Genomic DNA, 57,671 nt, shown 5'->3' with positions numbered 1-57,671 from the left:
AAAAAGAGATACCGTTCGTTCCACACTCGTAAAGGATTTATGCAAGGTGGCTGATTTTTTAGGAAAGGACTCGTTATGGAACAGTCAGGTGGAGCAGCTATATGTAAATGAAGAACAAGATATCGAAATTGTGCCTAGAGTAGGAAACCAAAAGATCGTTTTGGGTAACGCTGATTCGTTGCCGAATAAATTTAACAGGTTAATGGTCTTTTATAAGCAAATTATTCCGAAGGCAGGATGGGGAACTTACAAGACCGTGAATTTAAAATTTGCAAATCAAATTGTTTGCGAGAAGGCAGATAGTATTATACAGAAGGAAAAAAATAATAAACAGCATATTAACACGCATTAGACATGGAAAAACGAACTACTAATCCGAAGGACGCTCCTATAGTTGTTGGTCTAGATATTGGTACAACAAAGATCTGCGTAACAGTAGGTCGGAGGAGCGAGCATAATAAGATAGAGGTATTGGGCATTGGTAAAGCAGAATCGCTGGGCGTGAGCCGTGGAGTAGTTGCCAATATTCAAAAAACAGTTACAAGTATTGTTAAAGCTGTCGAAGAAGCAAGTGCGCAGTCCAATGTCGATATCAAAGTTGTAAATGTTGGTATTGCTGGTCAACATATCAAAAGTCTTCAACATCGGGGTATTCTAACAAGAAAAGATGATAATGAGATTGGTAGGAAAGATATAGAGAAGCTGGTAGAGGATATGTATAAATTGGTGCTTCCTCCGGGGGAGGAGATCATCCATGTGCTACCGCAAGAGTTTACAATTGATAATGAGCCAGGTATAAAAGACCCGATTGGTATGGCCGGTCGACGTATGGAAGCTAATTTTCATATTATTTCGGGCCATGTCAGCGCGGTAAGAAATATTAAGCGTTGTGTTGAATATGCTAGTTTAGAGGCGCAAGAGCTTATTCTGGAACCGCTAGCCTCTTCCGAAGCTGTGCTTAGCCCTGAAGAGAAGGACGCAGGTGTTGTTTTAGTCGATATTGGTGGCGGAACTACGGATGTAGCGATTTTCCATGAAGGTATTATTAGACACACGGCCGTTATTCCTTTGGGAGGGAATATTGTAACCGAAGATATCAAACAAGGATGCTCGGTTCTGCGTAATCAGGCAGAATTGTTAAAAGTTAGATTCGGTTCCGCATTAGCGGAAGAAAACCGGGAAAATGAAATAATTTGTGTGCCGGGGTTGCGTGGAAGGGAACACAAAGAGATTTCGGTTAAAAATTTAGCCTATATCATTCAAGCCCGGATGGAAGAAATTATAGAGCATGTTTATTATGAAATAAAGTCATCCGGATATGAGCGTAAACTTATCGGTGGAATCGTTATTACAGGAGGAGGGGCGCAATTAAAACACCTAGTTCAATTGGTGGAATACGTGACTGGTTTGGAATGTCGTATCGGTATGCCAAATGAACATTTGTCGAAAAATGAAGTGCTGCCGAAGAACACTTATGATGAACTGAAAAGTCCACTCTATGCAACGGGTATTGGCTTGTTAATTAAGGGAATTGAGGCCGCTGAGTATAATGAGGTGGAGCACCCGGTAAAGAGCCAAGCTGTCAAAGGTATAGCGGAAGAAGGAAAGAAGACATTTGGCTTCTTAGATAAGATTATTCGCTATATCAGCGATGATAATAAAATTGAAGATACAGACTATATTAAATAGTTTTCAACACTCGGTTTTTTTTCCACATTATAAACAATTGTGGAAAACAATTGTGGAAAAAGTATTAATATTACAATGCGAAAGTTACGTAAATATTAAATCAGGATACCACTCATTTAGAGTAAATTAAGACAGTATGGGTACGCGTACTTGCAGATGAACAGGAAGAAAAGGGCGCGGCATACTTTTACAGATTTGAAAAGGAGCAGGGAATAAATACATTTCATAGAGCCTTTAAGGAACAAATTATACACGTATGAAATTTGAAATGCTTAAAGAACAATCATCTATTATAAAGGTAATAGGTGTTGGCGGAGGTGGTGGCAATGCAGTTAACCACATGTACAGACAGGGTATTAGCGGTGTGGACTTTATAATTTGCAATACCGATGCACAAGCATTAGAGTTAAGTCCTATACCTAATAAAGTACAATTAGGTGCCAGTTTAACAGAGGGGATGGGAGCTGGTTCGGATCCTGATGTAGGTGAAAATTCTGCGATTGAAAGTATCGAAGATATAAAACGCATGCTAGGGGTGAATACCAAAATGTTGTTCATCACTGCCGGTATGGGTGGCGGAACCGGAACCGGTGCAAGTCCTGTTATTGCGAAAGCGGCTAAAGAGCTAGGTATCTTAACCGTAGCAATTGTTACCACCCCTTTTGCATTCGAGGGAAAGAGGCGGAGGAGTCAAGCGGAAGAGGGGCTTGGCGAGTTGCGGAAATATGTCGACTCATATTTGGTTATATCCAATGATAGATTAAGGGAAATCTTTGGTAATCTCACGATGAGTTCAGCTTTTGCCAAAGCAGATGATATTTTAACAACGGCGGCAAAGGGTATCGCGGAAATTATCACCATTCCCGGTTATATCAATGTCGATTTCAAGGATGTTCGGACGGTGATGAATGATAGCGGCGTGGCTATTATGGGGAATGCGAAAGCTAGTGGCGATGATCGCGCGCAAAAAGCTGTGGAAGGTGCTTTGGCATCACCTCTGTTAAAGGATAGTGAAATTGAGGGTGCTCGTTATATTTTGTTGAATATTTCTTCCGGAACGCAAGAGGTTACGATGGACGAAATTTCGGTCATTACGGATTATATCCAGGAGCGAGCCGGTTTCACGGCAGAAATTATCTGGGGTAATTGTTTAGACGAGTCCTTGGATAAGGATCTGTCGGTTACTATTATTGCAACCGGTTTCCAAACTACCGAGGAGCGTAAACAGGAGGAAAGCAACCGACGGATTGCAATTCCATTAGAGGAGGAGAAAGTGCCTTTGGTAAGGCCTGTAAATCAAATTATTAACAAGCCTAAAGAAGAGGTTGTAGAAAAAGCTCCAGCTGAGCCTGTGCAGGCAAAGGTACAGCCGACGGCGATGCCGCAGGCCGATTTATTTAGCGGCTTTGGACGACCATCTGGCCAGAACCCGGTTGATAATAAGGTGGCAACACCGAAGAAAGAGGAGATTATCAGACACACGTTGGTAGAGGAAGAGCCGGTATCGGAGCAAAATAAGCCCGCTGACGAATATCAATTGAAGGTTTCCGAAAGTGAATTTCTCTTTACGAACGAAGCGAATACTAATCAACAGGTGTCTGATCCAGCGGCCACCTCAACGCCGGAATCTGTTGATTTTAATGAAGCACCAAAAGCAGAGAGCACCCCGGTAAGCAAGCAAGTTGATGAATATAAATCTGACGAAAGTATTGAGGAGCAACTTCGAAAAACAAAGGAGCGTATATTACGTCTAAAAGACTTAAGTATGAAGCTGCGTTCTACCAATGGCCTACAGGAGATAGAGAATGAGCCAGCCTATAGAAGGAAGCAGCGGTCTTTAGATCAGGTGCCTCACTCTTCTGAGTCACAGGTTTCAAGATTTACACTTTCTTCAGAAGATGGAATCACTGAAATAAGACCTAACAACTCTTTTCTTCATGACAATGTCGATTAAATTGTTATAAACGATATCAAAAAAAGGCCGGAAAGAGTGGTATACTCTTCTGGCCTTTTTGTTTAAATAAATGCATAAAAGAGAAGTTTTTATACTCATTTCGAATATGGTTCACTAGAAAGTTGATAATTCTGAGGTGAAACTTTATCTTTGTAAACAATTTAATAACCACGTATTGTGGCTTTTAGGAAATCTGAACAGTAGTGATTAACCCGTGGGTAGGCAAGTAAACGGGATACATTTCAATTCGTTTTCTACGAAAGACCTAAGTTGGATTTGTGGTTTTGAGAGGTATTAATTAAATTAAACGTATTTACTTTGGATTTATTCGATAAAATATCAAAAAATTTAGGTCCAATCGGACAACATCACAAGTGGTCTCATGGTTATTTTTCTTTTCCCAAATTGGAAGGTGAGATTGGTCCACACATGAAATTTAGAGGGAAGGATCATCTTGTTTGGAGCCTAAACAATTATCTCGGTTTGGCCAATCATCCGGAAGTGCGCGCAACAGATGCTGAAGCCGCAAAGTTATATGGTATGGCTTATCCGATGGGCGCAAGGATGATGTCCGGTAATTCAAATCAACATGAAGTGTTGGAACAAGATCTAGCCGCTTTTGTGGGAAAGGAGGATGCTTTTCTTTTGAATTATGGCTATCAGGGTATGGTGTCGATCATCGATGCCTTGGTTGATAGAAATGACGTGATTGTATATGATGCTGAGTCGCATGCTTGCATTATAGACGGCGTTCGATTGCATATGGGCAAGCGATATGTCTATCAACACAATGATGTAGAAAGTTGTAGAAAGCAATTAGAGCGTGCAACCAAAATAGTTGAACAAACAGGTGGAGCCATTCTTCTTATTACTGAAGGTGTATTTGGTATGTCGGGTGCCCAAGGCAAATTAAAGGAGATCAACGAGTTAAAGAGTGAGTTTAATTTTAGATTGTTAGTAGACGATGCCCATGGCTTCGGCACTATGGGACCAACTGGAGCTGGAACGCATGAGGCTCAGGATTGCGTAGATGGTGTAGATATTTATTTCGGCACTTTTGCCAAGTCAATGGCCGGTATTGGTGCTTTTGTGGCAGCTAATGAGGAAATTGTAACCTTCTTGCGCTATAATATGCGTTCTCAGACCTTTGCGAAATCTTTACCTATGCCTATGGTTGTGGGCCTTCAGAAGCGTTTAGAATTGTTGAAGGGGCAGCCTGTGCTTCGGGAAAAACTTTGGGAAGTAGCTTTATCCTTGCAGAAAGGCCTAAGAGATAACGGATTTGATATAGGCCATACGAATACCATGGTTACGCCTGTATTTCTGAAAGGCGACCTATCAGAAGCGACTGCATTAACGATGGACTTAAGAGAAAATTACGGTATTTTTTGTTCTATTGTTGTTTATCCGGTAATTCCGAAGGGACAAATTGAACTGCGCTTGATTCCGACGGCAATGCATACTCTTGAAGATGTGAATCGAACAATTTTCGCTTTCTCGGAAATCGCTGAGAAATTGAACAACGGTCACTATAGAGAACAACAAGTTGTGCCGGCCTAATCGCGCGACCTTGCTTTTATGATAAAAAAGCCTTCTAATCGAATATTAGGAGGCTTTCTTATTATTGTCTTAGCTTTAGCTTTATTGTTATTACTGCTTAGTTTGCTTCTGCTAGCTTTGTTTTAGCTTGTAGATCATTAACGGCCAGCGCAATTTTCCGTTTTGTTTCTTCACTTACACTTACTAAAGGTAACCGTACATAATTTTTGCATACGCCGAGCTCCTGGAGCATCTCTTTGACACCTGCAGGGTTCCCTTCAATGAAACATAAGTCATCGATGTTTAGTAGCTCATAATGAAGCTTGCGAGCTTCTTCATAGTGCCACTCATTGCAATATTTCACTAGCCGCTGAGTTTGCTTTGGGAAGGCATTCCCGACTACCGTGATTACGCCAACAGCTCCCAAAGACATCATGGGAAGGGTAAGGGCATCGTCGCCTGAAATCAATAAGAAGCTATCCGGCTTGTTTGCCATAATACGTGTAAAATGCTCAAAGTTGGCGGAGGCTTCTTTTACACCAATGATATTGTCAAAATCATTGGCTAAGCGAATAATGGTATCGACATTTATCATACTTCCCGTTCTGCCGGGTACATTATATAGTATAATAGGAAGATCCGTAGCTTGTGCGATTGCCTTATAATGCTGATAAATTCCTTCTTGAGTTGGTTTATTATAATAGGGGCTTACGGATAAAATAGCTTGATAAGCCGGATTTTTGAAGTCCTTTATTTGCGCAACCAATTCAGCGGTGTTATTTCCTCCGAAACCGGCTACCAAAGGTACGCGTCCCGCAACTTTCTCGGCAGTGAAGTCTAAAATACTTTTCTTCTCTTCTTTTGTCAATGTAGCGACTTCTCCGGTTGTACCCATACTAACCAGATAGTCCATACCTCCTTCTATTTGATACTCGATCAAATTAGCTAATCCCTCAAAGTCGATACTCCCATCACTGTTGAATGGGGTTACTAATGCCACTCCGGCACCATGTAGGCTATTCATTCCTTTTTATGTTTTGATTTATTATTCTTTCTTCTATATTCATTATGTGAAGTACGTTTTGCAAAGCTACTGAATCATTTTTATTAACTCCACTTCTGAAATGATTGGGATATTAAATTTCTGTGCTTTGGCGAGTTTCGACGGGCCCATATTTTCTCCGGCTACGAGGTAATTTAGCTTGGCGCTAATACCGCTTAGTAGTTTGCCTCCATTTTGAACAATGATTTTACCGAGGTCTTCTCTACTATAGTGTTCGAATACGCCTGATATCACGAAAGACTTGTCGGCTAGCTTATTGCTGTTCAATTGAAATTCTTCTTCAATAATAGCGAACTGTAGATTCTCGCCTTTTAGGATTTCAACTTGATGTAAGTGAAGCGTGTTGCTGAAATACTCCTTAACGCTTTGGGCAATTCGCTCTCCTATTTCGTCAACAGCGGCAATCTCTTCTACACTCGCCTGAATGAGGTTGTCGATGTTTTTAAAGCTATTCGCTAATTTCTTGGCAATAGTTTCGCCTACATAACGGATTCCGAGACCGAACAGCACTTTCTGAAAAGGTCGCTCTTTCGACTTCTGAATACCAAGAAGCATATTGTTGATCGATTTTTCACCAAAGCGTTCAATCTGTTCAAGTTCTTCTTTATGATGATGTAATTGATAAAGATCGCTTATCTGTTTCAGTAATCCCTTTTTGTACAATACTTCAACTGTTTCATTTCCCATCCCTTCAATATCCATTGCTTTTCTGCTGATGAAATGTTGAATCTTCCCGACTATTTGAGGAGGGCATCCCAATTCGTTGGGACAATAATGTACGGCTTCGCCCTCTTTGCGGATCAACACTGTGTTGCATACCGGGCAGTGTGTGGGGTAGGCTATCTGTTTCGTGTCAGGAACGCGTTTGTCCTTGTTTACACCAATGATTTTTGGAATAATTTCGCCGCCCTTCTCTACCATGACGGTATCCAACTCATGAAGATCGAGTCTCGTTATTTCATTGGCATTATGAAGTGTGGCTCTTTTTACTGTTGTTCCGGACAGTTGTACGGGTTCTAGATTTGCAACGGGTGTTACTGCACCGGTTCGTCCTACTTGATAGCTTACGGATTTGAGGATGGTCTCCACTTCCTCAGCTTTATATTTATAAGCAATTGCCCAGCGCGGCGACTTTGCGGTAAAGCCGAGCTCGTGCTGTTGTGCATAACTGTTTACTTTAATCACTATCCCGTCAATATCGTAAGAAAGCTTATGCCTAGCATCATCCCAATAGGAAATAAACTGTAAGACCTCGTCGATCGTGCGGCAAAGCTTTGTATGTTCGCTAACATGAAAGCCCCACGATTTAACGGCTTCCAGGCTCTCCCAATGTGTTTTGAATAACCGATCGCGGTTATCCATATATAAGAAATAAAGAAAGCAATCCAGTGGACGCTTAGCTACTTCTGAGGAGTCCTGCAGCTTGATGGTGCCTGCTGCGAAATTACGCGGATTGGCATAAGGAATTTCGTCGTTTTCCAGACGTTCCTTATTCAGTCGTTCAAAGGCCGCTCTATGCATAAAAACCTCTCCTCTGATCTCAAAAAGATCCGGAAAGTGGCCTGATTTAATTTTATTGGGAACACTTTTTATCGTTTTTATATTGCTGGTTACTTCGTCGCCTTGCGTACCGTCACCTCTTGTGACACCCCTGGTAAGTACGCCCTGTTCGTAAGTTAAACTGATAGATAGGCCGTCAAATTTCAGCTCGCATACATATTCAAAATCGTCACCCAGCACCTTACGGATCCGTTCATCAAAGTCTTTTAGCTCTTTCTCGCTATAGGTATTACTCAAAGAGAGCATAGGCCACTTATGACGGACTGTCTTGAATTGTTTAGTAATATCCCCGCCAACTTTCTGCGTTGGTGAATCAGGGTCTAAAAACTCGGGATAGTCCTTTTCCAAGGCAGCTAATTCAGCTAACTTTTGGTCAAAATCGAAGTCAGATATACTCGGTTGTGCGAGTACATAATATTTGTAATTGTGATCGTTCAGTTCTTTTGTTAGCGCTTCAATGCGGCTTAATGCATCATTCCTTTGCATATGCGAAGTTAATAAAAATTCTAGTTCTCTAGGACAATCTTAAATAGGAATGGTGTTTTTTAGGATCGGGTGCATTTTTTGGGAGAGAAACTATACTTTGAATCTGAACGTGCCACCTTATTAGAAATTGTAGCTGCCTATTTAAACCGGGAAATCGAGTTGGAAAAATGAATTGCTATCAATTTTAGAGTAGTACCCTTGCACAAGGGTACTACTTATTCATTAAATTTGCGTTTAGGACGCTTATAAAGCACGGTTGCAATAATTGTTACCAAGATAACGCCAATAACAAGATAAGCTACGGTTTTGGGTGTACTATACTCTTCGTCCGTACCTACCTGGTTCGCTAATGCTAAGTTAGAATAAATCGCTGCCATCAACACTAAAAATAATTTCTTCATTTTCCTAGTCCCTCCTTGATTTTAATAAAAAGTAAAAACACGTAACGTGATTTTTAGGCCTTTATTGATTATAAAACATAAATATAAGAAAAATAATATAAAAAATGAAATTTAATATTATTTTGTGCTTAATTGGAGAAAATTTTTACAAAAACGTGCTAACAGTCTGAAAGATAGATTTGTATGCTTGTCTTTCTTCGTTTTATTTTTTTAAAAAATCTCTTAAAACATAGTGGAGTATGCCGCCGTTTTTGTAGTAAGCTATTTCAATAGCCGAATCAAATCGAGCTTTAACTTTAAATGATAAATTTCGTCCCTGTTCGTCTTTTGCTTGTACGTCGAGCAGCTTGTGCGGTACTAAATCATCGGCTATCCCGGTGATATTAAAAGTTTCCCTACCGGTTAAACCCAGCGTATCGGCACTTTCTCCAGGTAAAAACTCCAATGGCGCTACTCCCATACCTACCAGATTACTGCGGTGTATGCGTTCGAAACTTTCCGCTATAACCGCTTTAACGCCGAGTAGGTTCGTACCTTTTGCTGCCCAGTCCCGTGATGACCCGCTGCCGTATTCTTTGCCGGCAAGGATAATAAGTGGTGTAGAATCCCGTTGATAAAGCGAGGCAGCATCATAAATGTTAAGTGTTTCATTGGTTCCAAAGTAGGTTGTATAGCCACCTTCTTTATCGGAAATTTTATTTTTGATGCGTACGTTGGCAAATGTTCCTCGCATCATCACTTCATGGTTACCACGTCTAGAGCCGTAAGAATTGAAATCCTTAACCTCGACGCCTTTGTTTTCCAGATATTGGCCGGCGGCCGTATCTGATTTGAAGGAACCGGCAGGCGAGATATGATCGGTCGTTACAGAATCACCTAAATATAGCAGTACACGCGCTTCTTTAATATCGCTTGATGGTGTAAGCTCGCTACTAATGTTTTTAAAGAAGGGAGCTTCCTGTATATAAGTAGAATGCTCGTCCCACTGATAATCGCTTCCGGTAGGTGCAATTAAATTTTGCCATTGTTCATTTCCGTCGAAGATTACGTCATACACTTTCTTAAAATCGCTCTGCTGAAGTGACGATAGAATGACTTGATTAATTTCCTCTTGCGTCGGCCAAATATCTTTTAAATAGACGGGTTCTCCATTCGGGTCCGTGTCGATGGGGTCATTTAAAATATCAACATCGATTCTGCCGATAAGTGCATACACAACAACGAGCATTGGTGAAGCAAGGAAATTCATTTTTACCTGAGGATGAACGCGTGCTTCAAAATTTCGGTTGCCACTTAGAATGGAGGCTACCACTAGTTCCGCTTGATCAACTGCTTCTGCAATGTGGGGCGGTAGCGGACCACTGTTGCCGATGCAAGATGTGCATCCATAGCCTACGTGATGAAATCGCAGGGCTTCAAGATCTTCTAATAAACCTGAGCGCTCCAAATAAGCCGTTACTACTTTGGAACCAGGGGCCAAGCTTGTTTTAACCCATGATTTGGTCCGTAAGCCGCGAGCAACGGCCTTTCGAGCGACTAAGCCGGCACCAATCATGACCGCAGGGTTGGAGGTGTTTGTGCAGCTAGTGATTGCAGCAATTACGATGGAACCGTCACTCAGTTCATATTCTTGGTTATTGTCGATTATTCTTACTGTTTTCAGTTGGTCACTTTTGATCGTAGTTTGCGGCGATGGATGGGGTTTCGTAGGCGTGAACTGTGTTCTGGATCCACCTTCCGACAGCCAGGTATTAACCTCCCTGTCTTTGAAAGAAACGTAGGTACGACTATATTCCTTTTCTAACAAGGCACCGAACTTTTGATATAGATCTTTGATCAGAATCTTGTCCTGAGGTCGTTTTGGACCGGCAACTGTAGGTTCTAAAGTATTCAGGTCCAAATGAAGGATATCGGTATAATGAATTTTTTCTTCCCCCGTACGCCATAATAGATTTTCCTTGCAATAATCCGCTACCAAACGAATGTGGTCCTCTGATCGATTTGTCCGCTGCATATAATCAAGTGTCTGGTGATCAATGGGGAAATAAGTGACGGTACAACCGAACTCGGGCGACATATTGGAAATGGTTGCCCGATCGGTAACCGTTAAGTTATCGAGGCCTTCTCCAAACACTTCTACGAATTTTCCCACAACTCCATAATCTCGGAGCAGCTTGGTAATAGCTAATACCATATCGGTAGCTGTACATCCCTCCGGTATTTTTCCCGTAAGTTTTAATCCGATGACTTGAGGGCAGGTGAAATATATCGGTTGCCCCAGCATCGCAGCTTCTGCTTCTATACCACCGACACCCCATCCCAACACACCGATGCCGTTGACCATCGGAGTATGTGAGTCTGTGCCTACCAAGGTATCCGGGAAATACCAGCCGTCTCGGTCAATAACGCCCTTGGCCAAGTATTCAAGATTTACCTGATGACAGATTCCCATTCCTGGAGGAACTACTGTAAAGTTATTTAATCCTTTTTGCGCCCATTTCAGTAATTGATAACGCTCTGCATTTCGTTCATATTCTAAGTCAACATTTTTTTCATAAGCATAGTCGGTACCGAAATAATCCACTTGAACAGAATGATCAATTACCAGGTCGACCGGGATTGCCGGGTTAATTTTATCTCCGTCTTTCCCCTTTCGTATTACTTCAGCCCTAATTGAAGCAATATCTACGACTGCAGGTACGCCGGTAAAATCCTGCATTAACACACGTGCAGGTTTGAATGGGATCTCTTTGTCAGTACCGGCGGGGTTCCACTGAATAAGTGTTTCTAAATGCTCATCGGTAATAGAAAATCCATCATGATTGCGTATAACATTCTCCAATAGGATTCGAATAGAAAATGGAAGTTTTTCTATAGGCTTTCCCTCCTTTCTCAATTGACTAAGTGAAGCTATTTTTTTGTCCATTTTAGTTTAGTTTTAGTACTATTATAATACTTCATTTTCCTTAAAAATGTTTTTAACTACATCATTCCTGAATTTTAAATGACTTATAAAAAGAAAAGCCAAGAGATGATTTAAAATCTCTTGGCTCATCAATATAATTCGGTGTTTATTACTTTAGTTCAAATACAACACGAAATTGATAGTTAATCTTAATTTTCTTAAAATCGATATCTAGTGATTCCTCCTGTGCATAATCTGCCGCTTTTCCGCGCATGGCCATTGCACTGTACATAGCTGGCTGCGGACTGCCTGCGTCTGTATTATTATCGTTTACTTCCAAGGCCTTTCCTAAGCTGTCGCCTAACGCTTGAGCTAACACGGTTGCTTTCTCCCGCGCATTTTTTACCGCTTTTATGCGTAGCTCATTCCGTATTTCGGTCATCCTGCTATGGTCATACCCAGCAATAGCGGTAGATTGAATTCCTTTTTCATCTACGCTTGAAAGAATGGAATTGATTGCATTTAAATTAGCTACTTTCACTTTGTATTGCTTGCTTGCTAAAAAACCGGGATCTTTCTTCTTCTTGGGATCTATATAATTATAGCTTGAGATGTTTTCTATAGTGAAATCCTCTTCCTTTATTCCGGCTTTTTTTACAGCAGTTGACAACTGCTTTTCCAATTCATCAATTGCTACCTTATTTTTGTTGTTATTATCCTTAAAATACTCTTTTAAGGATATGGACACATAAATAATATCCGGGGTTACTTCCTCCTCAGCAGATCCATAAACTTCTATCTTCCTTCTTGTATCAACATTTTGTGCTGAAGCGGATAATGCGATTGTTCCTAACAATACTGCTGCTAATATTTTTTTCATCTGCATAATTTTTTCTTAAAAGTGATGAATCCTGCATGAGCTTTGCACGTATTACTATGGCCCAAACAGGTTGCTTATGCTATAAGTTTTATATTTGTGTATGAAACGATACTGTAAAAGAAAATGCTACAATAGGTTATTTTTTTAGAATTTTATTCTTCTATAACTTCGCTGTGATAGCTTGCAGATTCTTGAACTTCCTCCTTAAAATAACGTTTCTGGAAGATTAGTATGATAATTACGCCTACTGAAATGGCAGAGTCTGCTAAATTAAAAACCGGTCTGAAGAAGATAAATTCTTCATTTGACCATAACGGAAACCATGATGGGAAAGTCCCTTGCAACAGAGGGAAATAAAACATATCTACTACTTTTCCGTGGAAAATACTACTATATCCACCTCCAGCAGGAAACAGAACCGCTTTTTCATACCACGTGCTTTCACTAAAAATCATACCATAGAAAGTAGAGTCAATGATATTTCCTACAGCACCGGCAAAAATTAACGATACACAAAGAATGAGTCCGCGGTGATATTTACGTTTAATCATGTAAACCAATCCATATCCAATGCCCAATACAGCCAATATACGGAACACAGATAATGCTAATTTTCCGCTCTCGCCACCAAATTCCATACCGAAAGCCATACCGTTGTTTTCAGTAAAATGAATGAGTGCCCGGTTTCCGACAATTTTAAATTCCTGTCCCAAGGTCATGTTGAGCTTGACCCAAAATTTGATAACTTGATCTAAAAATAAAACAACTAATACGAGGAAGAGCGGTCTAGTATATCCTTTCATTATTTCGTTCGCACAAAATCAATCAGCCATTTCCCTAAAGAAGAATGAGATCCTCCGTTAATGAGAAATGGCCGATTTGTTTTTAATATTGTTTTAATTTGGCTTCCATGCTTAGAGTAGTGTGGGGAACAGCGCGTAAACGCTCTTTTTGAATTAGTTTACCCGTTTCTCTGCACACGCCATATGTTTTATTTTCTATTCTTACCAATGCAGCCTCTAAATTGTCAATGAACTTTTTCTGACGAGCAGCTAATTGATTGATCTGCTCTTTTTCAAGCGTAGCCGAACCATCTTCCAACGTTTTGAAAGTACCCGCCGTATCATCTGTACCATTGCTGTTTGGGTTACTTAAAGATTTAGTCAAAGAGGCTAATTCTTCTTTCGCTACTCGAAGTTTTTCCAAGATAATTTCTTTAAACTCTTGTAGTTCGGCATCGCTGTAACGTGTCTTTTCTGTGTTTTCCATTTTTCAAATTTTTTAACAAGAATCTAAATCTGCCAAGGTTTTGCTAAAGACCTTGCTATAATACGGGTTATAGATTCTAAAACTACACTTTTTCAATTAATACATTTAGCTCAGTCTCTTCTATTTCAACACGTTCTCCACCGGTTAAGTTGTTTTCAACTTTAAACGAGTTGGCTAGGATCTCTGTGCTAATATAAGATAAATTATCTTTAATAGCATCGGCAATTAAGGAACTATTGCTTATCGTCACATTGATCTTATCAGTTACTTCAAAGTTAAGTTCCTTTCGAAGTGTTTGTATGCGATTCACAAGTTCACGTGCCAGGCCTTCATTTTTTAGTGTCGGTGTAATATGAACATCTAAAGCTACCGTGAGCTTGTCTAAGTTGGCAACTTGCCAGCCAGCTACATCTTCTGCGATTATTTCTACATCCGCTAAGGTAACTGTATAAGGAGCCTCCGTTAAGGTAAAGGATCCAGATGTTTCCAATTGACTAATTTCCGACTCTCCAAACGCTTGAATAGCTGCTGCAACCAGTTTCATATCTTTTCCAACCTTAGGTCCCAAGGCCTTGAAGTTAGGTCTGATTTTTTTTCGTATAATCCCGGAAGTATCCTTTATAAACTCTATTTCTTTGATGTTTGTCTCCGATAAAATCAAATCTTTCACTTTCTCTACTTTCTCCCTGAATGTATCATCTAACACCGGAAGTAGAATTTTGTTTAGTGGTTGACGAACATTTATACCTACTTTTTTACGTAGAGATAAAGTTAACGACGATATATCTTGGGCCAAGGTCATCCGTTCTTCCAGATTTTTGTCTACAAGCGCTTCATTATAAGTCGGGTAGAAAGAAAGGTGAACTGATTCCGCCCGATCTTTCTGCGTTGCGTTATTGAGGTCCAGAAATAGTTGATCACTGAAAAAAGGAGCGATTGGAGACATGAGTTTCGCAACTGTGTCTAAGCAGGTATATAGGGTTTGATAAGCAGAGATTTTATCTTCACTATATTCGCCTTTCCAAAAACGGCGGCGACATAGTCGTACATACCAATTACTTAAATGCTCATCCACGAAATTTTGGATGGCACGAGCTGCTTTTGTTGGCTCGAAATCTTGATAGAATGTATCTACCTCTTTTGTCAAACTATTCAAGAGTGATATGATCCAACGATCAATTTCAGGACGGTCATTATAGGCGATCTCTGCTTCCATGTAAGAGAAGCCGTCAATGTTGGCATATAGCGCAAAGAAAGCATAAGTGTTGTATAGTGTTCCGAAGAACTTACGCCGCACTTCATCTAAACCTTCTTCATTGAATTTTAAGTTATCCCAAGGTGCAGCATTGCTGATCATGTACCAACGGGTAGCATCGGCACTGTATTTTGAAATGGTGGCAAAAGGATCTACCGCATTACCTAAGCGTTTGGACATTTTGTTTCCATTCTTATCGAGCACCAGACCGTTAGAAACCACATTTTTAAATGCTACGGAATCACAAAGCATGGTTGCTATTGCATGCAATGTAAAAAACCACCCCCGCGTTTGGTCTACGCCCTCAGCTATAAAGTCGGCTGGATACGCCTCTTCAAAACCTTCTTTGAATGGAAATTTCTCTCCTTTTGCTAATTTTTCATGGTCTAACCCCCACTGTGCATACGGCATTGATCCGGAATCGAACCACACATCGATAAGGTCAGGCTCTCTAAACAATTTCTGAAGGCTATCAGACACAAGCACAATGTCGTCTACATAAGGTCGGTGAAGATCAAATTTATCAGTGTCGAGTTTTACCAGATATTCGCGTAGTTTGGCGCTTTCTTCTTCATTTAACACATTGGTAGTTAAACTAAACTCGATATATTCACGTAATTCCTGTATCGATCCTATACAAATTTCTTCATTTTCATCTTCTGAACGCCAGATAGGCAGGGGAGTGCCCCAATACCTAGATCGAGATAGATTCCAATCAACTAGATTTTCCAGCCAATTTCCAAAACGTCCTGTGCCGGTAGCTTCAGGCTTCCAATTGATCGTTTTATTAAGTGCCACGAGTTTTTCCTTAACGGCAGTGGTTTTTATAAACCAGCTGTCTAAGGGATAATACAAGATAGGCTTGTCGGTACGCCAACAATGTGGATAACTGTGTTCATATCGTTTGACATCAAAGGCTTTATTCTCCTCCTTTAACTTGATCGCAATTAACACATCCGTTGGTTTAAAGTCCGGCTCTTGCCTTTCTTCGTCGCTGTAGTATTCTTCCTTAACAAAACGTCCGGCGAAATCTGTAATTTCTTTGACGAATCGTCCCTGTTTGTCTACAATTGGAACATCTTTGCCATTTTCATCTTTTACTAAAACTCCGGGAACTCCGTTTTCACGACAGGCTCTAAAGTCGTCTGCACCAAATGTAGCAGCAGCATGTACGATACCGGTGCCATCTTCGGTCGTCACAAAATCCCCAGGGATGACACGGAATGCATGTTGCTGTAAATCATCATTAATGACATAAGGAAGTAGTTGTTCATAACGTAAATTGAGCAAGTCTTCTCCTTTAAATTCAGTTGCAAGTTCCCAAGGAATCAGTTTGTCACCTTCTTTGTAATCTTGGAAGGGAAGATCTTTCGCCTCCGATTTGAAATACTTGCCAACTAAATCTTTTGCCAAAACAATGCTGATCGGCTCAAATGTATAGGGATTAAACGTCCGTATCTTTACGTAGGTAATATTTTTTCCCACGACGAGTGCGCAATTTGCCGGTAAAGTCCAAGGTGTGGTAGTCCAGGCGATGATTGCCGTATCTTCTCCTTCCTCTTCGAACAACTGAGGCATTAATGGGTGAATCTGATCTTTGACGATTCTAAATTCTGCTACAATTGTCGTGTCTTTAACAGGTTTATAGGTGCCGGGTTGATTTAGCTCATGTGAGCTCAGGCCGGTTCCCGCAGCAGGAGAGTATGGCTGAATAGTATAACCTTTGTATAATAGGTCTTTATTGTATAATTCCTTTAATATCCACCAAATGGTTTCGATGTATTCGTTTTGATAAGTAATGTAGGGGTTTTTGAGATCAACCCAATAACCCATTTTTTCAGTCAGATCATTCCAAACATCCGTATAGCGCATTACTTCGCGCTTACAGGCGTTATTGTATTCCTCTACTGATATCTTTTTACCAATATCTTCTTTAGTAATACCTAAAGTTTTTTCTACAGCAAGTTCGATGGGAAGACCATGGGTATCCCATCCGCCTTTCCGCTTTACCTGGAAGCCTTTTAAGGTTTTATATCGGCAGAAAATATCCTTTATTGTCCTAGCCATGACGTGGTGTATGCCAGGCATACCATTGGCAGAGGGAGGACCTTCATAAAAAGTATAGGGCTTTGTAGAAGGCCTGCTGGTGACACTTTTCTCAAACACATTCTTTGCCTGCCAATTAGCTAAGATATTGTTGCCTATATTTGGTAAATCGAGCTGTTTATATTCCTTGTACATCAGTGTATTAATCCAAAAATTAAGGATGCAAAGTTAAGACATTAAGGCGAAAAGTGAAAACGGTGTAATCGCTTCCCTGCTTATTCCTGTATTTTCTTTCGATTTAAACCTTTAGATCGTCACAAAGCGAAAATTTATTATCTTTAACTGACAGTTTAGCTCTTAGTAGTTATGAATAAATATCTGAAACGCGGTATCCTAATTACAATGTTGGGAATTCTGATGGGCATGTTGGGCATGTATCTGAAAAGGTTGGAAAATGATTTCTATGGAATCACATTAACATTGGGTGTACTGGTATTTGGTGTCGGCTTTGTTACTATTGTCTATAGTTTAATTAGAAAAATAGAGCGTCAAAGCATCCTTGAATCAAGAGAAGAGCAACAGCAATCCTCCGAAAGTGATTAATTATGGGCTTTCTATCTGCGTTGAGATTTGCTTGGTATGGTTTACGTGATACATTTAAAACCGAAAGGAACTTCAGGATCCAATCTGCTTTTGCAATACTTGCCCTTATAATGGGGCTTTTATTGAAAATCGATCTCAATGAGTGGCTTTGGATTGGGGTATCCATTTTTCTTGTATTGGCTGCTGAGCTATTTAATACTGCGCTGGAAGCTTTAACCAATCTGGTTTCACCTACCTGGCATCCCTTAGCAAAAAAGGCGAAGGATGCCGCCGCCTCCGCCGTTCTGCTGTTGGCTGTATTTTCTATTATTTGTGGAATCATTATTTTTTTGCCTAAACTTGTGCAAGTAATAAAGCATTTCAATAGTGTTACATAAAACCAGAGGAATTGTCCTGAAGATTACTCCTTATGCCGAGACGAGTGTTGTGGCGCAAATATTTACGGAAAAGTTTGGTATACAGTCTTATCTTATCAACGGCGTAAAGAGGGCACGGGCGAAGATTCACCTTAATATATTGCAACCACTACATTTATTAGATCTTGTCGTATATCAAAAAACTACAACGGGATTAAACCGGATGGCGGAGGCTCGGCAATTACCGGTTTTTCAACGGATTCCCTACGATATTATAAAAAGCTCCATGGCCTTGTTTATTACGGAAATAATATATAAAAGCATTCGGCAGCAGGGGCCGGATGAAAAGCTTTTTGAATACCTCTTTAGTGCAATATGCTGGTTAGATTCGTCCGAGGAAACACCGATCAATTTTCATTTAGCTTTTCTTCTAAAACTCACCAAATATTTAGGCTTCTATCCAGCATCCCGAACAGGAGAACAAATTTATTTTGATCTTAAGGAAGGTGTTTTTACTCGATTCACCCCAGGTCATATCTTAGTTTTGCAGGAACCACATACCGGTCAGTGGAATACACTTTTAAATACCAGTTTTGCATCGCTTAACAATGTGAAAATAGGTAACCGGGACCGAAGAATTCTTTTGCAGAAATTGATCGATTTTTATCAACTCCATATCGATGGTTTAGGCGAAATAAAATCACTCGAAATACTGGAAGAAGTTTTGGCTTAAAGCAATCATATCATATACGAATAATATGTTTACATTCATTAAAAGTTACGTGCTGCCTTCTATGTTTTTTTTAACTGTTTCCTTTTGTCATGCTCAAAGCGGCGAAATTAAAGCAGACTCACTTTTGATAAAAAAGCATATCTATTTTTTGGCAGCAAATAAGTTGGAAGGTAGAGGAACGGGCAGTAAAGGTATAAAAAAGGCGGCGAAGTATATTGAGCGCTATTTTAAGAAATATGGCCTGAAGCCATTAGGAGATAAGGGTTATCGACAGCCGTTTATAGCAAAAGTGAAAAAGGTGGTTGTTCCCGATAGTTTGCGGAAAGCCGATAACCTGATAGGATATTTGGATAATAGGGCGACAAATACAATCATCATTGGAGCCCATTATGATCATTTGGGGCTAGGTACACAGGGCAGTTCTAAGGACGCTTTGCCTGAAGGGAAGATCCATCATGGTGCCGATGACAATGCCTCGGGCGTCGCGGGACTATTGGAACTAGCAAGGTGTTTTTCACAAAATGGACGGCAAGAGAATTATAATATTCTTTTCGTAGCTTTTTCGGGAGAGGAATTGGGGCTGCTGGGCTCTAAGTATTATGTAGAACATCCTGTTACATCAATGAATAAAGTGAATTTTATGGTGAACATGGATATGATTGGCAGGTATGATCCGGGGCGTGGACTTGGAATAGGCGGTTTCGGTACAAGCGATAGTTGGCCAGCCGTTTTTGAAGGTATTACAAGCGATATTAAATATTTTACAGACAGAAGCGGAAGTGGTGGTTCTGATCATGGCTCCTTTTACGCTAAAGGTATCCCGGTTCTTTTTTTTCACACGGGTGGACATGAAGATTACCATATGCCTACGGATACTCCTGAAAAAGTCAATATAACAGCATTGGCAAAAATAGTCGATTTGGAAATAGAAATCATTTTGAAAGCAATGAATAAAAATAAACTTAACTTTACGGAAGTCAAGTAAGATTTTTACATGTTTGTATATTTATGCGTGTGTCTCTTGATCGATGTCGATAATAAAAAAAATTAACAATGAAATTTGGACAAGTTGAAGACCCCGGGCAAGTGGATTTTACTTTGCCTGACACCCATTCGGATACAATTAACCTACTGAATGCTACTAGAAACAAGGCGGCTTTTAAGGTGAGCATAGGATGTGCTAAGTGGAATAAACAAGATCTAAAAGGATTTTATCCACGTGGAACAAAAGACGAGTTATCGTACTACGCAAACCAGTTTAATGCAATTGAACTCAATGCTACCTTCTACAATGCGCCGGATAAACAACAAGTATTGACTTGGAAGAGTAAAGTGCCTGCTGATTTTAAATTTTTCCCAAAATTGCCAAATCAGATCAGTCACTACAGACGTTTATTAAATGCTGAGGAACCTACGATTGCTTTTTGCGATGCGATTAGCTTTTTTGAAGAAAAACTTGGCATGGCATTTTTGCAGCTTCATGACAATTTTAAACCAACTAATTTGGACCGCCTTTCTGCTTATTTGTCAGCTTTTCCAAAAGGCATACCATTGGCGGTAGAGGTTAGAAATGAAGAGTGGTTTCAGAATAAAGAGATATTTGACGAGTATAGTAATCTACTAAAAGAGCATCGTATGGCAAATATAATAGTTGATACCGCGGGTCGTAGGGATATGTTGCACATGCGACTAACCTCTCCTGAGGCCTTTATTCGCTATGTTGGGGCAAATCACTCAAGCGACTACGAACGTTTGGATCGATGGATAGACAGAATACAGGAATGGCGATCGGAAGGCTTGCAATCTTTGTACTTTTTTGTGCATCAGAATATAGAAAGGGAGTCGCCTTTACTCTCCTCTTATTTTATTGAAAAGTTGAACAGCGTTTTTGATCTTGACTTACACGTTCCGAAAGGACTAGCGGAGACAGGTGAACAGGCTAAGCTACTTTGAAAATAAGCTACAAAAAAAAGAGTGTCTCCTATATCTTGTCAAAAACATGGAGCACTCTATATTATGGTTTACAGCCTCTTGTTTAATTCATCTTGGAGCTGCCTGTTTAGCTTTTGTTCCCTTTCCATAGCTTTCTTGCGATGTTGCTCGAATTCGAGGCGTAGTTCTTCCAATGTTTTTTTTGCATCGGCAGTTACTAAATGACTTTGGTTGAAACGATATATATAAAACGTAAGTGCCAGAGCAAGTACACCAATTATACACCATATAAGTAAGTTATAGGTACTCTTCGGTAAGAGGATCCCTAAAAAACTAAAGCTCTCTTTTTGTTCCCTGGTAGTTTTGAGTTCCTGTGCTACCTTGTTCAAGCTATCTTGAAGAGAAGAAACCTCACGATCATGGTTGTCCAAAGTGGCTTTTACATTGGCCAGTTTGGTCTGCATAGCTTTGATTGAATCTGTTATGTTTGTCTCTAATTTTTCTAAGGAGGTTTTTCGAACTACTTTATAGTCCTGATAATTATTTGAAGTGTTGTTAATATAGTCAAACTGACTTGCAATAGATCCTCCGTTCAATCCCTGTTGTGATTTTGCCTGGGAAATTTTTGACGTTTTAACAGGTGAAGTAGGTGCAGTTTGCGCTTGTGCATTAGCTAAAGAAAAGGAAAGAACGAAAATGAAGAAAGAAAATTTTAGTCTTTGCATAAGTAATATAAGTTGTGTTTGACGTATTTAACTCCGGCAAATATAACACAAACCTTATAGAATGCCATGGTTTTCCGGTATTTGGATAAGACGGCAGACCGTGGGAGCAAACGAAAGTGTATAAAAAAGGCTTTAAATGACGATAAAAAAGCCCAGAAGGAAGGAATAGCGTCGATAAGTTTAAGAAAACCACTTTTACCAAAAGAGTAAAATATTAAAAATTAACTGATTACATAATAAGCGAAGAAATAGTTCAAAAATATTTTGCATTGTTGTGGAACAACTCTATATTTGCAGTCCCAAACGGGAAGAATACCTGGATAGGTAGGAAAAGGAGGCTTAGCTCAGCTGGTTCAGAGCATCTGCCTTACAAGCAGAGGGTCACTGGTTCGAATCCAGTAGCCTCCACCATAAGGTTTTTATAGGTTATATGATCTACTTTGTTTAAGTAGATAAAATTTAAGGAGGCTTAGCTCAGCTGGTTCAGAGCATCTGCCTTACAAGCAGAGGGTCACTGGTTCGAATCCAGTAGCCTCCACACTTAAGCATCTATTCAAGGTGCTTTTTTATTTTATATCTATTTTTATTCCCTTTTATTGTTTGATATTAAATGACACTCGATTGATGAGTAAAACTGATACTACTTTCTAACTGACAGCGATTACTGAATCTGTGTCATGACAATAAAAAAGATTGCAGTTTAATTTTGATTTATCACTTGTTTGTCATACTTTTATAAATACCGATTACAAACCTAAAATGTAAATGGGCAATCCGAAAAAGGGTTGCTCATTTTTTTATTGGCATGGACTTTGTGGTAAGTGTTTTGACTGCTGTCATGCAGTATTAAAGTAGTCTTTTCATAATTTAGGTTTATAATTGGTTAAGTAAAAGCCTTGATGCCCATCATCAAGGCTTTTTATTTCAATTTTAATATATACTCAAAGTTGAGAAGTGATTTCAGTTGATAGCGGCTTGGTGGCGGAACGATAACGATGTATCAAGTGGCCGTTTTCGTCAATTAAGAACTTCTCAAAGTTCCATTTGATGTCGCCTGTAAAATCCGGATTCTCCGCTTTTGTTAAATAATCAAAAATAGGGTTAATATCGTCGCCTTTCACACTGCTTTTTTCTGCGAGTAAAAAAGTCACGCCATAATTTTGTTCACAAAACGACTTTATGTCGTCATTAGAACCAGGCTCCTGTGAGCCGAAATTGTTGGCAGGAAATCCGATCACGACAACCTTGTCTTTGAATCTTTTTGATAATTCCTCCAGTTCTTTATACTGGGGAGTGAAGCCGCATTTAGAGGCGGTGTTAACCAAAAGGATTTTTTTTCCTTTGAAATCTTTTAGATCAATTGTTTTACCGTCGATGGAGGTAAATGAAAACTGATAAATATTTTCAGGTGGGAGAGCCATAAACATGCTCATAATTAAAAGCAGCGTTTTCATGTTTCTATTGATTTAAACTGTTTCTCTTTCGATAACGAAGTTAAACAATTCTTCAATAGGCTGTTTAATTATTTTGCCGATTTGTACGGCGTATTGCTCGCATACGATCCTTAGTTGGTCACTGAAGTAATAAGCGATAGATCCCACAAAATGAAATAAATGATTTTGATAACCAGGGAACAATAAAATGTTTGTTTTTACAAATTCCTCAAAGCCACGGTGCAATAGACCCATAATATATGGGTGCGTTTGATTGCTTTCCATGAAAGGCGCAAAGGAGGCGAGATAGGTGTTTGGAGAATTCCTTTGATAAACGTTTTTGATAACCATTTCTTTATTGATCCGGTAAGTACTTTCAAATTTCCTGGAGAGCTCTTCGGGTAAAGCACCATAGAGAAAAGCTGTTATCAATTTTTTTCCGAACCAAGCGCCGGAACCTTCATCACCTAGTATAAAACCCAGTCCTTGCCTTGTTGGTTGTACCTGTTCACCATCAAAAAAGGTAACATTTGACCCCGTTCCAAGTACTGCGGTATAACCACTATCATTTCCACAGGTAGCATAAGCGGAGCCGATAAGGTCGGTTTCTACTGAAATAAAAGCCTTTTTGAAGATTTGAGAAAGAGCATTTGATACCATTTCCCGACGGTCGGGATTTGTGCAGCCCGATCCAAAAAAATAGACTTCTGAAATAAGATCTGCATAGGGTGCTATATCTGTGATATTCTGCACAATCTTTACGATTTCCTTCTCCGTGGTAAAAAAGGGATTTAATCCTCTTGTTCTGAAAGTTAAAGGTTCGCTGTTTGGAAGTGCAAGCATCCAGTCAGATTTATACGATCCGCTATCTACAACCAATATCATAGTAAAATTTGGTAGGCTTTATGTGTTAACGTTTTAGATACAAATATACTAAAATACTGGAATAACCATTTATAAAGTGTCTAAAGCACATTAATTGAGCGTGAGTGACCCAGCAATCTGTTTTAGACCAATTTCTGCCATTTTTGCTTCATATTGAGCATTGCTGAATCGAACGCTTGCATCAACATAGTTTCTTTGGGCTTCGCGAAACTCTAAGGGTGTAATGCTTCCTAGACGATATTTTTCGAGCGTTATATCCATATTTTGCTTAGCAACCATTTGATTTCCTTGTTCTCGATCAACTAATTCTAGATTAACGAGATAAGTCTGATAGGCAGATGAAAGCTGTGAAAGAAGTGCTTGATTCGTTTTCTCCAGGTTAATGCTCGCATTTTCAATGGCCAATGCTGCATTCCTCTCATTCCTTTTCTGTAAAAACCCATTGAATATATTCATTGATGCTGACACGCCGTAACTAAATCCATTGCCCTGATTTTTCGTCGCAAAGCCTAATTCAGCCGTAGTTCGTGTTCGTGTATACGCGGAATTTATGTCTATTGTGGGATAACGCTGACCTTTTACTTCTTTCAATTCAAGCTGTGCTATCCTTCGATTAATTAAAGCTGCTTGCAAAGCCGGATTATGTTGGAGTGCGAGATTTAATAAGTTATCATATTTAAGATTGTCTTCTATACTGATACTGTCCGTTACGTCAAAAAGCGTATTGACATCGCGAGCTAAGATTTCGTTCAATCTGATTTTTGTGTTGCTGAAAAGCACATTTTGACGCATAAGATTTGTGGTATCGGTATTTAAGTCGACTTTGGAGGCTAAAACCTCTAATTTAGAGGCTCTTCCAATCTGATATCGATTCTCAGCCATTTCTAGGCGATATTTTGAAAGGTCTAGTGCTGTTCGTAAGGCGGTAAGTTGTTGTTTTTGTTGTACCAGGTTAAAATATTCGCTAACGACGTTAAAAACGGTGGATAAAATTGCCTGTTTTAAATTCGCATCACCTAGCTTCTGTAATTCTTTCAATTGATCGTAACGCGCAAACATTTGAAACCCATCAAAAACAGTCCAATCCAGATTTGCACCATAAGCCATGGATGTGTTCCGTGCCCCTTTTAACGATCGGGTTTCACCGCTTAATAGTGTTTGTGTCGTGTTCTGTGTAGCAGCGGATGCAGAAGCATCGCCCGTAACACTTGGCAACATGCCGGCATTGGCCAAATTTGCATTGTTCTTTGCAATAGCAACATCATTGCTAACAAGCCTGATGTCATAGTTTTGTTTAAGGGCAATAGCGACAGCATCTTCCAAATTCAATATCTCTTGTGCAAAGGCAATAAAGGGCAAAATATATATCGGTAAAAAAATATACAATAATTTTTTCATAAACGATTAGCTATTATAGCATTGCCTGAGCGGCTTTTAGTTCCTGTCTTTCTACTTCTTCTGCTTCTTTCAAATCCAAATTCGGTTTATACTCTCTTGACCATAACGAGTAAATGGCAGGGATGACAAATAAGGTTAGGATCAATGAGAAAATCGTTCCGCCTACAATTACAACTCCCATGCCTATTCTGCTTGTTGCAGCTGCACCAAGGGCCAATGCAATGGGAAGAGCTCCCAATGCGATTGCAAAGCTTGTCATCAATATCGGTCGTAACCGAGCCTCGGACGCTTCTAAGATAGCCTCTTTAACGGTCTTGCCTTCTTCTTTAAGTTGATTGGCAAATTCAACTATCAGAATACCATTTTTAGTGACTAAACCGATCAACATAATAGTGCCGATCTGACTGAATACATTCCAACTTTCTCCAACCACCCATAAGGATAACAGTGCACCGGCCACAGCCATAGGAACGGTAAGTATAATGATAAATGGATCGAGAAAACTCTCAAATTGCGCCGCCAATATTAAATATACTAATAATAAAGCGAGCCCGAATGCGAATAAGGTATTCGACCCACTTTCCCTAAAGTCGCGTGATTCACCGCCTAAATCTGTAGAAAAGCTGTCGTCAAGTACTTTGGCTGCAATTCTGTCCATTGCATCAATACCTTCGCCGAGACTTACGCCGGGTGCTAATCCTGCCGATACGGTAGCCGACATAAACCGGTTATTATGATATAATTGAGGTGGGCTAGAACGTTCTTCGATCGTTACAACGTTGTCCAATTGAATCAATTGCCCTGTATTGCTTCGAACAAATATAGCGGCTAAATCCAAAGGAGAACTTCTGTCTACATCGTCAAATTGACCGATTACTTGATATTGTTTGCCATTCATGATAAAATAGGCAAAGCGTTGGCCGCTTAGCGAGAGCTGCAGGGTTTGAGCAACGTCGAGTACCGATACGCCTAAACTTTGGGCTTTGTCGCGATCGATGCTTATATTGAGTTCCGGTTTATTGAACTTAAGGTCAATGTCAACCACAGAAAACGTCGGATCATTGTTCGCTTCGTCCATAAATTCCGGTATTTTTTCACGGAGCTTGTCGAATGTTGGTGCTTGTATAATATATTGTACAGGTAGCCCGCCTCGTCTATTTACCGAGATTGTCGGCGTTTGCGTGACGAAGGTCCGGGCTTCGGTATATTTTCTCGTTTGTTTAGTTAATGCCTCTGCAATTTCTGCCTGTGAACGTACCCGGTCTTCCGGAGCTACTAGGGTCATGCGCATTCTCCCGCTGTTAATTGAAGATGAACCGAATCCCGGTGATGTCATGACCAAATTAACAGATTTTTCAGGAATGGAGTCATTAACGAGCTGTGTAAGTTCGGTCATAAAACGGTCCATGTAATCATAGGAACTTCCTTCTGGAGCTGTTACATTGACGCGAATCAGACTCCGGTCTTCATATGGAGCCGTTTCTTTTTTGATATGTGTCCAAAAGAAGGCAATCAATCCAAAACAGATGAAAAGGATAGGAAAGCTAAGCCATTTATGCTGTAGGAAATGAGTCAATGATTTACCATAACCAGTAGTCATTTTTACAAAATAGGGTTCGGTGAGTTCATAAAACCGAGAGTGCTTGGTGCCGCCCTTCTTCATTAGGTAAGCATTCAGCATTGGCGTTAATGTCAGCGAGACAAAGGCAGAAATGAGTACCGCCGACGCAATAACGACACCAAATTCACGAAAAAGCCGTCCTACAAATCCTTCCAGAAACATAACGGGTAAGAAAACCGCTGCTAAGGTTATCGAAATGGAGATGACAGCAAAGAAAATTTCATTTGATCCTTTGATGGCAGCCTGCATCGGTGACATACCTTCTTCCACCTTTTTGTAAATATTTTCGGTTACAACGATTCCGTCGTCCACAACAAGTCCGGTTGCCAATACAATGGCGAGAAGTGTTAATACATTAATGGAAAAACCAAAAAGGTACATAATAAAGAAGGTGGCAATTAAAGATACAGGGATATCGATTAACGGCCTGAAGGCGATACCCCAGTTTCGGAAGAACAAAAATATGATCAATATAACCAATACCAGGGCTATAGCAATCGTTTCGGCCACTTCCGTAACGGATTTTTTGATGAACAGCGTGTTGTCCAATGCGACGTCTAGTATAATATCGGTAGGAATTTCGTTCTTTATTTGTTCAATTCTTTTGTAGAATGCTTCTGCAATTTCGATATAATTAGTTCCGGGTTGAGGAATCACAGCTAGCCCCACCATTGGAATACCTGATTCCGTCATCTTCGTTTCAATATTTTCAGGTCCCAATACGGCACGTCCAACATCGCTAAAACGTATAATCCGATTACTATCGGTTTTAATGATCAATCTATTAAAATCTTCTTCGGTTACAAGGTTTCCCGCTGTTTTAACAGTAAGCTCTGTATTGGCTCCCGTAATCTTTCCGGATGGCAATTCGACGTTTTGTAGCGTCAATGCGTTTCGGACATCTAGGGGAGTTAAACCGTAAGCGGCTAAACGCATTGGCTCAATCCATAGACGCATAGCGTAACGTTGTTGTCCCCAAATTTGAACGGTACTCACGCCGGGAAGGGTTTGTAATCGTTGTGCAATGACATTTTCTGCGATGTCATTTAGGTCTAATGGATCGCGCGTGTCACTTCTTACAGTCAAAGTAAGTATGGGTTCCGAATCAGCATCTGCCTTTGAAACAACCGGAGGTGCGTCTATATCTTGTGGCAGGCTTCTGAGTGCTTGTGAGACTTTGTCTCTTACGTCGTTTGCTGCTTCTTCTAAATTTTTACCAAGAACAAATTCTATGTTAATATTACTTGAACCTTGATTGCTGGACGATGAAATATTGCGAATACCATCTATTTGATTGATCGACTTTTCCAGGGGTTCCGTAATTTGTGATTCGATGATGTCGGGGTTTGCCCCGGCATAATTGGTACGGACCGAAACGATAGGGGGGTCGATAGAGGGGAATTCTCGTATACCTAAAAAGGTGTAACCAATAATCCCAAAAAGAATCAAGATTAGGTTCATGACGATCGTCAGAACTGGACGTTTTATACTGGTGGTTGAAAGACTCATGGCTTAATTTTTTAAGTTAACATGCACATTCATCCCGTTTTTTAAGGCCATGACACCCGAAGTGAGCACGGTATCACCGATAGAAATACCCTTGTTCACGAGGATATCTGTGCTTGTTCTGCTATCGCTTTCAATGTCCACCGCGCTCGCCTTGCCTCCCTTGCATACAAAAACTTGTTTGCCTCCTTGTACCGGGATAACGGCTTCCGTGGGGATTAAAACGGCTTCTTTTACCATATTGATGGGTAGTTGCACCCTGGCGAAAGAACCTGGAAATAACTCGCCTGAATCGTTGGCAGCTAAAGCTCTAATTTGTATTGTCCTTGTCTGTGCATCAATTCCAGGTTCGATGGCATATATTTTTGCGCCATACTGTTTTGACGAGCCGCTTATCGTAAAGTTTAAAGGCAGCCCTTCTTTTATTTGTGCTGTATATTTTTCAGGAACCGAAAATAAAATTTTTACCGGGTTGGTACTCATTAAATTTGCGACAATCGTAGTGGGTGTCAAATATTCTCCTGCCGATACCGAGCGAAGACCTATTTTTCCACTGAAAGGTGCCCTTACCTTTGTTTTCGCTATCTGCGCTTTTATTAATTGTGTTTGCGCCTGAGCTGATTGTAAATCTGCGAGTGCCACATCCTTTTCTTGCGTGCTGATCGCCTCCTTTTCTAACAAGAGGGAGGCTCGGCGAGCGTTCTCTTCCGCAAGTTTTTCTTCGGTTTGACGTTGCAATAATTGAGCTTGTAATTCTGTGTCGTCAATGTTAAACAGAATTTGTCCTTTTGTTACAAAAGATCCTTCATGGAAGTAAAGATTTCGTATAATACCTGAAACCTCGCTCCGAATTTGAACTTGCTCGTTTGGTTCAACGCTACCCGATACCGTTAAAATATTCTCAAAATCTTTCGGTGATACCACAATCCCATTTACTTCAATGGGAGCACCTTTTGGACTTTCACTAGGTGGGGCAATTTTACCTCCTTTTTCACTGGAAAACTTGTAGGCAACGAAAGCGATAATACCTACAATAATGATTAAGTAAATGTACTTTCTCTTCATTCAGAAAAAATTGACTGCGTTTTAGTTCTCTTTTATATTAGATGTTAGCTCACAAAAGTTGATCTGACGGATTCTGCCAAGCGTTACAAGGCATAAAGTTAATTATTATTTGCCATACAGTTTTGCAACATTATTGATGTTAAAATCGCCCTCCCAATGGAAGAGGACAAATAGGTGCAGTGATGCTGCTGTAAATTGCTACCTTTGCAGTTTAATTCTTTCACGCATGAACAATATATTTATTAAACTTTTTAGCTTTTTAACTATCATGATAACAACCTTATCTGCCGAAGCGCTGGCACTTAACCCTATTCGTTTTGAAGTGTCTTTTAAAGAGCCTCAGGCCCATTACGCGGAAATTACCATGGAAATTGATCGCGTTAAAGAAGATTACGTGGACGTAAAAATGCCTGTTTGGGCACCGGGCTCTTATTTAGTGAGAGAATTTTCGAAGAATGTAGAAGGGTTCCATGCCAAAGATGCCAATGGGAGGCCGCTGACCAGTCGAAAAGTAAGCAAGAATACCTGGAGGGTTTCAAGCAAAGGCGCCGGAAAGATTATGGTGAGTTATCGTGTTTATGCGTTTGAAGTATCGGTGCGCACTAGTTTTATTGATGCTTCGCATGCTTTTTTATCGCCGACGGGTATCTTTATGTATGTAGATAATCAAATAAATCGGCCTGCAGAGGTGAAAATCATACCTCACAAATCGTGGAACAAGATTTCAACAGGATTGATGGAAAAAGAAGGCGAAGTCAATACATATTTCGCAGCTGATTTTGATATTTTATTTGATGCACCGATAGAAGTAGGAAACCAAGATGTGTTCGAGTTTACTGCGGCCGGAATTCCGCATGAGGTTGCAATGGTTAGCGGCGGTAATTACGACAAGGTGAGGTTGGCTAAAGATATGGCTAAGATCGTGGAATCTGCTACCGCCATTTTTGGGGAGAACCCGAATAAAAAATATGTATTTATTGTTCATAACTACCATTCAGGAGGTGGTGGATTGGAGCACCTTAATTCTACTGTACTCGGTGCAAGTCGGTTTAACTATAACAGTGAAAGCGGATATAAATCTTTTCTCAGTTTAGTTGCACACGAATATTTCCACTTATGGAACATTAAAAGATTACGCCCGGAAGCTTTGGGGCCGTTTAACTATGATCAGGAGAATTATACTACTAACCTTTGGATAGGAGAAGGTTTTACCGCTTATTATGATAATTTATTAGTGCGACGCGCTGGTTTTCATACAGAAGACAGTTATTTACAGATGTTGGCGACAGACGTAACAGCCGTCGAAAACCGACCAGGCAACCAGGTTCAACCGTTAAGTGAATCAAGCTTTGATGCTTGGATCAAATATTATCGCCAGGATGAGAATTCATTGAACAGTATCGTCTCCTACTATAATAAAGGAGCTTTGATTGCGATGATGATGGACCTGAAAATATTGCATTCTACCATAGGGCAAAAAGGTCTGGATGACGTCATGCGAGAGGCTTATAACGAATTTTATAAAAAACAGGGCAAAGGCTATTCTGATGCAGCCTTCAAAGACTTAGCTGAAAAAGTAGCAGGAACTTCTTTAGATGATATTTATCATTTGGTTAATACCGCCGGTTCGCCTGACTATAATAAATATTTGCAGTTTGTCGGATTGGAGCTTGTCGACTTAAACGCCGGCTACGAAACGCCGGATCTAGGCATTAAGACTTCAACAACAGATAATAAATTGTTGGTTCAGAATGTAATACGTGGTGGAGGAGCATGGGACGGAGGCATTAACGTGAAGGATGAGCTAATTGCAATTAACGGCTATCGCATAGACGCAACCGGAAAAGAGTTAGAACGAGTAGTTCAAGCCAGTAGAATCGGGGACGTTGTAAAAATGCTTGTTTCCCGTGATGGCATTATTCAAGAATTAGCTGTAAAAGTGCAGGCAAGTAAAACAGGAAAATATGCATTCATGCCAGCTGAAAATGTGACTGCTGAACAACAGCAACTAAGAGAGAAGTGGTTGGCTGAGCAATAAATAGTTGTTTAAGAGAGGGAAGGACGATTGCTTCCCTCTTTTTCGATTGTTTAAAAAGCGAAGCGAATGGAAAGGCCGAAACCGGCAAAGTCTAAACCGGTATTGTCGGGAGCAAAACGCATTTCCGGTTTCCAATCCAAAGAAAGGTTAATCGGCGCGCCATCAATTTTATAATCTAAACCTAGGACGCCGTCAATACTGAAAGCAGCGCCGCTATTATCTGTCTCTTTATTTTTATAAGTTCCGATACCAGCACCGGCACCATAATACCACCGTAGACCGGGAGCACCTTCAAAGTCATTATGGATTTCGTATAAACCTACCAGCTTGAAGGTGGATGATTTACTATTGGAGCGGAAGTTCAGAATCACATCCAATGCATTTTGGCCTTGTAGAAAAGTTTTAAAAGTCACTCCATTGGCGACACCAAAGCGACCTCCGATTGCACTTTTATATTCGTAACCGTCTGTGGCTTGCGCTTGTGATTTAACGGATATGAACAAAAGAGAAACCACACCCCATGCAATAAAAAGCAATTTTTTCATAGAATTAATCTTAAATAAATGTTAACAGTAAGTCGTCAGTTTTAAGCGCCAAAGTTACGCTAACTTGTTACAAAAACAATTTTTGATTGATTTTATTGTTCAAGAGACAAAATGTAAATGTCTTTTTATTATGTATACATAGCATATATTTGCCGTTTTACTTGTTCTGCTTCAATTTTTTCTTAGCTTAAAATGATACAGAGCCGATAAATTTTGCTATCTTTAATGGACGCTGAATAAACCGATTCATAAATTAATACGTAAACTTATGGCACTTTCGCGCGTTTTTGATTTGTTATCTAATTATAAGTCTTCCTTTGGACAAAAAACGGTTGTAGCGGGGAAGGAGGGAGGAAAATGGATGTGTTATGAAACCGATCATTTTCTTCAGATTGTTGATAACCTTAGTAAAGGCTTGCTCAATTTAGGCATAAAAAAAGGAGATAAGCTTGCCATTATGTCAGCTAACCGACCGGAATGGAACTTTACCGACTTTGCGATCAACCAAATAGGTGCTGCGGTAGTTCCGTTGTACCCAACCTTATCGGATCACGACCTAAATTATATTACCGAAAACGCAGAAGTGAAAATGGCCTTTGTAGGCACCTCGGATTTAGCTAAAAAATTGAAGACTGCACTTACCTTACACAATCTGGATATTCCATTATATACTTTTGATAAAGTAGAGGGGGAGAAATATTGGAAGGAAATTGAAGAGATTGGGGCATCGCTCACCACCGTTGATCTCGACGTTTACCGAAATGATATTCATGAAGATGATTTATTGACGCTCATTTATACCTCGGGAACTACCGGTAGTCCTAAAGGCGTGTTTTTATCACACAAAAATTTGGTAAGTAATTTCACCGATTGTGCCCATTTGCTTCCGGAGAATTATAAGACAGCCATTAGCTTTTTGCCTCTATGCCATATCTTTGAGAGGATGGTCGTTTACCTATACTTTTATAAAGGGATAAGTGTTTATTATGCGGAAAATATGGATACCATTGTTGCCGACATCAATGACGTGAAGCCGAATGGCTTTACAACAGTGCCCCGGGTATTGGAAAAGGTTTACGACAAGATTGTGGATAAAGGAAAGGCACTTACCGGGATTAAACATGCGCTGTTCTTCTGGGCTTTAGACTTGGGCTTGAAATTTAAAGAACCCCGTAAGAATTCGTTTTTCTACAAGATTAAGTTGGCAATAGCTAGAAAGCTTATCTTCAAAAAGTGGCAGATGGCTCTTGGAGGTAATATTGTGGGCATTATCAGTGGAGGTGCTGCTTTACAAGAGCGTTTGGCACGAGTATTTTGGGCCGCAGGTATCCCGGTGTTGGAAGGTTACGGTTTAACGGAAACTTCACCGGTTATAGCAGTAAATAATTTTGAGAGAAATGGATTGGGGTTTGGAACTGTAGGTCCTTTGTTAAAATCAGTGAAGGTAAAAATAGCTAGTGATGGAGAGATTCTGTGTAAAGGGCCAAATGTGACGAAGGGCTATTATAAAAATGATGAGGCTACACGAGAGGCTTTCGATGAAGATGGGTACTTTAAAACCGGCGACATTGGTGAGTTGACAACAGAGGGCTTTTTGCGAATAACAGATCGTAAAAAGGAAATGTTTAAAACGGCAGGTGGTAAGTATGTCGCTCCTCAGATAATAGAGAATAAATTTATGGAATCGACATTGATTGCACAAATTATGGTGATTGGAGAAGGAAAACGTTTTCCTGCCGCGCTCATCGTTCCTGCGTTTGAGGAATTAAAAAAGTGGGCAGGCAAAAATGGAATTTCCGGAAGTACGAAGGAAGATCTGATAAAAGATCCCAAGGTTATAGAAAAATATCAACATGTCCTTGATAAAACTAATGAAAGTTTTGGGCATTGGGAACAGGTTAAGAAATTTGTTCTGCTACCAAATGAATGGACGATTGATGGTGGTGAGCTGACACCGAAATTAAGCCTGAAACGAAAAGTGATATTAGAGCGAACCAAAGAACTGATTGATCATATTTATAGCGATGAACATGATCAGAAACCAAGGGAACAACATCCATAGCAGCTAAATAGAGGAAATTATAATCCTCTATTTAATCTTTTTAATCGCTCTGTTTGCCCGTGAAGTCGCTATAGCGATCTTGTACTGATACCACCTGTCCTTGAAGATTTTCCGCATCGTATTGTCGAAATGACGTGTGATCACCAGGTTTCTGAAACCGCGCCACTTGTCCATTCTTTTTGAAGGCAATGCCCGAACACTGATGGAATAGCCTTCTGTCACATACTGTATGTAGTGCCAATAGCCGGAAGGCATCAACAAGGTTTCACCAGGATGGATTTCCGCTTCATAGCCGTTTAAGTATTTAAGCGCTGGGTATTTAGCGTAGTCGGGATTTTTTAAGTTGGCAATACTATGAAAATTATAAGGAAGTTTGTACATCAAATCCGACTGGTCCAAAGGAAAAAGCCAGATTCGCTTGATACCTTTGTATTGTGTAATGAACACATGTGACATATCGATATCAAAATGATTCCGTGTGCTCGAGCCTTCTCCGCCGAAAAATAAAAAGGGAAGCCATTTAAGAACCTTGCCACCCGTTAAATCATTGTATATTATATCATTATTTAGTTCAGGTTTTAGTTTTATCAAATTAAACAAAAATATACGCAGGTCCGTTGGTTCACGTTCGATCAAATCCAGATATTCGGAGAATTTCATCTTCGTCACCGGAGCACTTTTCGCCCGATCGTTTGAAGTGTCCTCTTTGCCATATAGTTCAATAACATGATCGCCTGCAATCTCCTTGAAGTAGTCGTAGTTCCATTTACTGAATGCAGGACTATCTTTACTGACGAAATCTTCCAAGATAACCGGAACCCCTTTGTTAAAATATTGGTCAAGGAACTCTTTTGAGCTCAACCCTGATCGCCTATCTGTCTTCTTTAGTTGCACTTCTTATAGGTTATGACACGTGTAACTGCAAACTTATAAATTCTTTTGCATATGTAGTATGCTTTTTATTTAGATAAATTATATACAAGAGAAATGCCAAAATCGCTCTTAAGAGACGATATGATCTTAGAATTGAATGATAAAGACAGTGTGGAAGCCAAATTGCTTCGAAAATCCTCAATTAACTGAAAACTTTATAAAGTTCTTGTTTCTTATGGAATTATAGATTAGATTTGCTATGCAAGCATAATAAAAAATGAGCCAAGAGAATACCATTGATTATTACTTAAAGATTACCTGGCAGTCAATTGCTAGTAAATACAATCAATTAGCATCGAAACACGGCATTACACAGGCAACAGGATATGTTTTGATCAATATCAGAAAAGACGGGACACCCGTTACGCAAATAGCCGGATTATTAGGTGTTAAATCAACAAGTTTATCGCGTATGTTAAGCGGAATGGAACAACAAGGGCTAATTTATAGAAGAGCCGACGCACAGGATAAGCGTTCGGTACGTGTTTTTTTAACGGAGGAAGGACAGAAAAGGCGAGAGATTGCAAAAAATATTGTAAGGGAATTTAATAGTTACCTGGACAGCTTAATTAAAGATAGTGAGCGACAAAAACTTATAGATACATTGAAACGATTAAATGAATTGGCTGTTAAATATGTTCCGAAAGAAGGGTAAGCTGAATAAAAAGCTTGAAAAAAGCTATTGTCACTATGTTTTATCAAAAGCCTCTTAGTTATGATCAATAAAAGTATAAAGAAGGTAGCCGTATTGGGTTCAGGGGTAATGGGGTCTCGTATTGCCTGTCATTTCGCCAATATAGGTGTTTCTGTTTTATTATTGGATATCGCTCCGACGGAGCTTTCCCCTGACGAACAGGCCAAAGGTCTAACTTTGGAAAGCCGACAGGTTAGAAACCGTATCGTTAGTCAATCATTAGAAACCGCATTAAAGACAAACCCATCGCCTATATATAGCAAGCAATATGTTCAGCGTATCACAACAGGTAACTTTACAGATAATATGGCTGATATAGCGCATGTCGATTGGATTATAGAGGTGGTTGTAGAGCGTTTGGATATTAAGCGACAGATTTTCACGCAGATAGAACAATATCGAAAACCAGGGACGCTTGTTAGTAGTAATACCTCTGGTATTCCTATGCATCTAATGATTGAGGGACGAAGTGAAGATTTCAAAAAACACTTTTGTGGTACTCATTTCTTTAACCCACCTCGTTATCTGAGGTTGTTGGAAATCATCCCATCACGCGAAACGGAACCTGCGATTATCGAGTTTTTAATGCATTATGGAGATAAATTTCTAGGCAAAACAACTGTGTTGTGCAAAGACACTCCCGCATTTATTGGAAATAGGATTGGTGTATACTCAATGTTGGCCGTCACACATTTGGTTAAGAAGCTAGATCTCACCCTAGAAGAAGTAGATAAATATACAGGTCCTGCTATGGGACACCCCAAATCTGCCACTTTTAGGACCTCGGATGTTGTCGGGTTGGATACGATGGTGAATGTTGCAAAAGGCCTATACGAAAATGTTCCTGAAGATGAAGCGCGGGATATTTTCGTTTTGCCAAGCTATATTGACAACATGGCTGAAAGAAAGTGGCTGGGTGAAAAAACTAAACAAGGCTTTTATAAGAAAGTAAAAGATGAGAAGGGAAATAGTGAAATCCTGGTGCTTGACTTGGGCACCATGTCTTATCGAAAGCAGGAAAAGATAAAATCGGTAACATTAGAGGAAACCAAAAAGATTGATGACCTGGCGAAACGAATGAAAGTTTATGAACAGGGAAATGATAAAGCAGCGGAATTATTTCGCGCCATGCATTATCCACTGTTTGAATATGTATCTAAACGTATTCCGGAGATAAGTGAAGAGTTTTATCGAATTGACGATGCGATGCGCGCGGGCTTTGGTTGGGAATTAGGACCCTTTCAAGTATGGGATGCGCTAGGTGTTGAGGAAACATTAGAAAAAATAAAGCAAGAAGAAAAGCGGATTCCAGGGCAAACGGGCGAAGTCGCATCGTGGGTATTGGAAATGTTGCAATCCGGGCATAAAAGCTTTTATAAGGTCGAAAACGGGAAAAGATTATTTTATGATATTCAGAGCAAAGACTATAAAGAAATCCCTGGTATAGCTGATTTTATCAACTTAGACGATCTCCGAAAAACGAAGACCTTATGGAAAAATAGTGGCGTATCAATCATCGACCTAGGTGACGGGATACTTAATGCAGAGATCCATACGAAGATGAATACGATCGGTGGAGATGTGATTCAAGGCATTAACAAAGCAATTGATATGGCCGAAAAAGAATATAAGGGCTTGGTTATCGGGAACGACGGAGCCAACTTCTCTGCCGGAGCCAATATCGGGATGATTTTTATGATGGCCGTAGAGCAGGATTACGATGAGTTAAATATGGCCGTTAAGTTATTTCAGAATACGGCCATGCGCTTGCGTTACTCGAATATACCCGTCGTAGTTGCTCCATTTAATCTGACCTTGGGAGGAGGGTGTGAATTTGCTATGCATGCTGATTTCGTGCAGCTCCATGCGGAAACTTATATGGGACTCGTTGAATTTGGGGTTGGGGTGATACCGGGTGGTGGTGGCTCGAAAGAATTTGCCTTAAGGGCTTCAGATGAGTATAAAGCAGATCAAATTAGTCAAAATGTGCTAAAGGAACGTTTTTTAACCATCGGCCAAGCAAAAGTAAGTACTTCCGGAATAGAGGCATACGAACTAGGTTATCTCCAACAAGGTAAATTTGCCATTACGATGAATCGTAGCCGATTGCTTGCGGATGCAAAGGCAAAGGCTTTAGGTCTGGCTGAAGCCGGCTATACTGCGCCTATTCCGAGAAACAATATTAAAGTATTGGGAAAGCAGGGATTAGGCATCGTGTACGTTGGAGCAAACTCAATGAAATCAGGAAATTATATTAGCGAACATGATCAGAAAATATCAGAGAAGCTTGGCTGGGTATTGTGTGGGGGAGACCTCTCGGCACCTACGGAAGTTTCCGAGCAATACTTGTTGGATCTTGAAAGAAAGGCCTTTTTGGAGCTGACAGCGGAAAGGAAAACACTGGAACGAATACAGCACATGTTAACTAAAGGTAAAGCACTCAGAAACTAAGTTATCTTAAAATAGTGAAGATATGGAAGCATATATAATAGCGGGTTACAGAACGGCTGTAGGAAAGGCTCCAAAAGGCGCTTTCCGATTTACACGTGCTGATGATTTGGCTGCGGCGGTCATAAGACACCTGGTCAATTCTGTTCCTAACCTTAATAAAGAAGAAATAGATGATGTCATTGTTGGAAACGCTACGCCTGAAGCAGAGCAAGGGTTAAATATGGCAAGGCTCATTTCTTTGATGGCACTCGATACTGATAAGGTTCCCGGCGTTACGGTCAATAGATATTGTGCATCAGGTTTGGAGACAATAGCAACTGCTGTGGCTAAAATAAAAGCAGGAATGGCAGATGTAATTGTTGCCGGCGGTGTTGAAGTGATGTCGGGTATGCCTATGGGGGGGTGGAAAGTGGTTCCAAATTCAGATGTAGCAAAGACACACCCCGACTGGTATTGGAATATGGGCTTGACGGCCGAAGCGGTCGCTAAAGAATATAAGGTGAACAGGGAAGATATGGATTCGTTTTCTTATCATTCGCATCAAAAGGCAATTTCAGCGATTACAAAGGGTTTGTTTAAAGAGGAAATTATGCCTTTTACGGTAATGGAAAACTTTGTTCGCGATAATAAGATCGGTACGAGAGAATATATAGTGGATACAGATGAAGGACCCCGGGCTGATACAAGCCTTGAAGCGCTGGCTAAACTGAAGCCTGTTTTTGCGGCGGACGGACTTGTAACAGCTGGTAACTCGAGCCAGACGTCAGATGGTGCAGCGTTTGTATTGGTTGTATCAGAGAGAAAGCTAAAGCAATTAAATTGCCAACCGATTGCCAGATTAGTTAGTTATGCCGTAGCCGGTGTTCCACCACGTATTATGGGAATAGGTCCCATATTTGCTATACCAAAAGCGCTGAAACAAGCGGGACTAAATTTGGATGATCTTAGTCTTATTGAATTAAATGAGGCCTTTGCTTCCCAATCGCTGGCCGTTATTCGCGAGTTAAATTTAAATCCTGATTTAGTTAATGTAAATGGCGGAGCTGTTGCTTTGGGACACCCATTAGGTTGTACAGGAGCTAAATTAAGCGTACAAATTTTTAACGAACTAAAAAGAAGGAGGCAAAAATACGGAATGGTGACGATGTGTGTCGGAACAGGGCAAGGGGCTGCAGGAATCTTCGAAATGCTTTAGTGTTTATGCTTTATGTTGTGGAACTTAAGACCATTGCCTAACAATTACTAAAAATACAGATTATGGAAACCGTGGATAAAAAGAGAGCAATAAAAGGTGGCGAATTCGTTATTAAAGAGACCCGTTACGAAGACGTTTTTATTCCTGAGGAGTTTGATGAGGAACAGCTGATGATCAAGAAAACCTGCCAAGATTTTCTTCAGACGGAGGTTACTCCAAATTTAGAAAGAATCGATAATCAAGAAGAAGGCCTAATGCAAACCTTGCTTGATAAGGCAGGAGAACTTGGTTTGTTAGGTGTTTCTATACCGGAAGAATATGGGGGCTTTGGAAAGAACTTCAACACGTCTATGCTTGTTACAGATGCAGTGGGTGCCGGACATAGTTTTGCAGTAGCACTTTCTGCTCATACCGGTATAGGAACTTTACCTATCCTTTATTACGGGAATACCGAGCAAAAGCAAAAGTACATTCCAAAACTAGCCATAGGAGCGTATAAAGCAGCTTATTGCTTAACGGAGCCTAATGCAGGGTCGGATGCTAATAGCGGTCGCACGACCGCTAAATTAAATGATGAGGGAACGCACTATCTGATCAACGGTCAAAAGATGTGGATTACAAACGGTGGTTTTGCCGATATATTTATCGTATTTGCTAAGATTGATGATGATAAGAATCTTTCGGCGTTTATTGTAGAGCGTGCCTTTGGGGGTATTACGATGAATCCCGAAGAACATAAACTGGGAATTAAAGGTTCTTCAACAAGACAGGTGTTTTTTAATGATTGCCCTGTCCCAAAAGAAAATCTGCTATCAGAACGCGAAAACGGATTTAAAATAGCGGTCAATATTCTAAATATTGGGCGAATTAAACTTGGTGCAGCAGCTATCGGCTCTTCACGTAAGGTTATCTCGCAAGCAATTAACTATGCAAATGAACGGGTGCAGTTTAAATTGCCAATTGCGAAATTCGGTGCAATTCGGTATAAACTTGCGGAGATGGCAATTCGAAATTTCGCAGTGGAAAGTGCCGCTTACCGTGCAGGGCAGAATATTGATGATGCCTATGAAGCGCTTGTTTCCGACGGTATGGAACCCGCCAAAGCTAAACTAAAGTCGACCGAACAATTTGCTATTGAATGTGCAATTCTTAAGGTTTGGGGTTCAGAAATGCTCGACTATATCGTTGATGAAGGCGTGCAAATTTATGGTGGAATGGGTTATTCAGCCGACGCTCCAATGGAGAGGTCTTATCGCGATTCGAGAATTAATAGAATATTTGAAGGAACTAACGAAGTAAACCGTTTACTCATTGTTGATATGTTACTAAAGCGAGCGCTCAAAGGTGAACTTGATCTCATGGGGCCAGCACAAGAGGTGGCAGGAGAATTAATGGCTATACCTGACTTTTCAGAACCTGAGGATGTTTTGCTTGCTTACGAAAAAAGAGTTATTGTGAATCTGAAGAAAGCGGGCCTATTAGTTGCCGGTGCTGCCGTTCAGAAGTTAATGATGACGCTACAAAAGGAACAGGAGATCTTAATGAATATCGCCGATATTATCGGCACCGTTTATCTTGCTGAATCTACTTTATTAAGGGTGGAAAAATTAGTACACTTCAAAAATGAGCAAGAAGTGGCGGGACAAATAGACATGGCACGGATCTTTTTATACAATGCAGTTGACAAAGTGTACTTGGCTGGTAAAGAAGCACTGAATTCTTTTGCAGAAGGCGATGAGTTAAAAATGATGTTGGCAGGCTTACGAAGATTTACAAAGCTAGAGCCATTTAATGTTAAAGAGGCGAGGCAACGAGTGGCCAAGCTGCTTATTGATGCCAACGGATATTGTTTTTAGATAAATTATTAGCAAAGTCAAACCTCATGGCAAAATCGAAGTTTTGCCATGAGGTATTGATCAAGGTCATTAATGTTGGAAAAGTGTTAAAATTAGTTCTAAGGCTTTTTGAAGTAAAAATTTTATGTTAGGTTTGGACTTACTTAACGTTGAGGATAGTCCAATGTATAATATGATCAAAAGTTTCCTAGTCATCTCTTCTTTTCTTGTTTTATCGATTTTTCAAGCCAACGCGCAAGATTATTCCCTGATTGCCGATAAGTATGTCGCTTCATCAGGAGATAGTGTAACTTACACCATATATCAAGGAAGAGGCTTAGAATCTTCAGAAATAGCACCGGAAGCAGTTAAAAATCTAATTTATGCAAATTATACCCAAGGAGGAAAGAAGGTGGCCGACACTATTCCATTGAATAAAGACTTTCTAAAATATGCGGCTGTTCAACAAAATGGGGGACAAAGTCTATTGACAATTGAGTTTAAAGGCGGAGCAGTTACTTATGACCAACTAGTAGTAGAAGATTTCGCAAAAACTGAAAATTTGACTGATTTGGCTTCGGTTATTGACTCATCGGGGTTTACCACTGAATATACTGCAAATACTTTTTTTACTGCGAAGGCTCTTACAATCACTGACAAGTCAAATGGAAATCTTTATAAAGCAAAGGAATGCAAACAGCTGGAAATTATACTTGAACAAAATCCCTATAAATTACAATATGGAGATGATATAACTGCCGTAATCTTATTGGATGGCAAACCATTGGAAGGAACGAGTACCACTATTTACACGAAATCAGGCAATGGGCAAGTGCATGCGGCAAAATATCGCTCCAATGCAGAGGGTAAAATATACTTTAAACTTAATCGATCCGGGTTGTGGCTTTTACAAACAGTGTACGCTAATCCAAGTCAGGAAAAGGGCATTAATTACAACTATTATCAAAGCTCCTTTTCCTTTCGGTTTCAATGATAATCGGTGTATCCGTATCAGATCTTGTCCTTTTGCTGTTCTTTCCATTGCTTGCTAAAGGATTCAGGGGCAATAGAGGGTAATGTTCTTTTGGTTCCCCAAGCTTTTGCAAAAAACCTGCTTAGAAAGAAATTTTTCCATTTGCCACCCCAAAAGTCTAGCCATTTCCTTTTGGTTGCAATCTTCACGAAAGCCTTCCATCCCCAGTTTTCAACTTGAGGGTTTAGTCCTTCCTTAACGGAGTCCCGCCGATTTAGTAAAAGCATTTTATGAATATCAATTTTAACGGGACATACTTCTGAACACTTGCCGCACAAGCTACTGGCATAACTTAAATGCTTGAACTCTTGCATCCCCTTCATATGGGGCGTAATAATTGATCCTATAGGGCCGCTGTAGGTTGTGCCGTAAGTATGGCCCCCAACATTTTTATAAATTGGGCATGCATTCAGACAGGCTCCACAGCGGATGCAATAAAGTCCCTGTCTTTGATCTTTCTGTGCTAATAAATCTGTCCGACCATTATCGAGTAAAATAACATACATCTCATCAGGTCCGTCAGACTCGTTTTCTCGCTTCGGGCCACTTAAAATGGTGTTATAAACGGTGAGGTTTTGGCCAGTACCGTGATTGCCCAAAAGAGGCCAGTATAAATCCAAATCGCTGATAGACGGAATCAGTTTTTCTATACCAACAACGGCTATGTGTATTTTTGGAAAGCTCGTGCTTAATCGTGCATTCCCTTCATTCTCGGTAATGGCGATGCTACCTGTATCTACAAGGAGAAAATTTGCGCCTGTAATTCCAACATCGGCAGACAGATATTCATCTCTTAATAACTCCCGTGCTTTCAAGGTAAGTTGTTCTGCACTTGCATTTTCGGGTGTGCCGAATTTTTCGTGGAATAGCTTCGCTATATCGGGCAAGCTGAGATGCATAGCTGGAGTGACAATATGATAGGGCTTTTGACCAAGCAGCTGAACAATATATTCTCCTAAATCAGTTTCAACTGATTCGATTTGATTGCTTTCCAAGAAGGCATTCAGTTCAATCTCCTCGGTTACCATTGATTTTGACTTCACTACCTTCTTCGCCTGTATTCTTTTCAGTATCGTTAGTATTTCCTGCTGCGCTTCTTGTATATCATTAGCCCAAATGACTTTTCCGCCATTTTTTTGGAAATTCGCTTCAAACTCAGGTAAAAGCTTATCCAAATTTTCCATTACCCGCCACTTCAGGCTGTGCGCTTTGCGTTTTGCATTTTCTAGATTATTCCATCGCTTAAGCCCATTACTGACTGCCGTATCATATCGGTCAATATTAAAGCTAATAACCCTTCGATGTTGTAGATCAAAGGCTTTGCTCTCGCTCGCTAATATGAAATTTGATGCAGTTTTTGTAGACATAGGGCAGCGTGTTTTTACTTTAATAACGTAAATACCCGATCGTTATTTTTTATGTGAATCGACAATGGGTTTTGTATCTCTCGTGACTAAATCCCATGCTGTATAAAAGACAAGCTTTGCTCGTTTGCAGAGCAGTGGGAAATCAATTTTATCCACTGTATCTCCAATATCATGATAATCCTCATGGACGCCATTAAAGTAAAAAATAACAGGGATGTCGTTTTTTGCAAAATTGTAATGATCCGAACGATAATATATCTTTTCGGGATCGTTAGGATCGTTATATCGATAATCTAAATCCAATTTGGTATATGTTTTATTCGCCGCTTCACTAATGTGATGAAGTTCTGAACTCAATTTATCCGAACCTACCAAATAAACGTAATCCGCTTTAGCGAAATGCGACGGATCAATTCTACCAATCATATCTATATTAAGATTGGCGATGGTTTTATTTAATGGAAATACAGGGTGCCTCGTATAATAGTCGGATCCTAATAGACCTTTTTCCTCGCCTGTAACCATCATAAATAAGATACTTCTTCTTGGAGAATGACCATTCTCCTTCGCTCGTGCGAATGCCTTTGCAATCTCAAGTACAGCCGTAACCCCCGAGCCATCATCGTCCGCTCCATTGTTTATTTCACCATTTGGGTTAACCCCAATGTGATCATAGTGAGCTGTTATCACTAAAAGTTCGTCCTTTAAGTCGGTGCCCTCCAAATAGCCCAAAACGTTTTGCGCTTTGACATCAATGATTTTTTGCCCGAAGGATAATTTTAAGGTACTTTTAAGCACCCGACTTCTAGGTTTTCCACTTTCGGTAATCTCCTGCTTCAATTTTTCAAGATTGGATCCGTGGGATGATAATATTAAATTAGCCGTTTGTGGAGAAATATAAACAACTGTAGGGGAATGATCCGTGCTTAGATTTTCCTGTGTCAAATCTTCTTTTAATTGAATCTTTTCTGCATATTTTTTCTTACTGATTTGCTGTATTAAGGTGTCTGCATTTTTTGATATAGCTAAAATCAATTTTGGCTTCTTACTGATTATATGCTGCATTCGCTTGCTATTGCTGGTCGACCAAATAGAGCCTTTCGTTTGCCCCGTTATAAGTGATTTCCCCATCTTATCCCTCGGTTCATCCTCATTAAGTAACAGAACTACCTTATCAGCAATATCGATTTTAGCTAAATCGTCGTAATGCTTGTCGCTAATACCATAACCAATAAAAACCATCCGGTCAGTTTTTATTTCCTGTTCCGATCTTTTGCCAATAATCAGAAAATCCTTCTCATGCCGAAAGGTATGTTCACCTACTTCAAAGGTATCAACCGAAAAAGCTTTCGTAGCTAGTTCCACGGGTTGGTAATAGCTACTGTTAACGGGTGCCGTTAAACCTAATAGTTCAAATTGCTGCGCAATGTAATTCGCAGCTTTGTCTGCTCCTACTTTTCCCGTTTCCCTTCCCTCAAACTCATCTGATGCGATAATTGTTAAGTGTTTTCTCGCAGATGTAGGGTCGATGAGCTCGGCATAGGTGGAAGGTACGCTGTGTTGTGCGTAACATCCGATAAGAACGAAAAAAAGTATTGTAGTGACTATCCCTTTAATCGACATAGGCCAAAAACTATAAACAGGCTATCTTATTAACACGAGTACCGTGTCTACCCCCTTCAAATTCGGTAGCGAGAAAGATCTGTACCATTTCTTTACATTCTTCTATGGATGTGAAACGTGCCGGCAAACAGATAATATTTGCATTGTTGTGTTGGCGAGCAAGCGCTGCTATCTCTGGCTTCCAACAAATGGCAGCCCGTATTCCTTGGTGTTTATTAGCTGTAATGGCGACACCGTTAGCACTGCCGCAAACCAATATGCCTATATCGCAAGAACCACTTTCTACTGCGCTCGCAGTAGGATGGGCGAAATCAGGATAATCTACGGATTCAACACTATCCGTTCCAAAGTTGCGCACGGTATATCCTAATTCTTCTAAATATTGAATAATGGCTGCTTTATATTCGAAGCCTGCATGATCGCCGCCGATAGCTACTGTTTTGATTTGCATCTTTATACTGATTTATTGTTCGTTATTGTAAAATGCTTTTTCTGCTTTTAATTTAGCTCTTTCAACCCGTCCCGCAATTACTATACTAAGCTCATATAGCAAAAACAGAGGGAAGCTTACCGTTAACATGGTTAGTATGTCTGGCGTAGGTGTCACAATAGCGGCTATCACTAAAATGACGACGATAGCATAGCGTCTAGTTGCTCTCATAAATTGGGGTGTCATAATGCCGATTTTCGACAGAATGTATATAATGATCGGTAGCTCAAAAACGATACCTGTACCCAGGGTCAATGTGGCAACCGAAGATAAGTATGAGTCGACCGTTATTTGGTTATCAATCTCCGGACTTACCGAATAATGCGCCAGAAAATTGACAGACAAAGGAGCAATCATGAAATAGCCAAAAAGGATTCCTAAAATGAATAAAAGTGTCGCGTAAAATACAAAACCATTGGCCGACTTTCTTTCAATATCGGTTAAGGCCGGTTTTACAAAGAGCCATATTTCGTAGAGAAGATAAGGAAAGCCCAAAACCAAGCCAATTAAAAGCGAAGAGTTCAATTGCAAGGTGAATTGTCCCGCCATATCAGTGTTTATAATATTGATCGGGATTTCGGTTACACAGAAATCAGGGCCTAAATTAAATTTTTCTCCAATGATACACATCATTCTATATGTCCAAAAATCAGGTTTTTTCGGACCCATAATAACGGTATCGAAAATGAAATCATAGAAGGCGAAAGCCAACCCCATAAATATCGCTATTGCTATGGCTGAACGAATCAGATGCCATCTTAGAACCTCCAAATGGTCAAAGAATGACATTTCGGCTTCGATGGTTTTGCCTTTTTGTTTAATGGTTTCAATAATTTTTTTTCCGGAGATTTCACTCATAATATTTAGTAGTAAATAAAAACCAATCAAAGTGTTAATGAAATAGGTTGATCCAACTCACCAATCGTATTTCATAAGAAAACAAAAATACCATTCTTAATATAAGAATGGTATTTAAATTAAAGATTATCGCATGAAAAGCTCATATCTTAAAAGACTTTCGCTTATAAAAGCGTATTTTATTTTGAAAGCTAGCGACAAGAGTAGCGTTGCCGGGGCTATAACTATTACTCTGAAAGGTCGAAGTTTTCCATAAACTTTGTTGTGAAATTTCCCGCTCTAAAGTTAGGATCTCTCATTAATCGTAAATGCAAAGGAATGGTAGTTTTAATACCTTCAATAACAAATTCGCTAAGAGCTCTTTCCATTGTCGAAATAGCTTCTTCTCTAGTTTGTGCAACACAAATAAGCTTAGCGATCATAGAGTCATAATTAGGCGGGATCTGGTAACCTGCATAAACATGTGTGTCAACTCTAACTCCGTGACCGCCAGGTGAATGAAATGTTGTGATTTTTCCAGGGGATGGACGGAATCCGTTGAAGGGGTCCTCTGCGTTTATTCTACATTCTATTGCATGCATATTCGGCTCATAATTCCTGCCAGATAACGGAACACCTGCTGCAACTTTTATTTGCTCTTTTATTAAATCGAAATTAATGACTTCTTCCGTTACGGGATGTTCCACTTGAATGCGTGTATTCATCTCCATAAAGTAGAAATTTCGGTGTTTATCCACAAGAAATTCGATGGTACCGGCTCCTTCATAATTCACTGCCTTTGCACCTGCAATTGCTGCATCACCCATTTTTTGTCTGAGCTCAGGTGTAATAAAGGGAGATGGCGCTTCCTCTACCAGTTTCTGATGGCGTCTTTGTATAGAGCAATCTCTTTCGGACAGATGACAAACGGTTCCATACTGATCGCCAATGACCTGGATTTCGATATGACGTGGATCTTCCACAAACTTTTCTAGGTAGATACCATCATTTCCAAATGCTGCACCTGCTTCTTGACGTGCCGAGTCCCATGCCGGTTCAAATTCACTATCTTTCCAAACAACACGCATACCTCGTCCACCACCTCCAGCGGTAGCTTTTAGAATGACAGGATAACCTATTTCGTTCGCTATTTTTAACCCTTCCGAAACATTGGGAACCAAACCATCAGATCCAGGTATTGTGGGTACGCCAGCATTTTTCATGGTCTCTTTGGCTGAGGCCTTATCTCCCATACTGCGAATCTGCTCAGGCGTTGCACCGATAAATTTAATGCCATAGTCTCGACATATAGCAGAAAATTTCTCATTTTCCGATAAGAAACCATATCCGGGATGGATCGCGTCCGCATTAGTGAGCTCAGCAGCGGCAATAATGTTAGGAATGTTAAGATAAGAATCTTTACTGGCTGGAGGGCCGATACAGACAGCCTCATCGGCAAAACGCACATGTAAGCTCTCACGGTCGGCAGTTGAGTATACAGCAACACTCTTAATCCCCATTTCCTTACATGTCCTTATAATTCGTAGAGCAATTTCTCCTCTATTTGCTATTAAAATTTTTTTAAACATGAATTTTTTTCAATAAACCAGTGTACTAAATTCGGTCCAAAAGTTACTATTATGAAGGATCAACTAAAAACAAAGGCTGATCGTATTCCACTGGTTGTGCATTGTCTACCAGTATTTTAACAATTTTTCCTGAAATATCTGATTCAATTTCATTGAATAGTTTCATTGCTTCTACAATACAAACCACTTGCCCTGTTTTCACTTCGTCTCCTACATTCACGAAGGCTGGTTTATCTGGGCTTGAAGAACGATAAAATGTACCGATCATTGGTGATTTGATCGTTAAATATTTTGAAGAGTCTTCTGCAGGCTTTGGCGTATCTGTGTTTAATGCCGGCACTGCTGCAACAGGAGAACTTACAGGAGTTTGTGGCACCACGGGAGTAGCAGTGGGCAGGGTTGCAGTGACATAAGTTGGCTCTTGATTTGTTTTTATGGTTATTTTAAAGTCTTTTTCCTCAATAGCAACTTCATTGACTCCTGATTTTGCGACAAACTTTATCAGGTCCTGAATTTGTTTAATATCCATGCTCATATTCGTTGGTTCTAAGTTTAATATCTAACAATTGTATATTTTACGAAATCGATAAAGAGATTGCAAAGTTAGTATCTTTGATCAAAACTGAAACTAAAATTGTATTAATAAGCCCATTTGAGGTATACAGAACCCCAAGTGAAGCCCCCGCCAAAAGCGGCTAAGATCAGCACGTCGCCTTTCTTCAGCTGGTTTTCCCATTCCCACAAGCACAAAGGGATTGTACCACTGGTTGTGTTCCCGTATTTTTGAATATTGATCATTACTTTTTCGGGACCTAGTCCCATTCTTTCAGCAGTTGCATCGATAATGCGTTTATTTGCTTGGTGAGGAACAAGCCAGTTGACATCTGCAGCGGTGAGTTGATTCCTTTCCATGATCTCAGCGGCAACGTTAGCCATATTGGTAACAGCAAATTTAAATACTGTTTTACCTTCCTGAAAAGCATAATGCAACTTTTGATCGACAGTTTCATGGGTTGCAGGCATTAAAGATCCTCCCGCTTTGATATTGAGGTATTCTTTTCCACTGCCGTCACTTTTCAAAATAGCATCCAAAACTCCCAGTCCTTCTGTATTAGGTTCTAATAAGACAGCCCCACAACCATCTCCAAATATGATGCATGTCGCTCGATCTTCATAATTTATAATCGAAGACATTTTATCTCCGCCAACTACTAATACCTTTTGATGTTTTCCGGACTCGATAAATTGGGCACCGGTAGTAAGACCATAAATAAAACCTGAACAGGCCGCTTGAAGATCATAGCCCCAGGCATTAATAGCGCCTATTTTATCGGCTAAAATGTTCGCGGTAGCAGGAAAAGGCATGTCTGGAGTGCTGGTACAGAAAATGATTAGATCAATCTCCTCCGCTGAAATCCCTCGTTTGCGTAAAAGGCCCTCAACAGCCGGTACTGCCATGTCAGAGGTCGCTTGTCCCTCCCCTTTTAAAATGCGCCGTTCCTTAATACCTGTTCGTGTGGTAATCCACTCATCGTTCGTTTCAACCATAGTCTCCAATTCCTGATTTGTTAGTATATAATCAGGAACATATCCGTTAACGGCAGTTATGGCAGCATGAATTTTAGACATTCTCTTATTTATTTAAAAGCAGCTTTTACCTTATCTACGAATTTTGATTCAATCATATCCCGAGATAAAAGGATCATGTTTTTGATTGCTTCCGGATTGGAAATACCATGTCCTATGATCACGGGGGCATTGACCCCTAAGATTGGACTACCCCCATATTGTTCATAATTGAATCGATCAAAAAATGGATCTTTAAAACCTTTTTTTACAGTTAAGCTGTAGAAAGACTCTGCAAGCTTTAATACAACATTTCCTGTAAATCCATCACATACGATAACGTCAATATGATCTTCAAACAAATCTCTGCCCTCAATATTTCCGATAAAATTAAAAGCTTGTGCTTCTTTCATTAAGCTATGGGCAGCGTTGGTAAGCATATTGCCCTTTTCTTCCTCTTCTCCTATGTTTAATAAAGCAACTGCAGGGTTTTCACTGCTGTAGACATGTTGGGCATATAAACTTCCCAATATACCAAATTGCAGTAAATTATCAGGTTTACAATCTGCGTTTGCACCAACATCTAATAAAACGCTGAATCCACTGGTTAAACGTGGCACATTTGTAGCTATGGCTGGTCTGATAACACCTGGTACAGTTTTGACACTGAACATAGAGCCAACTAGCATGGCACCCGTATTACCTGCAGATGCGAAAGAGTCAATGCCTCCTTCTTTTAGCAATTGAAAACCTAAACTAATACTTGCGTTGGGTTTGTGAGTGATTGCCTTTGTTGGATGCTCGCCCATACTGATTGTTTCGGTAGTATGTATAAATTCAAATAATGACGCGTCTATACCTGCCTGTTCAAAAATGGGTAATGCTAGTTCCTTATTGCCAATCAGTACTAATTGCTGATCGTTCGATAATACCTTTGAGGCCTCTATTGCACCTAAAACAGTGGCGTTTGGTGCAAAGTCTCCGCCCATGATATCTAAACCAATCTTCATCCTTGATTATCGTTTGCTGTTCTATTAACTAAAAACATCCCAAAGTACCGCATTTTTTCAGAAATAGCGAACCTTGGGATGTTTTTTTAATATTGAAAAATCAACTTAGGCAATCGAGGTGTTTTCAATGAGTAACTTGCCGTTATAATAAAGATTGCCGTCAACATTGTAAGCACGGTGTGGCAAATGTACTGCACCGGTAGTTTGGCAGGTCGTAAGTGTAGGTAACTCTGCCTTATAATGTGTTCTTCTTTTGTCTCTTCTAGACTTAGAGGTTTTACGTTTTGGATGTGCCATCTCGTCTTTTCTATTTAATTATTGTTTTTTATTTTTTTTAATATTTCCCAGCGGGGATCTGTATCGGTTGATGCATCGTCCTGACTATTTAAACTGTTTAATTTATCAATCATCGACTGATCGCAACTAACATTTATCCCCTGTTCCTCACATCGACTATAATACGGTACGGATAATGTGATATACTCGTAAAATATATTCGCCAAATCAAGTTCGTGTTCGTTCTTTTTAAGAACCATTATTTCATCCGTAAGATCTGAAACACTGTCTTCATCATCAAATTTGATAATGAGTCGCTGCAAAATATCCGACTTACCCCAAAATTGATTGAGACAAACATCGCAGGTCAATTCTATCTTGCCGGTGATATGGATATCTGCAACCATCATTGTCTCTTGCTTATCAAGAACAAGGGAAACTTTTAGCTCACCATTTTTAACCAAGGAATAGTCGAATTCCTCAAAAAAAAGTTTGCTTATCTCAAATTCAAATTCGTGTTTCCCAGGCTTTAAACCCGTAAATGGTATTCGATATTGATCTAAAGTTTTCAAAGCACGACAATTAAGCTCGCAAATTTAGAAATAATAAATTAGAACTGAAAGTTTTTTTGAAAGTAGTGTGTCTACTGGCTTGGATACGATGTAGAGATTTTACCACCCCGTTTTGCTCCTTGCAAGTAAGCGTATCGATGATAAACGATGGATGCTATAAGATTGTTAATCCCTATCCTTCGAGAGTTTTCTTATTTTGAGTGGATTTGCCATCAGTTCTTCCTGTTCTCTTCTTCTCCTGACGATTTTGAGAGCAGTAAAAATAGCTTCTCTAAAGGATGTTTCTGATGCTTTACTCTTTCCCGCGATATCATAGCCCGTTCCATGGTCGGGAGAGGTTCGGATAACAGGTAATCCGGCCGTAAAATTGACGCCGTTGTGAAAAGCAATCTGTTTAAACGGAATAAGGCCCTGATCGTGATACATGGCTAATACACCATCGAAGTTTTTATAATTGTCTCCCGCAAAAAAACCGTCTGCAGCATAGGGCCCAAAAGCAAAAATATCGCGTTCATTGGCTTCTCGTATGGCGGGAAGAATGATTTCAATATCTTCTGTGCCAATAAGTCCGTTGTCGCCAGCATGAGGATTCAACCCTAAAACGGCAATTTTTGGTTTCTGGATCCAAAAATCTGTTCGCAAACTTGCATTCATCAACTCAAGCTTTTTTAGAATGGCTTCTTTTGTAATTGACTTTGCAATTTCGTTGACCGGAATGTGCCCAGTAACCACCCCTATTTTCAATTCGTCACTTACCATAAACATAAGTGCGTCATCTGCTCCTGTTTTTGCTTGTATATATTCGGTATGCCCTGGAAAAGAGAATGCTTCTTGCTGAATGTTGTGTTTATTTATTGGAGCCGTGACTAAAACGTCGATTTGGCCATCTATCAAATCTTGAGTCGCCCGTTCTAAGGATAAGAAAGCATATTTTCCTCCTATTTCATTTGACTCTCCGAGTGTGATTTTGACATCTTCCTGCCAACAATTAATCATATTTGGTCTTTTGTCATGCGCTTGCTCCGGACTATTGATTACATTAAAACTGAAATCGTTGACTCCTATTGTTTTGCGGTGAAAAGAAGCAACTTTGGTGTTTCCATATACAATTGGTGTGAAGAAATCTAATATTCTATTATCCGCAAGAGTTTTTATAATAATCTCTAGGCCGATTCCATTCACGTCTCCAATAGTTATTCCAACCTTCAGTTTGTCGCTCATATTAACTGCTTCTTTTAATAGGCCAAACTTATGTAAAATTGAACTTATATGCAATTCGGATAATGCTGCTTAAAACAATTATTAGACAGAACACAGGAACATGGAACTCTTTTATCTGCCCTTTATGCCAAATTGCAGGATAAAACTGTTTATCTAAAAGTACATTTAAGCTAATAAATGTATCTTTGGCGAAAGGTACCATCAAAGATGACAGTAGTTCGCGCGAAGAAACATTTAGGGCAGCATTTTCTCACGGATAAGAATACAGCAAAGCGCATAGTGAACGCTTTGCGACCCGAGAAGGGTTTTGATAAGGTTTTGGAGGTAGGTCCAGGGATGGGGATATTATCAGATTTTCTCCTTGAAGATAAACGATTTGAATCTTGGTTAATTGATTTGGACATAGAATCAGTTGAATTTTTGAAGACTAAGTACCCCTCACTTGATAAAAGATTAATACATGGCGACTTCTTATTATTAGATTTTGCTTCTGTTTTTCCCGGACCGCTAGCGATCATCGGGAATTTCCCTTATAATATATCTTCTCAAATTCTATTTAAAGTGTTAGAGCATAGACATCAGGTTATTGAGTTGGTGGGAATGTTTCAAAAGGAGGTCGCTGAACGCTGCGCGGCGAAGCCGGGGGGTAAGGATTATGGTATCTTAAGTGTGTTTTTGCAAGCTTATTATGATATTGCTTATCTTTTTACCGTGAAGGCGGGGGCGTTTAACCCACCACCAAAAGTTTTATCCGGCGTTATTCGTTTGGAGCGTAATAGCATTGACAGGTTGGCTTGTAACGAAAATCTTTTCCAAAAAATCGTTAAGGCGGGATTTAACCAACGTCGAAAAACATTACGAAATGCCTTAAGCGTAATAGCTGATAAGGCAAGGATGCCCAATCATCCATTTTTAGATTTGCGTGCCGAGAGGCTATCGGTCGACGATTTCATAGAGTTAACGAATGAAATCGAAAAGTCGCTAAAATAAATATTGTAATGGCTCAAAAAGACAATTCTTTTATGTGGAGAGTTTTGGTTGTAGACGATATCCATGGGGTTTTTCTTGATAAATTAAAAAATACAGGGGTGATTTGTGATTATCGTCCTGAGATTACGCGTTTCGAAGCACTTCAAATACTTCCTAACTATGAAGTTTTAATTATTCGATCTAAGTTTAGGATCGATGCGGAGGTTCTCCATGTTGCACAGCGGTTGAAATGCATAGGAAGGGCAGGAGCAGGTATGGACAACATTGATGAGCCTTTAGCGGTAGAGAAAGGTATACAATTATTAAACGCTCCTGAAGGCAACCGGGATGCAGTGGCCGAACATTTGATAGGTATGTTGCTTGCCATGATGAACAATTTAATTCGGGGAAACGTTCAAATCAGAGAGGGGCAGTGGTTGCGTGAAGCTAATCGAGGCTTTGAATTGGCGGGACGGACAGTAGGTTTAATTGGCTACGGCAATAACGGACAGGCGATGGCAAGAAAACTCAATGGATTTGGTGTAAAGGTCATAGCGTACGATAAATATAAAACTGGTTTTTCTGATATATATGTGGAAGAAGTTCGTATGGAACAAATGGTGAAACAGGTAGATGTGTTGAGTTTGCATATTCCATTAACACGAGAAACTCGTAACATGGTGAATGAAGAGTATTTGTCGCAATTCCGTAAGCCGATTTTCTTTCTAAACGGAGCACGAGGTGAAATTGTTGACGTGAACGCTGTGCTTAAAGGGATAGAGAAAGGTAGAATTTTAGGCGCATCGTTTGATGTCTTGCCAATCGAGGGCTTCCCTGCTTTGACACAAAGCGATTGGTACGAGAAATTAAAAATGAACGAGAAGGTGTTGATGAGTCCTCATGTAGCGGGATGGACAGTTGAGTCGTATTATAAAATAGCGGCTATTTTAGCCGATAAGGTAATTGAATTTTTTCATGCGAATGAAACTAAACTCCACATATAGCTTGGATTGAATCGTTTCTGCCTAATAATTTAAGAACGCTGCGATATCCGGAACGACATCGCAGCGTTGCTATAGCTTTCGGTTTCCTATTATTTAAGCAGAAAAAGAAGTCCCGCATCCGCAAGTGCTGGTTGCGTTAGGATTATTAAATGTGAACCCGCGGGCATTCAATCCGTTTTGAAAATCAATTTCCATTCCAGCGAGATATAATCCGTGAGCTTTATTCATGAACACTTTAATTCCTGAGATAAGGTATTCCGTATCGCCCTCTTTTCTTTGATCAAAACCTAAAATATAATTCATGCCGGCACAACCACCGCCTTCGACGCCGACGCGTAAACCGAAGTCATCTGCAATCTCTTGCTGTTCCCGGAGCTTCTTCAATTCCTTTACTGCACCTTCGGTCAAGGTTAAGGGTGCAGCACTTGTTATTACTTCTGTACTCATAATCGTTTCTTTTATTCGCTTTCCTTTTGAAATTTGAATACTTGTTTACAAAGATACAGGAAATCAGTGTTTTTTCGAAGCGCTATGGCTTTATGACCCTTTATTAACAAAGTGATTAAGCTCTTGCAGCATCAGTTTCTTTTGCTTCTCTGGGATCAAAACTGTTTCGTTGCTTCTGTAATCGATACATACACATACAGTTTTTGCCTTGGCATGTGTCGTTAGCTTCCCATTTCGTTTCGAGATCATAAGATACTCCAGTTCGAAACTTTTATTTCCCACTTTTGATGTTCTTATATATACGCGCAGATTATTTTTGAGCGTTAAAGGACTCAAATAATCAACTTCCGCACGCGCGATAATCACGCCGATTGTATTCCAGTTCCATTTAATCTTTTGGTTCCAATAAATAGTACGCGCAATTTCACAATAGGTGAGGTAGTTAGCATTATTGACATGCCTAAAGGCATCAAGATCAACAAAGCGGATCTGAATTGATGTTGAGAACGCAAAATTGGCTAATTGATTTTCTGTCATATTGTCGTTATTTGATGGATTTAAATGACAAAATGTCTTATTGTTTCTGATTTCGCATTATTTGTTTCTGTTGGTATCCAATTTGAACAAAGTTTGTCAAATAAAAAGTAATAATTAGGAGGACAATATAATGAACATTTCAAGATTTATTGATACGAATAACCGTGTTAAAACCTTTGATCCATGGGTAAGTAATTTAATTGACAATCTGTTTTATGATGGATCCGGTCGTAGCTTATCGAAGTTCCCTGCCGTAAACGTTTCTGAGTCAGCGGAGGGTTTTCATGTTGAATTTGCGGTACCTGGATTTAGTAAAGAAGATTTTAAAATTAGTGTAGAAAAGGATGTTTTGGCTGTTAGTGGCGAGCATAAGGCAGAAAGTTTAGATGAAGCGAAGCAATATAGCCGCAAAGAGTTTAGTTATAGCTCTTTTAAACGTTCCTTTACTCTGCCAGAGAGTGTAGATGTGAATAAGATCGAGGCTAATTTCAAAGATGGTGTGCTGACGTTAACTGTAGCAAAGAAAGAAGAAGTGAAACCGGTTGTAAAGGAAATTTCGGTAAAGTAAGTTGATGCGAATAAAATAACAAAAGGCCTATACGGCCTTTTGTTATTTTATTCGCATTTTCGTTCAGAAGGTTTTTAACTCATTTTAAGCTTTTTCTGAATGTCCTGCACGTAAGCTTTAAATTTTTTATCAGTATCTATTAAATCCTCTACCGTTTGGCAGGCGTATATCACGGTAGAATGGTCACGGCCACCGAAGTAAGCCCCAATTGATTTAAGAGAAGTTTTAGTGTGATTCTTGGCAAGATACATAGAAATTTGTCTCGCCTGAACGATTTCTCGTTTTCTGGTTTTTGATTTAACCATCTCTACAGGAACTTCAAAATATTCACAAACTAGTTTCTGTATGTAGTCAATAGAGATTTCTTTATGCGAATTCTTGATGAAATTCTTTAGCATTGACTTGGCTAAATTCAGGTCTATTTCTTTTTTGTTCAATGTCGCTTGCGCTAGTAGCGAAACCATTGCCCCTTCAAGCTCTCGGACGTTGTTGTCAATATTGTTAGCCACATATTCCACTACTTCATAGGGGAGTTCAATACCATCTGCATACATTTTTTTCTTGAGGATGGCCATTCTCGTCTCTAAATCGGGTACTTGCATATCGGCCGAAAGTCCCCACTTGAAACGACTTAACAGCCGCTCTTCTAATCCAGCTAAATCCTTGGGCGCTTTATCCGATGTGAGTATGATCTGTTTGCCTGATTGGTGAAGGTGATTGAAAATATGAAAGAAAATATCTTGAGTTTTATCTTTTCCTGCAAAATTGTGCACGTCATCCATGATAATCACATCCATTGCCTGATAGAAGTTGACAAAATCATTGATCGTGTTGTTTTTTAAGGAATCAACAAATTGTTGACAAAACTTTTCACAGGAGACATAGATGACCAACTTGTCTGGCATATGACGCTTTACTTCATTTCCTATAGCTTGGGCAAGGTGCGTTTTTCCCAAACCGACGCCACCATATATCATGAGTGGATTAAAAGAGGTTCCACCAGGTTTGCTAGCTACCGCAAAACCTGCTGATCGTGCCAGGCGGTTACAGTCGCCTTCGATAAAATTATCAAATGTATAATTTTGGTTAAGTTGTGGGTCGACTTGAAGCTTTTTTAACCCGGGGATAACAAATGGATTCTTTATATCTTTATTGAGTGCAACAGGTACGGGGATAGATTGTTTTTTGCCTTCTGCGCCATTCCCATTAGAGGGCATGTTTGTTGTATAAGGTATGTTTTTATTCGATGACTTTTCTACAACAATGTTATATTCTAATCGACCATTCTCTCCTAATTGCTTCTTTACCGTTTTTCGCAATAAGCCAACATAGTGTTCCTCCAACCATTCGTAAAAAAATAAACTGGGTACCTGTATGGTTAATACGTTTCCTTCCAAACGCAAAGCCGATATTGGTTCGAACCATGTCTTGAAGCTTTGAGCCGGAATGTTATCTTTGATGATTTCTAGACAGCTATTCCATACACTTGTACTCGTTTTTTCCAT

Annotated in this window: 49 protein-coding genes and 2 tRNA genes (1 of these 51 running past the window's edge); 21 read left to right on the top strand and 30 right to left on the bottom strand. The window is 39.9% G+C overall.

From position 1 onward, the window contains the following. The 4 genes from ACH11B_RS00255 to ACH11B_RS00240 all read left to right on the top strand — a co-directional run. A protein-coding gene (locus tag ACH11B_RS00255) for a hypothetical protein (protein WP_013663382.1) crosses the window boundary here: on the top strand, positions 1–352 show its end. It extends 482 nt beyond the left edge of the window; only the last 352 of its 834 coding nucleotides appear in the window; the start codon falls outside the window, past its left edge; the stop codon is at positions 350–352. Positions 353–354: 2 nt separating this feature from the next. Then, positions 355–1,689, top strand: coding sequence for a cell division protein FtsA (gene ftsA, locus ACH11B_RS00250; protein ID WP_013663381.1), 1,335 nt, complete (start codon positions 355–357; stop codon positions 1,687–1,689). A gap of 256 nt (positions 1,690–1,945) precedes the next feature. Next, positions 1,946–3,643, top strand: coding sequence for a cell division protein FtsZ (gene ftsZ / locus ACH11B_RS00245; protein WP_130858333.1), 1,698 nt, complete (start codon positions 1,946–1,948; stop codon positions 3,641–3,643). Between the two features lie 318 nt (positions 3,644–3,961). Further along, positions 3,962–5,203: an aminotransferase class I/II-fold pyridoxal phosphate-dependent enzyme gene (locus ACH11B_RS00240; RefSeq protein WP_149106254.1), complete on the top strand. Its 1,242-nt coding sequence runs from the start codon at positions 3,962–3,964 to the stop codon at positions 5,201–5,203. A 97-nt stretch (positions 5,204–5,300) separates the two neighbouring features. On the opposite strand, the gene dapA is transcribed toward ACH11B_RS00240, so the two are convergent. The 8 genes from dapA to ileS form a co-directional block, all read right to left on the bottom strand. Beyond that, positions 5,301–6,206 (bottom strand): 4-hydroxy-tetrahydrodipicolinate synthase, encoded by a 906-nt coding sequence (gene dapA, locus ACH11B_RS00235; RefSeq protein WP_130858335.1) that lies wholly within the window; start codon positions 6,204–6,206, stop codon positions 5,301–5,303. Between the two features lie 66 nt (positions 6,207–6,272). After that, the gene (gene ligA / locus ACH11B_RS00230; RefSeq protein WP_130858336.1) at positions 6,273–8,291 is read right to left on the bottom strand and encodes an NAD-dependent DNA ligase LigA; all 2,019 of its coding nucleotides are present in this window, start codon (positions 8,289–8,291) and stop codon (positions 6,273–6,275) included. A 215-nt stretch (positions 8,292–8,506) separates the two neighbouring features. Next, a complete protein-coding gene (locus ACH11B_RS00225) occupies positions 8,507–8,668 on the bottom strand; it encodes a hypothetical protein (protein WP_289552380.1) in 162 nt (53 codons plus the stop codon). Between the two features lie 226 nt (positions 8,669–8,894). Continuing rightward, the gene (acnA, locus tag ACH11B_RS00220) at positions 8,895–11,618 is read right to left on the bottom strand and encodes an aconitate hydratase AcnA (RefSeq protein ID WP_377610201.1); all 2,724 of its coding nucleotides are present in this window, start codon (positions 11,616–11,618) and stop codon (positions 8,895–8,897) included. A gap of 148 nt (positions 11,619–11,766) precedes the next feature. Next, positions 11,767–12,477 carry an SIMPL domain-containing protein gene (locus tag ACH11B_RS00215; protein ID WP_013663372.1) on the bottom strand — a complete coding sequence of 237 codons (711 nt, stop codon included), beginning with the start codon at positions 12,475–12,477 and terminating at the stop codon, positions 11,767–11,769. Between the two features lie 152 nt (positions 12,478–12,629). Then, positions 12,630–13,280 (bottom strand): lipoprotein signal peptidase, encoded by a 651-nt coding sequence (locus ACH11B_RS00210; RefSeq protein WP_130858337.1) that lies wholly within the window; start codon positions 13,278–13,280, stop codon positions 12,630–12,632. Positions 13,281–13,362: 82 nt separating this feature from the next. Continuing rightward, positions 13,363–13,746 (bottom strand): TraR/DksA C4-type zinc finger protein, encoded by a 384-nt coding sequence (locus ACH11B_RS00205; protein WP_013663370.1) that lies wholly within the window; start codon positions 13,744–13,746, stop codon positions 13,363–13,365. Between the two features lie 82 nt (positions 13,747–13,828). Beyond that, positions 13,829–17,242 carry an isoleucine--tRNA ligase gene (ileS, locus tag ACH11B_RS00200; RefSeq protein ID WP_013663369.1) on the bottom strand — a complete coding sequence of 1,138 codons (3,414 nt, stop codon included), beginning with the start codon at positions 17,240–17,242 and terminating at the stop codon, positions 13,829–13,831. A gap of 171 nt (positions 17,243–17,413) precedes the next feature. On the opposite strand from ileS, the gene ACH11B_RS00195 reads away from it, so the two are divergent. From ACH11B_RS00195 to ACH11B_RS00175, 5 genes are all read left to right on the top strand, one after another. Continuing rightward, positions 17,414–17,650, top strand: coding sequence for a hypothetical protein (locus ACH11B_RS00195; RefSeq protein WP_013663368.1), 237 nt, complete (start codon positions 17,414–17,416; stop codon positions 17,648–17,650). Between the two features lie 2 nt (positions 17,651–17,652). Further along, on the top strand, positions 17,653–18,027 hold the full coding sequence (locus ACH11B_RS00190; protein WP_130858338.1) for a diacylglycerol kinase family protein: 375 nt from the start codon (positions 17,653–17,655) through the stop codon (positions 18,025–18,027). Next, the gene (recO, locus tag ACH11B_RS00185; protein WP_013663366.1) at positions 18,017–18,739 is read left to right on the top strand and encodes a DNA repair protein RecO; all 723 of its coding nucleotides are present in this window, start codon (positions 18,017–18,019) and stop codon (positions 18,737–18,739) included. Before ACH11B_RS00190 ends, recO begins: the two co-directional genes overlap by 11 nt. A gap of 25 nt (positions 18,740–18,764) precedes the next feature. Then, positions 18,765–19,724 (top strand): M20/M25/M40 family metallo-hydrolase, encoded by a 960-nt coding sequence (locus ACH11B_RS00180; RefSeq protein ID WP_013663365.1) that lies wholly within the window; start codon positions 18,765–18,767, stop codon positions 19,722–19,724. Positions 19,725–19,792: 68 nt separating this feature from the next. Beyond that, entirely contained in the window at positions 19,793–20,692 is a 900-nt protein-coding gene (locus tag ACH11B_RS00175) for a DUF72 domain-containing protein (protein ID WP_377610199.1), read from the top strand. A 68-nt stretch (positions 20,693–20,760) separates the two neighbouring features. Here the strand turns inward: ACH11B_RS00175 and ACH11B_RS00170 are convergent, their stop codons facing one another. After that, positions 20,761–21,396, bottom strand: coding sequence for a hypothetical protein (locus ACH11B_RS00170; RefSeq protein ID WP_013663363.1), 636 nt, complete (start codon positions 21,394–21,396; stop codon positions 20,761–20,763). 333 nt (positions 21,397–21,729) lie between these two features. Here ACH11B_RS00170 and ACH11B_RS00165 point away from each other — a divergent pair. After that, positions 21,730–21,807 (top strand) — tRNA-Val (locus ACH11B_RS00165). A 52-nt stretch (positions 21,808–21,859) separates the two neighbouring features. Then, positions 21,860–21,934: transfer RNA gene (locus ACH11B_RS00160), tRNA-Val, on the top strand. Positions 21,935–22,337: 403 nt separating this feature from the next. Here the strand turns inward: ACH11B_RS00160 and ACH11B_RS00155 are convergent. From ACH11B_RS00155 to ACH11B_RS00135, 5 genes are all read right to left on the bottom strand, one after another. Next, a complete protein-coding gene (locus ACH11B_RS00155; protein ID WP_013663360.1) occupies positions 22,338–22,850 on the bottom strand; it encodes a glutathione peroxidase in 513 nt (170 codons plus the stop codon). 12 nt (positions 22,851–22,862) lie between these two features. After that, positions 22,863–23,714, bottom strand: a complete 852-nt coding sequence (locus ACH11B_RS00150) for an N-acetylglucosamine kinase (RefSeq protein ID WP_377610197.1) — start codon at positions 23,712–23,714, stop codon at positions 22,863–22,865. Between the two features lie 90 nt (positions 23,715–23,804). Next, positions 23,805–25,112, bottom strand: a complete 1,308-nt coding sequence (locus ACH11B_RS00145; RefSeq protein ID WP_013663358.1) for a TolC family protein — start codon at positions 25,110–25,112, stop codon at positions 23,805–23,807. 13 nt (positions 25,113–25,125) lie between these two features. Continuing rightward, on the bottom strand, positions 25,126–28,242 hold the full coding sequence (locus ACH11B_RS00140) for an efflux RND transporter permease subunit (RefSeq protein WP_377610195.1): 3,117 nt from the start codon (positions 28,240–28,242) through the stop codon (positions 25,126–25,128). A gap of 3 nt (positions 28,243–28,245) precedes the next feature. Continuing rightward, positions 28,246–29,304 (bottom strand): efflux RND transporter periplasmic adaptor subunit, encoded by a 1,059-nt coding sequence (locus tag ACH11B_RS00135; protein WP_130858341.1) that lies wholly within the window; start codon positions 29,302–29,304, stop codon positions 28,246–28,248. A 268-nt stretch (positions 29,305–29,572) separates the two neighbouring features. Here ACH11B_RS00135 and ACH11B_RS00130 point away from each other — a divergent pair, with 268 nt between their 5' ends. Beyond that, a complete protein-coding gene (locus tag ACH11B_RS00130) occupies positions 29,573–31,342 on the top strand; it encodes a M61 family metallopeptidase (protein ID WP_377610193.1) in 1,770 nt (589 codons plus the stop codon). 50 nt (positions 31,343–31,392) lie between these two features. Here ACH11B_RS00130 and ACH11B_RS00125 read toward each other — a convergent pair whose 3' ends face one another. Then, positions 31,393–31,887 (bottom strand): hypothetical protein, encoded by a 495-nt coding sequence (locus tag ACH11B_RS00125; protein WP_013663354.1) that lies wholly within the window; start codon positions 31,885–31,887, stop codon positions 31,393–31,395. 268 nt (positions 31,888–32,155) lie between these two features. On the opposite strand from ACH11B_RS00125, the gene ACH11B_RS00120 reads away from it, so the two are divergent. After that, entirely contained in the window at positions 32,156–33,949 is a 1,794-nt protein-coding gene (locus tag ACH11B_RS00120; RefSeq protein WP_130858343.1) for a long-chain fatty acid--CoA ligase, read from the top strand. Positions 33,950–33,976: 27 nt separating this feature from the next. Here ACH11B_RS00120 and ACH11B_RS00115 read toward each other — a convergent pair whose 3' ends face one another. Then, entirely contained in the window at positions 33,977–34,843 is an 867-nt protein-coding gene (locus ACH11B_RS00115) for a cupin-like domain-containing protein (RefSeq protein ID WP_013663352.1), read from the bottom strand. A gap of 256 nt (positions 34,844–35,099) precedes the next feature. Between ACH11B_RS00115 and ACH11B_RS00110 the strand changes: the two genes are divergently transcribed. The 5 genes from ACH11B_RS00110 to ACH11B_RS00090 all read left to right on the top strand — a co-directional run bounded on the left by ACH11B_RS00110 (position 35,100) and on the right by ACH11B_RS00090 (position 42,051). Further along, entirely contained in the window at positions 35,100–35,537 is a 438-nt protein-coding gene (locus ACH11B_RS00110) for a MarR family winged helix-turn-helix transcriptional regulator (RefSeq protein WP_013663350.1), read from the top strand. Between the two features lie 60 nt (positions 35,538–35,597). After that, the gene (locus ACH11B_RS00105) at positions 35,598–38,027 is read left to right on the top strand and encodes a 3-hydroxyacyl-CoA dehydrogenase/enoyl-CoA hydratase family protein (RefSeq protein WP_130858344.1); all 2,430 of its coding nucleotides are present in this window, start codon (positions 35,598–35,600) and stop codon (positions 38,025–38,027) included. Positions 38,028–38,049: 22 nt separating this feature from the next. Further along, positions 38,050–39,222: an acetyl-CoA C-acyltransferase gene (locus ACH11B_RS00100; RefSeq protein WP_130858345.1), complete on the top strand. Its 1,173-nt coding sequence runs from the start codon at positions 38,050–38,052 to the stop codon at positions 39,220–39,222. A gap of 62 nt (positions 39,223–39,284) precedes the next feature. Beyond that, the gene (locus ACH11B_RS00095; protein WP_377610191.1) at positions 39,285–41,078 is read left to right on the top strand and encodes an acyl-CoA dehydrogenase family protein; all 1,794 of its coding nucleotides are present in this window, start codon (positions 39,285–39,287) and stop codon (positions 41,076–41,078) included. A 172-nt stretch (positions 41,079–41,250) separates the two neighbouring features. Then, positions 41,251–42,051, top strand: a complete 801-nt coding sequence (locus ACH11B_RS00090; protein ID WP_165447084.1) for a DUF4198 domain-containing protein — start codon at positions 41,251–41,253, stop codon at positions 42,049–42,051. A 17-nt stretch (positions 42,052–42,068) separates the two neighbouring features. Here the strand turns inward: ACH11B_RS00090 and ACH11B_RS00085 are convergent, their stop codons facing one another. From ACH11B_RS00085 to pdxA, 11 genes are all read right to left on the bottom strand, one after another. Next, on the bottom strand, positions 42,069–43,457 hold the full coding sequence (locus ACH11B_RS00085) for a LutB/LldF family L-lactate oxidation iron-sulfur protein (protein WP_013663345.1): 1,389 nt from the start codon (positions 43,455–43,457) through the stop codon (positions 42,069–42,071). A gap of 42 nt (positions 43,458–43,499) precedes the next feature. Continuing rightward, on the bottom strand, positions 43,500–45,080 hold the full coding sequence (locus ACH11B_RS00080; RefSeq protein ID WP_130858348.1) for a M28 family peptidase: 1,581 nt from the start codon (positions 45,078–45,080) through the stop codon (positions 43,500–43,502). Positions 45,081–45,090: 10 nt separating this feature from the next. Beyond that, on the bottom strand, positions 45,091–45,531 hold the full coding sequence (rpiB, locus tag ACH11B_RS00075; RefSeq protein WP_013663343.1) for a ribose 5-phosphate isomerase B: 441 nt from the start codon (positions 45,529–45,531) through the stop codon (positions 45,091–45,093). A 12-nt stretch (positions 45,532–45,543) separates the two neighbouring features. Beyond that, the gene (tatC, locus tag ACH11B_RS00070) at positions 45,544–46,428 is read right to left on the bottom strand and encodes a twin-arginine translocase subunit TatC (RefSeq protein WP_013663342.1); all 885 of its coding nucleotides are present in this window, start codon (positions 46,426–46,428) and stop codon (positions 45,544–45,546) included. Positions 46,429–46,655: 227 nt separating this feature from the next. After that, a complete protein-coding gene (accC, locus tag ACH11B_RS00065) occupies positions 46,656–47,996 on the bottom strand; it encodes an acetyl-CoA carboxylase biotin carboxylase subunit (RefSeq protein WP_130858349.1) in 1,341 nt (446 codons plus the stop codon). A gap of 49 nt (positions 47,997–48,045) precedes the next feature. Further along, positions 48,046–48,531 carry an acetyl-CoA carboxylase biotin carboxyl carrier protein gene (accB, locus tag ACH11B_RS00060; RefSeq protein WP_013663340.1) on the bottom strand — a complete coding sequence of 162 codons (486 nt, stop codon included), beginning with the start codon at positions 48,529–48,531 and terminating at the stop codon, positions 48,046–48,048. A gap of 104 nt (positions 48,532–48,635) precedes the next feature. After that, the gene (locus ACH11B_RS00055) at positions 48,636–49,625 is read right to left on the bottom strand and encodes a beta-ketoacyl-ACP synthase III (RefSeq protein WP_013663339.1); all 990 of its coding nucleotides are present in this window, start codon (positions 49,623–49,625) and stop codon (positions 48,636–48,638) included. An 8-nt stretch (positions 49,626–49,633) separates the two neighbouring features. Next, positions 49,634–50,572 (bottom strand): phosphate acyltransferase PlsX, encoded by a 939-nt coding sequence (gene plsX / locus ACH11B_RS00050; RefSeq protein ID WP_013663338.1) that lies wholly within the window; start codon positions 50,570–50,572, stop codon positions 49,634–49,636. A gap of 105 nt (positions 50,573–50,677) precedes the next feature. Further along, the gene (gene rpmF, locus ACH11B_RS00045) at positions 50,678–50,869 is read right to left on the bottom strand and encodes a 50S ribosomal protein L32 (protein WP_013663337.1); all 192 of its coding nucleotides are present in this window, start codon (positions 50,867–50,869) and stop codon (positions 50,678–50,680) included. A gap of 14 nt (positions 50,870–50,883) precedes the next feature. Further along, positions 50,884–51,420 (bottom strand): DUF177 domain-containing protein, encoded by a 537-nt coding sequence (locus ACH11B_RS00040; protein ID WP_013663336.1) that lies wholly within the window; start codon positions 51,418–51,420, stop codon positions 50,884–50,886. A gap of 165 nt (positions 51,421–51,585) precedes the next feature. Further along, positions 51,586–52,641: a 4-hydroxythreonine-4-phosphate dehydrogenase PdxA gene (gene pdxA, locus ACH11B_RS00035; protein WP_013663335.1), complete on the bottom strand. Its 1,056-nt coding sequence runs from the start codon at positions 52,639–52,641 to the stop codon at positions 51,586–51,588. A gap of 207 nt (positions 52,642–52,848) precedes the next feature. Here pdxA and rsmA point away from each other — a divergent pair, with 207 nt between their 5' ends. After that, positions 52,849–53,631 carry a 16S rRNA (adenine(1518)-N(6)/adenine(1519)-N(6))-dimethyltransferase RsmA gene (gene rsmA, locus ACH11B_RS00030; RefSeq protein ID WP_041386989.1) on the top strand — a complete coding sequence of 261 codons (783 nt, stop codon included), beginning with the start codon at positions 52,849–52,851 and terminating at the stop codon, positions 53,629–53,631. Positions 53,632–53,639: 8 nt separating this feature from the next. Then, positions 53,640–54,614, top strand: a complete 975-nt coding sequence (locus ACH11B_RS00025) for an NAD(P)-dependent oxidoreductase (RefSeq protein WP_013663333.1) — start codon at positions 53,640–53,642, stop codon at positions 54,612–54,614. Between the two features lie 93 nt (positions 54,615–54,707). On the opposite strand, the gene ACH11B_RS00020 is transcribed toward ACH11B_RS00025, so the two are convergent. Next, entirely contained in the window at positions 54,708–55,061 is a 354-nt protein-coding gene (locus tag ACH11B_RS00020) for an iron-sulfur cluster assembly accessory protein (protein WP_013663332.1), read from the bottom strand. Between the two features lie 90 nt (positions 55,062–55,151). Next, positions 55,152–55,598, bottom strand: coding sequence for a thioesterase family protein (locus tag ACH11B_RS00015; protein ID WP_013663331.1), 447 nt, complete (start codon positions 55,596–55,598; stop codon positions 55,152–55,154). Between the two features lie 130 nt (positions 55,599–55,728). On the opposite strand from ACH11B_RS00015, the gene ACH11B_RS00010 reads away from it, so the two are divergent. Beyond that, on the top strand, positions 55,729–56,166 hold the full coding sequence (locus ACH11B_RS00010; protein WP_130858353.1) for an Hsp20/alpha crystallin family protein: 438 nt from the start codon (positions 55,729–55,731) through the stop codon (positions 56,164–56,166). A gap of 74 nt (positions 56,167–56,240) precedes the next feature. Here the strand turns inward: ACH11B_RS00010 and dnaA are convergent, their stop codons facing one another. Next, a complete protein-coding gene (gene dnaA / locus ACH11B_RS00005) occupies positions 56,241–57,671 on the bottom strand; it encodes a chromosomal replication initiator protein DnaA (protein ID WP_013663329.1) in 1,431 nt (476 codons plus the stop codon).

This window comes from Olivibacter sp. EAT-5, assembly GCF_044784325.1.
In the GTDB taxonomy this organism is placed as follows: domain Bacteria; phylum Bacteroidota; class Bacteroidia; order Sphingobacteriales; family Sphingobacteriaceae; genus Olivibacter; species Olivibacter oleidegradans.
This window is presented reverse-complemented; position numbering and strand designations above follow the sequence as displayed.

Coding starts and splice junctions, on each gene's coding strand:
- ACH11B_RS00130 (WP_377610193.1), top strand. CDS start 29,573: ATGATAACAACCTTATCTGCCGAAGCGCTGGCACTTAACCCTATTCGT.
- ftsZ (WP_130858333.1), top strand. CDS start 1,946: ATGAAATTTGAAATGCTTAAAGAACAATCATCTATTATAAAGGTAATA.
- ACH11B_RS00135 (WP_130858341.1), bottom strand. CDS start 29,304: ATGAAGAGAAAGTACATTTACTTAATCATTATTGTAGGTATTATCGCT.
- ACH11B_RS00010 (WP_130858353.1), top strand. CDS start 55,729: ATGAACATTTCAAGATTTATTGATACGAATAACCGTGTTAAAACCTTT.
- ACH11B_RS00110 (WP_013663350.1), top strand. CDS start 35,100: ATGAGCCAAGAGAATACCATTGATTATTACTTAAAGATTACCTGGCAG.
- ACH11B_RS00190 (WP_130858338.1), top strand. CDS start 17,653: ATGGGCTTTCTATCTGCGTTGAGATTTGCTTGGTATGGTTTACGTGAT.
- ACH11B_RS00080 (WP_130858348.1), bottom strand. CDS start 45,080: ATGTCGATTAAAGGGATAGTCACTACAATACTTTTTTTCGTTCTTATC.
- ACH11B_RS00205 (WP_013663370.1), bottom strand. CDS start 13,746: ATGGAAAACACAGAAAAGACACGTTACAGCGATGCCGAACTACAAGAG.
- ACH11B_RS00140 (WP_377610195.1), bottom strand. CDS start 28,242: ATGAGTCTTTCAACCACCAGTATAAAACGTCCAGTTCTGACGATCGTC.
- ileS (WP_013663369.1), bottom strand. CDS start 17,242: ATGTACAAGGAATATAAACAGCTCGATTTACCAAATATAGGCAACAAT.
- ACH11B_RS00215 (WP_013663372.1), bottom strand. CDS start 12,477: ATGAAAAAAATATTAGCAGCAGTATTGTTAGGAACAATCGCATTATCC.
- ACH11B_RS00085 (WP_013663345.1), bottom strand. CDS start 43,457: ATGTCTACAAAAACTGCATCAAATTTCATATTAGCGAGCGAGAGCAAA.
- ftsA (WP_013663381.1), top strand. CDS start 355: ATGGAAAAACGAACTACTAATCCGAAGGACGCTCCTATAGTTGTTGGT.
- dapA (WP_130858335.1), bottom strand. CDS start 6,206: ATGAATAGCCTACATGGTGCCGGAGTGGCATTAGTAACCCCATTCAAC.
- ACH11B_RS00105 (WP_130858344.1), top strand. CDS start 35,598: ATGATCAATAAAAGTATAAAGAAGGTAGCCGTATTGGGTTCAGGGGTA.
- ACH11B_RS00150 (WP_377610197.1), bottom strand. CDS start 23,714: ATGATATTGGTTGTAGATAGCGGATCGTATAAATCTGACTGGATGCTT.
- tatC (WP_013663342.1), bottom strand. CDS start 46,428: ATGAGTGAAATCTCCGGAAAAAAAATTATTGAAACCATTAAACAAAAA.
- ACH11B_RS00125 (WP_013663354.1), bottom strand. CDS start 31,887: ATGAAAAAATTGCTTTTTATTGCATGGGGTGTGGTTTCTCTTTTGTTC.
- ACH11B_RS00095 (WP_377610191.1), top strand. CDS start 39,285: ATGGAAACCGTGGATAAAAAGAGAGCAATAAAAGGTGGCGAATTCGTT.
- ACH11B_RS00170 (WP_013663363.1), bottom strand. CDS start 21,396: ATGCAAAGACTAAAATTTTCTTTCTTCATTTTCGTTCTTTCCTTTTCT.
- ACH11B_RS00025 (WP_013663333.1), top strand. CDS start 53,640: ATGGCTCAAAAAGACAATTCTTTTATGTGGAGAGTTTTGGTTGTAGAC.
- ACH11B_RS00195 (WP_013663368.1), top strand. CDS start 17,414: ATGAATAAATATCTGAAACGCGGTATCCTAATTACAATGTTGGGAATT.
- ACH11B_RS00225 (WP_289552380.1), bottom strand. CDS start 8,668: ATGGCAGCGATTTATTCTAACTTAGCATTAGCGAACCAGGTAGGTACG.
- acnA (WP_377610201.1), bottom strand. CDS start 11,618: ATGGACAAAAAAATAGCTTCACTTAGTCAATTGAGAAAGGAGGGAAAG.
- ACH11B_RS00175 (WP_377610199.1), top strand. CDS start 19,793: ATGAAATTTGGACAAGTTGAAGACCCCGGGCAAGTGGATTTTACTTTG.
- ACH11B_RS00090 (WP_165447084.1), top strand. CDS start 41,251: ATGATCAAAAGTTTCCTAGTCATCTCTTCTTTTCTTGTTTTATCGATT.
- ACH11B_RS00145 (WP_013663358.1), bottom strand. CDS start 25,112: ATGAAAAAATTATTGTATATTTTTTTACCGATATATATTTTGCCCTTT.
- ACH11B_RS00120 (WP_130858343.1), top strand. CDS start 32,156: ATGGCACTTTCGCGCGTTTTTGATTTGTTATCTAATTATAAGTCTTCC.
- accB (WP_013663340.1), bottom strand. CDS start 48,531: ATGAGCATGGATATTAAACAAATTCAGGACCTGATAAAGTTTGTCGCA.
- ACH11B_RS00180 (WP_013663365.1), top strand. CDS start 18,765: ATGTTTACATTCATTAAAAGTTACGTGCTGCCTTCTATGTTTTTTTTA.
- ACH11B_RS00015 (WP_013663331.1), bottom strand. CDS start 55,598: ATGACAGAAAATCAATTAGCCAATTTTGCGTTCTCAACATCAATTCAG.
- ACH11B_RS00210 (WP_130858337.1), bottom strand. CDS start 13,280: ATGAAAGGATATACTAGACCGCTCTTCCTCGTATTAGTTGTTTTATTT.
- ACH11B_RS00020 (WP_013663332.1), bottom strand. CDS start 55,061: ATGAGTACAGAAGTAATAACAAGTGCTGCACCCTTAACCTTGACCGAA.
- ligA (WP_130858336.1), bottom strand. CDS start 8,291: ATGCAAAGGAATGATGCATTAAGCCGCATTGAAGCGCTAACAAAAGAA.
- ACH11B_RS00055 (WP_013663339.1), bottom strand. CDS start 49,625: ATGTCTAAAATTCATGCTGCCATAACTGCCGTTAACGGATATGTTCCT.
- rpmF (WP_013663337.1), bottom strand. CDS start 50,869: ATGGCACATCCAAAACGTAAAACCTCTAAGTCTAGAAGAGACAAAAGA.
- plsX (WP_013663338.1), bottom strand. CDS start 50,572: ATGAAGATTGGTTTAGATATCATGGGCGGAGACTTTGCACCAAACGCC.
- rpiB (WP_013663343.1), bottom strand. CDS start 45,531: ATGCAAATCAAAACAGTAGCTATCGGCGGCGATCATGCAGGCTTCGAA.
- rsmA (WP_041386989.1), top strand. CDS start 52,849: ATGACAGTAGTTCGCGCGAAGAAACATTTAGGGCAGCATTTTCTCACG.
- dnaA (WP_013663329.1), bottom strand. CDS start 57,671: ATGGAAAAAACGAGTACAAGTGTATGGAATAGCTGTCTAGAAATCATC.
- ACH11B_RS00155 (WP_013663360.1), bottom strand. CDS start 22,850: ATGAAAACGCTGCTTTTAATTATGAGCATGTTTATGGCTCTCCCACCT.
- pdxA (WP_013663335.1), bottom strand. CDS start 52,641: ATGAGCGACAAACTGAAGGTTGGAATAACTATTGGAGACGTGAATGGA.
- ACH11B_RS00100 (WP_130858345.1), top strand. CDS start 38,050: ATGGAAGCATATATAATAGCGGGTTACAGAACGGCTGTAGGAAAGGCT.
- accC (WP_130858349.1), bottom strand. CDS start 47,996: ATGTTTAAAAAAATTTTAATAGCAAATAGAGGAGAAATTGCTCTACGA.